A 44,930-nucleotide genomic window follows, 5' to 3' on the forward strand; every position below is an offset into this window, starting at 1 on the left:
TCTGTCGCCGAGCTGCGCGCCCAGGCACGCGCTTCATTCGTGCGCCTGGGCCACCGCCACGATGTTCTCGCCGCCTTCTTCCTTCACGCGGGTCTGCGCCTTACCGGACTTTCCTGAAGAGGGTTAGAGGCGGTGCTCGCTACTTCTTGTCCGGCGCGACGTGCAGCGTGAGCACCGGACAGGGCGCGCGGGAGACGATCTTCTGCGCCACGCTGCCCAGCAGGAGTCGGGGGAGCCCCCGGCGGCCGTGGGTGCCCATGATGATGAGGTCGAAGCGCTCCTGCTCCGCGAGTTCGAGGATGGTGGAGGCCGCCTCGCCCACCAGCACCCGGTGCTTCAGCGTCACCTGTGGGGGCTCCATCTGCTGGAGGAGGGTCGCCAGTTCCTTGCGCGCCGTGTCCATGGCGACCTGCTCCAGCGAGAGGGCATTCCAGCCCGGCGCGGCCACCAGCAGGTCCGGCGCGACGTATTGAGGGGGCTCCCAGGCGTGGACCACCTCCACGGAGGCGTTGAAGGGCCGCGCCAGGTGCAGGGCGTAGTCGATGATGGTGCGAGAGCCCTCGCTCAAATCGATGGGAACGAGAATGCAGGACGGTGCGGCCATCGGCGGCTCCTCGGTGGTTGGAAAGGCCCCTGCTAGGGGAATGGGGCCGGAAGACGCTCAGTGGAAGTTCCATGCCAGGGCTTGCCCGCCTGCTCGTACCCGTGCGCGCGCAGAGCTTGCGGGGAGGCGAGCGCGCTCCGCGATTCGTGCGCAGGATGGGCACCTGAACGAAGACGAGGTGCCTCTCTCCCATGCGTCCTCCCATTGACCAGGGCACGGTCCTCATCACCGGAGCGTCCGAGGGCATCGGCCGGGAGCTTGCCCGGCTGCTGTCGCGGCGCGTTCGCACGTTGGTCCTCGTGGACCGAGACGTGGCGCGGCTGAAGCCGCTGCGCGAGGAGCTGCTGTCCCTCTATCCCACCCTGGGCGTGCTGCTCGAGCAGTGCGACGTCTGCGAGTCGCGCGACATCGACGCGCTCGTCGCCTCGCTGGAGTCGCACTTCGTCCGGGTGGATGTGCTGGTGAACACCGCCGCCCTGGGGCGCCAGGGCTTGTACGCCGAAGCGCGCTGGGGTGGGCTCGAGGAGCTGCTGCGCGCGAATGTCTGGGTGCCCGCGCTGCTGACCCACCGGTTGCTCGCCCCCATGCTGGAGCGGGGGAGGGGCGGGGTGCTGAACATCGGCTCGGGCGCAGCCCAGCTCTTCCTGCCGGGCTCGACGATGTTCGCCGCCACGCAGCGCTTCCTCGACGGTTTCACGGAGTCGCTGCGGTTGGAGGTGGAGGGGCGCGGCGTGGTCATCACCCGCGTGGCGCCGGGGCCGCTGGGAGACGCGGGCGCCCAGGCCGTGGGCGCGGGCGTGGCGCCCTTCTTCCAGATTTCGCTGGAGCACTGCGCGCGCGTCGCGCTGGCGGCCTTCGAGCGGGGTGAGGCCCTGGTGTATCCAGGCTGGGGCCACCGGTGGGTGATGCGGTTGTTGCCCCTGCTGCCGCGCATGGTGAAGCGGGCCCTGGGACGGCTGGCGCTGCGGGGCGTGCGGCGCGAGGCGTTGGCCGCGCCCGAGGCGCTGCCGGTGGGGCTCGCGTCACCGGTGCTGCTGGCGCGCGAGCCCACTCCGGCATGACGTGACGGACTAGAGGCCGATCTCCGTCAGGCGCGCCTTCACGCGGGTGGCCTTCACGCCGGTGTTGGCCGTGCCGCGGCCGGACGAGTTGCCGCCCAGGCCGATGTGGTGCAGGCCGACAACCTGGTGCGTGGAGGACGAGAACACGGGCGAGCCCGAGGAGCCGCCCAGCGTGTCCGCGTCGTAGGACAGGTCCGTGGTGGAGTAGTTCGCGTTCTTCACCACGCCCGGCGAGGACTTCTTCGTCGGGGCGCAGCCGGACGTCGTGTAGTAGTCGCAGTTCTGGTGCACGACGTAGACGCTCGCGTTGGTGGCGGCGTTGGTGGTGGACACCGTCAGCCAGCCGTACACGTTGCCGGGCAGCTGGCCGTTCGTGGCCGAGCAACGCACCGCCGTCATGTCATCACCGGACCACGTCTTGATGAACGTGGCGCAGTTGTACCAGATGCGATCCGCCGAGGCGACGCCGTCCTCGTAGTTGAAGGACACGCGCGCGCCCACGGCCTGGGACGCGCTGCCGATGCAGTGGTTGTTGGTGATGATGACGTCGGCGGAGACGAGCCACGCCGTGCAGCGGCTGCCCACCGCGGGGATGGACAGGTAGCCCACCGCCTTCGAGCGCGTGCGCTGCGTGCCCGTCAGCGTGGTGGCGCCCACCCAGTTCACCGAGCCGACGATGACCGTGGACTCCTGGGACTGGAGCGGCTCGTTCGCCTCCACATCGGGAACGTCGGGAGCCTGCTCGGTACCGCATGCCGACAGGGCACCCACCAGGAACAACGCACGCATGCTCTTCGCGATCATCGGGGGACTCCTCCACCACGCGCGGGATTGCGCGCCGCGTGGGCCCTGGCACACCCCGTGCCACCGTCATCCACGGGACACGCTCACTCGGGAGTCACTCACTCGCGCGCGCCCAGGTGGTGCGCGCGTGCTCCGGTTTGACGAGAGGCCATGTAAAGGCCCTTCGCGCCCCTCGGGACAAACCTCAGTGATTATCGTGATTTACTTGTTTTTCCGGGAGTGTCGTTTTTGTGGGCAGTCGCGGGGCCCGGTGTCCCGTGCCAGGACAGCGACGGAAAAATCCACGGGCCGCGCTCCGCTCCACGCAGGAGGGGACGCGGCCCGTCGACGAAGCAAGGCGGAGGCCTGGGGCGCTCAGCCGATGATCATGTCCTCTCGCTCCAGGCTGCCTTCGGCGAAGCGGCGCAGGTTGAAGCGGGTGAAGAGTTCGTCGGACTCACCGGTGACCATCCACTTCGCCATCCGCTCGGCGACGGCGGGGGCCATCATGAAGCCGTGGCCGACGAAGCCGGACATCTGGAGGAGGTTGTCCAGGCCGGGGGTGCGGCCGAGGATGGGGTTGTTGTCCGGCGTCACGTCGTAGCAGCCGGCCCACTGGCGCAGCACCTTGACGTGGCCCACGTGGGGCATCTGCTCCATCAGCGCGCGGGCGAAGCGGGACACGAAGCGCAGGGTGCTGCCCATGTTGAGCCCCGCGGGCTCCTTCGGGTCTCCCATTCCGCCCACGATTTCGCCGCGCATGGACTGGCTGAAGTACAGGCCCGAGTCGAGCACGGACACCAGCGGCCCCAGGAAGGGCTTGAGGGGCTCGGTGCTGAGGATTTCGTGGCGGTGCGGCTCGTTGGGGAGCTGCACGTCGACGAGCTTCGCGACCTCGGGGCTCCACGCACCCGACGCGAGGACGACGGTGTCACAGGCGATGTCGCCCCGGTCCGTCTTCACCTTGCGCACCTGTCCCCCGCTGACCTCGAAGCCGGTGACGTCCGTGTACGTCTCCACGCGGACGCCCTTCTTCTTGCAGCCCTGCGCGTAGCCCCACAGGAAGGGCCAGGGGAAGATGACGCCGTCCTCGGGATTGAAGGAGGCCGCCACGCAGCCCTTCATCGTCAGGCCGGGGACGATGTCACGCGCCGCGTCCGGGGTGACGAGCCGCGTGGGCACGCCGTAGCGATTGTGCAGCGTGACGTTGCGCTCCAGCCGCTTGGCCACCGCGTCCGTCCGGGCCAGGAACAGGTAGCCGCCCTGGCGCAGCCAGACGTTGATGCCCAAATCCCGGGCGAAGCCCTTCATCAGGTCGATGGAGCGCTTGGCCAACTCCACCAGCGCCGGAGTGCCCCACTGCATGCGCACGCCGCCGCCGTTGCGGCCGGACGCGCCCGCGCACAGGTAGCCGCGCTCCAGCACGACGACGTCCGTCTCACCCTCGCGCGCCAGGTTGTACGCGAGCGCGAGCCCCATGATGCCGCCGCCGATGATGACCACCTTGGCCTTGGCGGGCAGGGGCCCCTCGGGCCGCAGCGCGCTGGCGAAGGCGTCCACGTCCTGGGGCAGGCCGCCCACGGGAGGTTGGGACTCGTCCACCGGAGCGGAAGCCAAGAGGCGCAGCTCGGTGGGGAACAGGGGAGGGCGCGGCGTGAAGGGCACCACCGCGTCGGGCTTGAGGGCCTTCTCCTTCTCCAGCAGCGCGGCCACCGCCGACAGGCAGCTCTTGCCCTGGCAGATGCCGGTGCCAAAGCCGGTGTAGCGCTTCACCGACTCCACATCGCAATAGCCGCGCGAGACAGCGTGCCGCACGTCATCCGCGGTGACGTCCTCGCACGAGCAGATCATCGACTTGCTCATGACAGTCCTCCCACCAGCGTCTGTGCCGCGCGGCGTCCCGCGGCAGCGGCGTCCTTCGCGCTGCCTCCACCGGTGAGGTCGCCCGCCGCGAAGATGTCCGGGGCCTCGGTGCGTCCATCCGCGTCCGCCTCCACCCGGAACAGCCCGCGTCCGGCGTCGAACGACACCTTCGCGCCGCCCTGTCGCGCCAGCTCGAAGCTGGGGCTCACCGGCACGGACACCAGCACCGCGTCACAGTGCACCTTGCGCCTGCGGCCATCGCGAGGCGTGAAGCTGAACGCGCTCACGGAGCGCATACCGTGGGCCTTGGGCTCGGAGCCTTCCACCGCCAGCGCGTGGGCCCCCGAGGGCGGCGGGCCCTTCAGGTCCACCACCGCGGAGAGCTTCACGCCGCGCTCCTCCAGGAGCCTGGCCAGGCCGTACAGCTCGTCACCCCAGCCCACCAGCGCGGCGACCTTGGGCGCCACGTCGTGTCGGCGCAGCAACAGACTGGCCGCGCGCCCCGCGTAGACGCCGGGCAGGTCGTTGTTCTCGAAAGGCACCATGGGCGGGTGGCCGCCGGGCGTCAGCAGGAAGCGCTCCGCGTAGACCTTCAGGAGCCGCGTGCCCGTGGGCTCCCAGACGCCCACCGCGAGGAAGCGCCCCGCCTCGTCGTCATACAGGCCCAGCACGGTGGCGCGCGTGGTGAGGCTTGCCGGCGCGAGCGTGGCCACGTCCGTGATTTCGGGCGCGTCCCGCTCGGGCGCGCCGTGCGCGAGCCGTCCACCCACGTGGTCTTCGCGCTCGAAGAGGAGGAAGGGGATGCCACGCTCGGTCAGCTCCCGAGCGGCGGCGAGGCCCGCGGCGCCAGCGCCCACTATGGCCACGCGGGTGCGCACCGTGCGCGACTCGGGCGGCGTGGGGGCGGCCTCCTTGGGCAACAGGCCCAGGCCGGCGAGCTGGCGGGCGACCTTGGCCATCACCTGCTCGGCGACGGGCACGCCGGCGAACATCTCGTGGTGGTCCAGGCCCTTGGGAAAGAACCAGTCGATGGTCTCGAACACGTCCACCTTCGCGGAGGGGTACGCGTTCTGCCGCTCCAGCTTCATGCCCTCCCTGGCGGGCGTGCGGCACGTGTAGACGTTGGGCAGGCCATCCACGCGCATCAGGCAGTGCGAGCACGCGGCGGCGAAGCAGTAGGGCCCGCGAGGGCGGTGGTACTTCACGGAGCGGGCAAGCATGGGCTCGCCGGCGGCGACCAGGGAGCACGCCACCGGCTCGCCTTCGATGGCGGGGATGCTCTCGCCCTCGAGGTCCACGGTGATGGCCCTGCCGCGCAACGAGGCGTCTGGGAGGCGTCGCATGGGTGCCGCGCAAAATGGCGTACCCGGACCGGGTGGTCAAAGCCTGTCGAGCCATGACGCACCCCGGTCATGGGGGCCATCCGACAGTCGCGGTGATGGCGCGATGGAACTTCTCTAAGACTGCCGCTGAAACGACACCGGGGACCGTCACGGGCCGTCTGGGCTCGTGGCGATCCCCGGTGGGTGCTCTCGGGAGAGCGGACGGTGCGCTGTCCGCCTCCTTTGACGCGCCGGGCAATCCCCGGCGGCGGTGCGTTAGACCGGCTGCTCGGTGTGCGGGTGGATGGGCTCCGGCATCCCACTGCCACGCGGCCGGTAGCCGAAGCGGGTGCGGATGACCGCGCCCAGGGCGACCAGGACGACCAGGGTGGAGACGATGGCCCCGAGCACGGGGATGGCGCCCACCACCATCAACACCAACAAGCCCAGCGCCAGCACCACCGCCTGCGTCTTGCGACCGCGCATCACCGGCAGCCGTGTGCCCAACTCGCTCGCCACCGCCGCGAAGCCGAGCGCCGCGGCCAGCGGGGCCGCCATCCAGAGCACCAGCGCGGCGGGGATTCCGATGATGGTGATGGCCAGCACCACCGTGAGGGGAATCATCGCCACGACTCCGAAGAGGCCGGTGAGTCCGCTCTGCACCGGACGGGCGCGAATCTCGTCACCCACCTGCTTCATCCGCGCCGGGAAGAACATCTGTCCCAGGAAGCCCAGTCCGAAGAGCACCGCGAAGGTCAGGATGAAGGTGGCCAGCCCGCCCTCGTTGTTGTTGTCGTCGTCGGAGTCTCGCTCCTCGTGCTCGTGGCGCGGGTTGCGTGACTCCTTGAGGCCTTCCTTGAGCTCGCCGGCGACGATGCGGCCGATGTTCGCGCCGCCGAAGGTGTTGATGCTGCCCTCCACGTCCGCGCCGTCCTCGCGCTCCACGTTGCCGCCGAAGGAGGACACGTCGCCTTCCACCTTGGCGCCGGGCTTGAGGACGACGTTGCCGCCGAAGGCGTGCGCGTCTCCCTCCACGTGGCCGTGGATGACCAGGTTGCCGCCGAAGGCGACCGCGTCGTTCTCCACGTGGCCCTTCACGACGAGGTTGCCGCCGTACACCACCGCGCTCTGGACGTTCTGGGCTTCCTTCACCTCGAGCGACTGTCCGCGCGCCACGACATTGCGGCCCCCGGAGCGGCGCGAGCGCTTCAGCTCGTCCCGCGTGCGGTGGATCTGCTCGCGGATCTGATCCCGCACCTCTTCCATCCCCTCCGCGTCGGAGCCGATGCCCTCCTCGGTGTGTCCCGACTCCGTGTCCGTCTCCTGAGCCAGGGGAGCCGGGGGCGCCGGAGGAGCCGCGGGCGTCGCCGCCACGGCGGGCGCGGGAGGAGCGGCGGGGGCGGGCGGAGCGGCGGGGGCAGGCAGCGCGTGGCCCTGCGCGGCGGCCTCCTTCTCATGCGGCGTCATGGGCCGCAGGGTGATGATGGAGCCGTCCTGCTCCATGCGCAGCGAGTAGGCGCGAGAGACGGTGCGCAGCGCCTGGTCGGCGGTGACGTTGCGCAGGTGCACCTCGGCGGGGACATCCAGGTCGCCGGTGACGACCAGGTTGAGGCCGCCCTTGTCGGCGATGGTCTTCAGCGCGTCGCGCAGGCTGCCACGGAAGCTGACGTCGATGCTCCTGGCGGCCGGCGCGGACGCCGCGCTGGGGGCCGGGGCGGACTCGGCGAGCGCGAGGGGGGCGCCCATGAGCAACGCGGGGAGAAGGAATCGAGGGGAGATCTTCATGGGTCGCTCAGGCTTCCGAGGGGGTGGGGGCGCTGCCTGCGAGCCGCTTGAGGCCTGCCAGGGACGTGAGGAGGAGGAAGGCGAGGATGGCCGCCACGGCCAGACCCTCGGTGGACCACAGCGCGCGGGCGCCACTCAGCACGCCCTCGGCGAACAGCCGTCCCTCCACGAGGAAGGACGCGACGCCCGTTCCCAGCCGACCGAGCGCCTGGTCGCTCATCACCAGGTAACCCAGCCCACCGAGCAGCGAGGTCATGAGGATGGCGAGCCCGGACCACACCTCGCGACGCTGCGGCACGGGCTCGGCCGCGACCCTCGCCATGACGCTGGCGACCAGGGTGGGTGGCGGAAGGGGGTCCGCCAGTCGGTACAGGTCCTGCTCCATCAGCCGGTGTTCTTCGAGGACGGCGGAGCACGCTTCACAGTCGGCGGCGTGGTCCAGCGCGGGGCCTTCTCCTTCTTCCAGCTCCGCGAAGAGGACCTCGAGGTCGGGACAAAGATGCGCGCTCATCGGGTGGCCTCCTCGGTGGTCATCTTCTTGCGCAGCTTCTCTCGGGCCCTGAAGAGGCGGGCCATGATGGTGCCAGGGGCGCACCCGAGGATCTGCGCGATCTCCTTCGTCGTGCGCTTCTGGACGTAGTAGAGCGCGAGGACTTCACGGTCGTCGACGGAGAGGGTGGCCATGGCGTCCTCGAGCGACTGCCGCTCCTCGCGGGCGATGGCGCCTTCCTCCTGCGACGCCTCGCCGCTGGGGAGGACCTCCTTCATGGGCTCCAGCTCCTCGGTGCGCACCTTGGTGCGGCGCCGGAGCAGGTCCAGGCAGAGGTTGCGGGTGATGGCCAGCACCCACAAGTCGAAGGGGCGCGCGTCGTCGTACCGGTGAAGGTTCTGGTACGCGCGCAGCAAGGCCTCCTGGGACACCTCGGCGGCCTCCGCCTCGCTCTGCAGGAGCCGGAGGGCCAGGCCGTACACCTGGCGCTGGACGCTGCGCACCAGGGACTCGAAGGCGGACGGATCTCCCCGGCGGGCCGCCTGCACGTCGGCCTTCCAGGGGAGCGGGACGGCGTCGTCAGCCATCAGCATCCCGATGGCGTGGGCGAGCGTCCCGGGGGCGTCGTCGAGGGCAAGAGCGTTCACGTCCTGGTCTACGACGTGCGCGCTCCCCCATTGCGTTCAAACGGTTCATCCCCGTTGAAGTCTTATTTCTTTCGTGATTTCGGGCGCTTGGCCGCCGTCTCGGCGCGCGCGATTTCCTTGTTCGCCTTGCGCTGGCGGGCCTTCTCGCGGAATCCGAGCGGGGCAGGAGGCGCTTCCTTGGGGGCCTTCGGGGCGTTTGCCTGGTCGGCGAGCGACCGGCCCCTGGAGGGGGACGCCGAGACGTCATCCTCGCTCGAAGCGGACCGGCTCCGGGCGGGTGCCGCCGCCCATTCAGACGGGGAGCGACGGGTCGAGGGCCCTTCATCGCGGGATGACCCACGGCGGGCGGGAGCCTCGCTCCGGGAAGAGGAGGCGCGGCGGGTGGACGCAGGCTCGTCCTCGCGAGCGGCCCCGGCTCCACGGCGAGCGGGAGCCTCGCTCCGGGAGGAGGCGCGGCGGGTCGACGAAGGCTCGTCCTCGCGAGCAGCCCCGGCTCCACGGCGGGCGGGAGCCTCGCTCCGGGAGGAGGACGCACGGCGGCTGGAGGGGAACTCCGTCCGCGGGGAGCGGGCTCGCTCCTCGTCACGGGTCTGCGGGCGGCGTGAAGACGTGGCGCCAGGCCGCTCCGAGCCTCGCTCACCGTCGCGGACGGGAGGACCGCGGCGGCTGGACGGCGCGCCCTCGGCTTGACTCTCCTCGATGATGCGCGCGGTGCGCTCGCGCTGGGCGCGAATGTCGTCGGCGGTCTCTTCAGTGTACGCGAAGTGGAACAGGCGCTTGACGACGAGGGTGGCGTACGCGCCCGGCGGCAGGGTGAAGGCGACGTTGACCTTGATGTCCCCGCGGTTGATCTCATCCGGCTGGGTGCGGCCGACGACGAGCTTGTGCGGGAAGGAGAGCAGGGGCCGCTCCTCGTGCTTGAAGTAGAGCAGGCGCTCGGCGTCGGGGATGCGCAGGTCCGCCAGCGTCAGCTTCTCCCGGCTCAGCACCCAGTGGACGGCCTCTTCCACCTTGGGGTCCTTGAAGGTGGTGTCGGGGGCGAGCAGGGGGAAGGTGGCCTCGCGCAGCACGCGCAGCGTGTTCGCGTCCGCGTCGCGGTGGAACAGCAGCGTGCCGGCCTGGTAGCGCATGGGGAACAGCGACTCGCGCGGCAGCATCAACTGGAGGTAGCGCCGCACGCCCTCGTTCCAGAGGAAGCTCTGGAAGGTGAACAGCTGCATCGCCCGGTAGTCCGAGTCGATCTGCAGGAAGGCCTTCATGAAGTCCTTGGGGTGGTCCCTCAAGGAGCGCAGCACGCGGTGGTACTTCCGGGTGCCCTCGAAGGGGACGCGCGCGTCCCACTGGCCCCAATTGTCGCGCCAGAAGGCCTTCACCTTGGCGTCCTCGGTGAAATCCAGCTCCGAGGGCTTGGCCAGGAAGTTGTGCAGCGCGGCCTCGAAGTCGCCCCGGATGAGGTCCTTGGCGATGAAGCCCTGGCCGTGCTTGAGCGAGCCGAAGCGCTGGCTGTCGAAGTAGTTGACCACGCCCAGGCGGTTGACCTCGGCGGCGGCCGAGTTGAGGGGGCCCACGGACTCCGGGCCCAGCGCTCGCACCGTGACGGAGAAGCGGTTGGAGGTGATGTTGGCCGAGGACAGGGCCTTGTTCGTCCGGCCCAGGAACTTCAGGCGCAGGTCGGGCTCCTGCATGTCCACGTCGGCGCCGTCCACCGCGATGATCTGCTCGGTGCGCCCCTGCTTGTCCTTCAGACCGCAATAGCTGATGGCGCCCGGCTTCAGGCCGAACGCGTCCCGCAGGCGGGTGACGGCGTCGAACGTGGACAGCTTCTGCTTGTCCATCAGGTAGACGCGGAAACGCCCTCCATCGACTTCATCGAAGCGGTATGATTCCTTGACGCTGAAGTCTTCGGGCTTCTGTTTGATTCTCACGGGCCCCCCTTACCAGTGTGGGACCCAGGAGAGAAGCGGGGCGGAGGGGCGGCTGGGGGGTGGACTCCCCCGGGTGACGCGCCGTCCCAGGAACTGGACGCTGACCAGCCGTGCAGCCCTTCGGAGGCCCTTCGGGTCGGACAGCCGCACCAGACGTTCCCTGTGAGGGAGAGGCTCTGGTAGTGTCCGCGCCGGTGAGGATTCGCGCGTGAGCCAGGTTCCCGCCCCATTCGCTCCGAAATCCGGGCAGCTTCGCGGCCCCCGGCTGACCGGGCGCTTCGCGGACGGCACTCTGGGGGAATTTCCCCTGGGGCCGCTGACGTCGCTCGGCCGCCATCCGTCCAACACGTTGCGCCTGGTCGACCGGGAGGTCTCCAAGGAGCACGCGACGATTGAGCGGCAGGGCAAGGACTTCGTCCTGAAGGACCTGGGGTCCTCGAACGGGACGTTCGTCAACGGCAAGCGGGTGAAGGAGCTGCGGCTGAAGGACGGGGACGAGATAGCCCTGGGCTCCTCGCGCCTCATCTTCCACAGCGGCGAGCCGGCGGTGAACCACACCGCGCCCACCGCGCCGGGCGTGACGGTGGTGGCCCAGTCGGTGTCCATGCCCGCCTTCCTGGCGCAGATGGACCAGGTGCCTCAGAACTTCCGTCCGGTGGAGCTGATGACGGACGTGGAGGCGCTGCGCCGCGACTACGAGAAGCTGCGCATCGCCCACGAGTTCCACCGGCAGGTGGGCCTGCAGGGCAGCCAGACGGCCCTGTTCGAGCAGATCCTCAAGGTCGCCTTCCAGCTCCTCGCCGCGGACCACGGCGTCATCCTGAAGGTCGCCGGGGACGGGGAGTTCATCCCGGCGGCGGTGCATCACCGCACGGGCAAGCCCGTCAACGTGATGCTCTCCGACACCGTGCTGAAGCGGGTGGTGGAGACGGGCAAGGCGGTGCTGACGGCGGACGCCATCATCGACGAGCGCTTCTCCGCGGCGGAGAGCATCGTCGCGCAGGGCATCCGTTCAGCCATGGCGGTGCCGCTGATGGTGAACACGAAGATCCAGGCGGTGCTCTTCCTGGACAGCCGGCAGCAGATCAACGCCTTCTCGGAGAAGGACCTGAACATCCTCTCCGGCATCGCCTCCCAGGCGAGCATCGCGCTGGAGAACTCGGCGCTGGGCGAGCAGATCCGCGCGGAGGCGGTGACGCGCGCGGAGCTCAGTCGCTTCCTGTCCAAGGCGGTGGCGGACGCGGTGATCTCCGGCGAGACGGAGGACTTGAGACAGAGCCGGCTGGCGGAAGTCAGCTGCCTGTTCGCGGACATCCGGGGCTTCACCACCATCTCCGAGAACGAGTCGCCCCAGGAAGTGGTGTCCATGCTGAACAGCTTCTTCTCGGCGATGGCGGACGTGGTGTTCCGCTACGAGGGGAACCTGGACAAGTTCATTGGCGACTGCGTCATGGCGGTGTGGGGTCCGCCGCTCTCGCATCCGGACGACGCGGCGCGGGCGCTGCGGGCGGCGCTGGAGATGCAGGACGCGGTGGAGGAGATCAACCGTCAGCGCGTCGCGATGGGGAAGGCGCCCATCGAGGTGGGCATCGGCATCAACACCGGTCAGGCCGTCGTGGGCTACATGGGCAGCGCGGAGCGGCATGAGTTCACTGCCATCGGGGACACGGTGAACACGGCTTCTCGACTGTGCGGCATGGCGAAGAGTGGCGAGGTGCTCGCGTCGGAGTCGACGGTCCGCAAGTCCGGGCCTGGCTTCGACGTGGAGGAGCTGAAGGCGCTGCAGGTGAAGGGCAAGGAGAAGGCCGTTCCCACGTATCGTGTCCACGGCGTGGAACACACGACCGCTGCTTCCCCGCGCCGCGCATGACGACGACCCAGGAGTGTCCCAACTGCGGGATCCAGCACGATACCCGGGTCTATGTCAGTGGGCAGAAGGTGGCGTGCCGCTGTGGCATCCGCTTCGAGGTGCGGCGTCAGGACGCGAGCGGCGCTCGCGCGACGTCCCACATCACCGTTGCCCCGCACCGCGCGCAGGGGGCTCCGGAAAACACCCGCGACACCGTGGTGCCGGGGCTTGGCCCCGACGAGCGCGCCCCCCGGAGCACGCCGAGCTACGCGAACGGCGGGGCCCTCCGGGACGCCTCGCTGCTGGAGGAGCGCGAGCCCCCGCGTGACGAGCCCGGCTCGGTCCACGGGCGCGTGACGCTGGTGGGCGGAACGGCGGCGAGCAGGGGCCCGCTGGCGAGTGGCATCGAGGTGCTGGGCGTGAATTCCGGCGCGGCGCCCTCGTCGAGCACGGGTGCTTCCCCGAGCGACATGGCGCTTCCCGGGGTCCCACTTCCGGGCGCGGACGTGGTCCCTCCCCTCAATGCCAGCATCGGGCCGAGCGGTGTGGCCATGCCGTCCGCCACACCGGGCCTGGAGGTTCCCGTGGGTGCGACGGTGGTTCGCTCGTCGACGCCGACGGGCCGTGGCAACGCGGACTCCGACTTGAACGTCCACGAGGTGGACACCTTCGTGGCGGCGTCGCGGGTGGCGCTGCCGGGGTTCGAGCTGCTGGAGTTGCTCGGTCGCGGCGGCATGGGCGAGGTGTGGCTCGCGCGGCAGACGTCGCTGGGGCGCACGGTGGCGGTGAAGCTGTTGCCGCCGAAGCTGGCGAAGGACCCGGAGTTCGTGGCGCGGTTCGAGAAGGAGGCCACCGCGCTGGCCGCCCTCAACCACCCGAACATCGTGCAGATCATCGACCGGGGCGTCGCGGGCGAGCACTACTACTTCGTCATGGAGTTCGTGGAGGGGCGCTCGCTGAGAGAGGCCATCTCCGCTGGCGCGCTGTCGCCGCAGCAGAGCCTGAGGCTGATGCTCCAGGTGGCGCGCGCCGTCGAGTGCGCGCACGACAAGGACATCATCCACCGCGACCTCAAGCCGGAGAACATCCTGCTGGACGGGCGGGGCAACGTGAAGGTGGCGGACTTCGGGCTGGCGGGCATCCGTCAGTCGGAGTCCCGGTTGCAGCTCACCGCGACGGCGGTGGCCATGGGCACGCTGAACTACATGGCCCCGGAGCAGCGGCGCGACGCGAAGAACGTGGACGGTCGCGCCGACCTGTTCTCGCTGGGAGTGGTCCTCTACGAACTGCTCACCGGGGACGTGCCCCTGGGGCGCTTCAAGCTGCCGTCCCAGCGCGTGGCGGGGTTGGATTCGCGCGTGGACCTGGTGGTGGAGCGCCTGCTGGAGACGGACCCGGAAGCCCGCTACGAAAAGGCGGGGGAGTTGTGCGCGGCGCTGGAGACGATGATCTCCACCTCGTCCGCGCCGGGCCTGATGACGGGCATCCAGCCGGCACGCCAACTGGCGACCGCGCGCGCCCCGACGACGAGCCAGATTACCCGTCGCCTGCGCATGGGCTGGCGCCAGGTGCGCAGCGGGCTGTCCATCGTGGGCGGGCTCGCGGTGATTGGCCTGGCGGCACGGGTGTTCATGGACGCGTCGGGCCAGAATGGTTCCGAGCGGACCTCCTCCGAGCAGGGCAGGAAGGTGCGCACGCCCACCCGGCCGTTTCCGCCGAACACGTACGGCGAGGCCTTCACCTCGTCGAGCGTGGCGTTGGCCCAGAAGCCCGGCGGGGAGACCCGGTTCGGCGTTACCTTCGAGGGTCAGGGCACCGAGGAGCTCAACCTCCACAGCGGGCGGTGGGTGATCGAGGAGGGTGAGCTGAGGGCGTGGCAGGGCGGCCTGGATGCCTCGGGACGGCGGCTGGTGCCGCGCGCGTACGTGGCGCACCGGTACTTCGCGGCCGACGACTTCGACGCGCAGGTGTTGATGGACGTCAAGCCGCTCGGGGACGAGTACCCCGAGGAGCCGGACGCCCAGCACTACGGCGAGCTGTCCTTCCGCATCAAGGATCTCCAGGTGTCGGCCTTCGCCATTCCGGGCGTGGGGATGCGCCTGGCGTGGCGCTACTTCACCGAGGATGGCCACGAGATGGTGGGCAACAGCGCGCAGGACACGGACGGGCTCGTCGAGGACGAGATGCCGCTGCCCGCGACAGGGCCCTACTTCGTGCGACTGAAGCTGAGCCCGAAGGCGGAAGGCGTCGTGCTCGCCGAGGGCTTTCTCGGCAGGCAGCGCTTCGCCCGGAAGCTGCTTCCGGGCCTGAAGAACCGCGTCGGCAAGGTGGCGGTGGGGTGCCGCAACCTGGCCTGCACCTTTGACGACCTGTCGGTGAAGGGACAGTTGAAGGAGCGTCCTCCCCGCCAGGCGGTCGCGGGCCAGGAGCAGTAGTTCCTCCAGAGCCGGCTCCGCCCCGCGCGCCGGTCTCCTGTTTCCGACACTCCTCGCGCATCGCGCCTCGCCTCGGGCCCTTGCGGAGCGGGCAAGTGTTCTCCTGCCGAGGGCTGTCCTCGGGGAGACGGGTTCTCGCCCTGGACGACCTTGCGCGGGCTTCGCGGGCGTCCCACTTTCTTCCGGTGTTCGGGGCCCTGGGGGCTCCGGTCGAGCTGCCGGGGGACGGGATGGAATTCTGGCGCGTCGTGTTGGCGCCCATCTATGCGGCGTTCCTGGCGGCGCTCGTCGTCGCGGCGTTCATGTTTGGACGGCGAGGTGCGCGAGCCCGCATCCCGCGACTTCCACTGGTCTGGTTCGGAATGCTGGCCCTGGGGGCGCTCGCGCTGGTGTTGCGCCTGGGGGAAGGGGATGGGCCGACGCTCCTGTCGGACGAGGCTGTTGGCAAGTCCCTGGCGCTCGCGCTGCTGGTGGTGGCGGCGCTCCTGGCGGTGCGTGGCACGCGGGTGCGCTCGGGCGCGGACCTGCTGCGCGGCACGGTGCCCCAATCGCTGGACGAGGCCGTGGCGACGCTGCGCTCCGGTGAGGCGCCGGGCTGGGGTGTCTACCAGGGCACGCTCGATGCCGAGGAGGTGCTCACGTCACCGGGCGGCGTTCCCTGCGCCTTCTTCGAAGCCGAACTCCGCGAGGTGGCGGCGGATGGTCGGAAGGGCGCGCTCCTGTCGCGAGAGCGGGCCTATTCGCCCACGCTGATGTTGCGAGGCGCACAGGTCCGAGCGCGCGTGAGGTTCTCTCCCGCGTCGTTGATGGCGCCGATGCGGCCTCGTCGCTGTCGGACGCTGTCGGTGACGCCGCCCTCGTCCTGGTACGAAGAGGTGCCCGTGAGTCCGGAGGGGCGCGGGCTGTCGGGCGCGAGCGAGGCCGACGATGAGGCTCGGGCGCTGTCCTGGGAGCGCGTGGGCAGCGCGGGCGACACCTGCTTCGTGGTGGGCGAGCTGCGGCGCGGCGCTCGCGAGGGCACCTACGAGCTGAGGGGTCGGCGTGGCGGGGCGGCGATGGTGGTGCTGGGCTCGGACGCCGACGTCACGCGGGGCACCCTGGCGCGCCTGGCCTGGAGGCACTTCGCGGCGGCCGGAGCGATGTCCATGGCCGCCGCGTTCATGCTGTCGCGCTCGATGTGAGCCGCGCTACGGCGTGGATGGACCCCACGCCGTGGAGAACACGAGCTGCTCCTGGCTGTCGGCGAGCCGCACGGTGAAGGTCCGCTCGATTCCGCCGAGCCCCCGAGGCGTGCTCTTCGCCAGCTCTGCCAGCACCGCGCCGGCCGTGCGCAGGTGGAAGCCCGTGTTCCACAAGCCCTCCAGGTCGCTGTGCACCGTGCGCAGCTCCTCGCCGCTGCGGCGCTCCTCAATGGAGCGGCGCAGGCGCACCAGGCCGTCCACGAAGCGGCGGCACTTGGCCAGCGTGTTGCGGTTCTTGTCCGTGACTTCGGCGAAGCTGAAGTTGCCACCGGGCGGCTGCCACGTCTTCTCGCGCAGGAGCAGGCCCGCCGCGAGCTGCTTCACCGTGGAGTCCCGCTCGATGAACCACGCGGCGATTTGCGCGGCGCGGGTGGGGGAGAGGTCTCCGGACAGGAAGCTGCCCTTGTTCATCACCTCGGTGAGGTACGACTCCCAGATGGGCGCGTAGACGAGCTTGCGGAACTCCGAGGACACGCGGGCCGTCTGCTCGCTCCACGGCATGGCGCGGGCGAGGGCGCGTGAGAACAGCTTGAGGTCGAACGTCTGGAGCCGGGGCACCAGCTCGCGCAGCATGTCGTCGGACACCTTCAGCTCGACCTGCGTCTGCACGTCCGTCTTGCCCAGGTGGGCCTCGAGCCTCGTCGTGACGCTGGACGCGTCATTGGCGTCCAGCACTCCCCAGACGACGGCGTCGTCCACCGCCTGCTGCAGCTCCTGCTTCGTCAGCTTCTTCTTCTGCCCCCACAGGAGCATGTGCAGGCCGTAACGGAAGTCCGACGCGGCCGGGGCCTGGGCGAAGGACTCCATGTCCGCCCGGAAGTCCACCGCCCAGCGGTTGCGGTGGCCCATCAGCGCGTCCTCGTACGTGCGCTGTCCCAGGAACGCCTGCCGCCGCGCGCCCTGCGTGTTCTCCTGCGACACCCAGGTCTGCTTGAGCGAGCCGCGCGCCTTGAACACCTCGAAGGTGCCCAGGCTCAGCGAGAAGCCCACGGTCTGCTGGAGCGTGAAGGACGCGGTGTTGAGGTAGTTCTTCAGGGTGAACCTGCCCGCGTTCTCCGGCGCGCGCAGCCACGACATCAGGTCCACCAGGTTGCCGAGCACCAGCTGGCCGTGGAAGTTCAGCGCGGTGGCCTCGTCCAGCTCGACTTCGAGCAGCGTGGAGGACTCGGAGATGCGCAGGTATTCGTACTGGAAGGCGGCGCCGATTCGCGCCTTCACCACCTTCTCCAGCGCGCCCTCCACCTTCTGCTTCAGCTCCTCCCACTCCTGCCGCAGGTGGTCCAGGTTGACGAGCTGCGGGTCCAACCCCAGCCGCTCCAGCACGGTGCGCAGCAGCGCCAGGTCCTCCGAGGAGGCCACCTTCTGGAGGGCCTTGTCGATGAGTTCCTCGACCTTGGCCTCGGCCTGTCCGGCGAGCGCGGACAGCACTTCCTTGAGCCGGGCCTGCACCGCCTCGGGGTCCGCGAAGGCCACCTGGATGCCCAGGCCCGCGCCCTGCGTGGCCTCGTGGGATTTCGCCTTGCGCACCGCGAGCTGAAGGCGGCCCGGGCTCGGACGGGAGAAGCTGAGCTGGTAGTCGTCGGTGAGCGAGACGCGCGCGCGCACCAGCGCGACGATGGACGTCTTCAGCTCGATGAGCTCGCTGTTCCGGACGAAGGACAGGTCTCCCAGGTTGGTGGTGAAGAGGTCCGCCCAGCCCAGGTCCAGCCCCGTCTCCAGCATGCCGCGCACCCGCCACGACAGCGCGTCACCCGTCCCCAGCTTCGTCAGGTCCGTCGAATTCACCAGCAGGCGCGGCGAGGCCAGGTCTTCTTTCGCGGCCTCGCGCATGTTGCGCGCCAGCGGATGCGCGCGGTAGTCGCTGAGCGTGGCGGACAGCTCCGTCTTCCCATTGGCGGAGACGAAGGAGTAGCGGCCGGACGCCCCCGCCTTCACGAGGCCGGTGGCCTGATAACGCATCCACCCCTTGTCGCCGCCCAGGAGGAGCTGCGGACGCGGCGAGTCAGAGGGCGGGGCGTTCGCCGCTGCCGCCTCACCGACGATGCCGTTCTCGTCCACGTCGCCGGAGGAGTTGAAGTTGCGGACGGTGGCCTCGGCGCTGGCCTCGAAGGAGAGCGCGAAGTCCCCCAGGTTCAACTTCGGCGGGAGGATGCCCTCGCGCGTGAGGCCCTCCTGCGCCAGGGTCACCCGGATGTCCTGGTCCTGGAGCTTCACGTCCGGAATCTTCTCGGCCAGCTCCGCCGGCAGGTTCGCCAGCGTCTCAATCACCTTCATGTGAAGCCCCCTCGACCTGCATGGAAGTGCCGTCCCAGCATGCTCCAGGTTATCCCGGGAGGCACGTGCTGTCGGCTTCGAGGTGGAGTCCAGGGCTGGCCCGGCTGGCTGCCTGGGCGTGGGAGTGTGAGCCCGCGGGGAGGAAGGTCACACCTCGTCGCCGAGGCCGTATTCCTTGAGCTTCCGGGCCAGGGTGTTGCGGCCAATCTCCAGCACCTTCGCGGCGGCCGTGCGGTTGCCCTTCACCGAGTCCAGGACGCGCAGGATGTGGAGGCGCTCCACCTCCGCGAGTGGCAGCAGGCCGGCCTCGGCCGATGAGGGACTGGCCGTCGCGCGAGCGGGGTCCGCCATCGACTGGGGCGCCGTGCTGGCGGGAGGCAACCGGTCCATGTCGGGCAGGGGCAGGTGCTCCTCGAGGATTTCGCCCTCGCACAGCACCACCGCGCTCTCGATGCAGTTCTCCAGCTCGCGCACGTTGCCGGGCCAGCGGTAGCGCTTGAGTCGCTCCAGCGCGAGCGGGCTGAGTCGGGGCGGAGGCAGCCGGTGACGTCGCGCCACGGCGGCGACGAAGTGCCGGGCCAGTCGCTCGATGTCCTCCGCGCCGCGCTCGCGCAGCGGGGGCAGGACGACCTCGACAACCTTGATGCGGTAGTAGAGGTCCTCGCGGAAGCGCCCCTCCGCCACCATGCGCGCGAGGTCCCTGTGCGTGGCCGCGACGATGCGCACGTCCACCTTGATGGCCTGGGTGCCGCCCACGCGCTCGAACTCGCGGTCCTGGATGACGCGCAGGAGCTTGCCCTGCACGGGGAGGGGCAATTCGCCAATCTCGTCGATGAACACCGTGCCGTTGTCCGCCGCCTCGAACTTGCCGGGCATGCGGTGGTCCGCGCCGGTGTAGGCGCCGCGCTCGTGGCCGAACAGCTCGTTCTCGATGAGCGTCGCGGGCAGCGCGGCGCAGTCCACCTTGACGAAGGGCTTGTCGCGGCGCGGCCCGTTGACGTGGACGGCGCGCGCGAAGAGCTCCTTGCCACTGCCGCTCTCTCCGCGCAGCAGCACGGTGGCGTCGGTGGGCGCGGCCTTGCGCACCAGCCGGTAGATGGCCTGGAGCTGCGGGGACTCGCCGATGATGCGGTTGAAGAAGTAGCCCACCGGGGCGTGCGGCTGGTCCTTCGCGCGCTGGAGCTCCTGGTACAGGCTGGTGCTCTGCAGGGCGGTGCTCACCTGCGAGGCAATCGCGTCGAGCCGCTCGGTGTCCTCCGGGGTGAAGCGATCTCCCCCGCGACGGTTGAGCACCTGGAGCACGCCGTACAGCGCGCCGTCCGCGTCGCGCAGGGGCACCGCCAGCAGGCTGGTGGTGCGGTAGCCCGTCATCCGGTCGATGTCCGCGAAGAAGCGCTGCTCTCCGCGCGGGTCCGGGACGTTGATGGAATGGCCCTCCTGGGCCACGGTGCCCGCGACGCCCTGGCCCAGCTTCACGCGAATCTGCGACACCTCCGGCAGGTGCGCGGCGCGGCTGAACAGCTCCCGGCGCGCGGGGTCCAACAGCCACAAGGTTCCCCGGTCCGCCTGCATGGTGGCGGCGATGCGGTCCATCAACGTCTGGAGGAATGCATCCAGGTCCACCTCTCTGCCGACGAGCGCTCCGAAGGGGAGGAGGACCTGGGTGATGTCCGCGGCAGGGGGCATGGTGGGCAGTGGCGGGAGGATGAAGGCCGACGCGTCACCATAGCATTCGAGTGGCATCGTTCCGCCCGCCTCTCAGGCCGCGCGGCCCAGGACCAGTCGCTGCCCCTCGCGGGCCGGCTCGCACACGGGGAAGAGGGTGCGCGCCTGCTCGGCCATGTCCTCCAGCGTCTCGTCGGTGTGCGCCGGGTCATGGTGGAACAGGCACAGTCGCCGCGCGCCCACCGTCTTCGCCACGTCCGCCGCGTCCATCATCGTCGAGTGGCCCCAGCCCTTCTTCGGGATGCCCTTGCGGCCGTCGTACTCCTCGGGCGTGTACTGCGCGTCCAGGCACAACACGTCCGCGCCCTCGAACAGCCGCGCCACCTCCGGCGTCAGGTCCTCGCGGCACAGCTCCACGTCCGTGGCGTAGATGAACGAGTGCCCATCCGCCTCCACCCGGTACGCCAGGCACCCCTGCGGGTGCGGCACGTCGATGGGCGTCACCTTGAAGGGCCCCACCTCCACCGTCTTGCCGTGCAGCGCGGACAGGAAGTCCATCCGCGAGCGCATGATGCTCAGCGGCACCGGGAAGTGCGGCGGCTGCATCTGCGCCGCCAGCTCCGACTGGAGCGCCTGCGCGCCATTCGCGCCGGGACCGTACATCGTCAGCTCCGTCGTGGGCAGGTACGCGGGCGTGAAGAAGGGGAAGCCCTGCACGTGGTCCCAGTGCAGGTGCGAGAAGAACATCGCGACCTTGTGCGGCGGGCCCTCGCGCATCATCACCTCACCCAACGCCCGGATGCCCGTGCCCGCGTCGAGGATCAGCCGGTGGCCCTGGCTCGTCACCTCCACGCATGCCGTGTTGCCGCCGATGCGCGAACCCGAGACAGCGATGCTCCCCCGAACGCCGTAGAACCGGATATCCATGACGACCTCCTCATTCAATGGAGGGCCTCCGTGAGGACGCCCTGATGCCCCGTGCTTGAGCACGTGGGATGCCATGTCCAAGTGGCTGGAATTATTGACGAGAGGTCTGACGTTGCGGGGCACCGCACCATTCTGGAGCGCCCCTGGATGGTGCGGCCGTACCATTCCGGGGCATCGAGAATTACGGGGAGTTCCGGCTGATGGCCGGGCTGCTGGGGGCCCTGGCGTTCATCGCCCGCGTGGGAGATCCGGTATAGGACGGAGCCATGGCGTTGATTGCGTTCTGCACCATCAAGGGCGGCGTGGGGAAGACGACGCTCTGCGCGCACGTGGCCTCCGCGCTGGCGGACATGGGCAAGCGCGTGCTGCTGTTGGACCTGGATCCCCAGGCGCACGCGTCGCTCGTGCTGGGGCTGGAGAGTCGCGAGGGGCCGTGTGTCGGGGAGGCCCTGGGTGCGCGGCCCAAGTACCGGTTGGACCAGGTGGTGGTGGCGTCACCGAAGCGGCCCACGCTCTTCATCGCGCCGGCGGCGCCTCGCATGGCGGCGATGGAGCGCGAGCTGTTCCAATGGGGACACCGCCTGCAGGCGATTCCGCGCGCATTGAAGACGCTGAGCTGGACACCGGACGTCATCCTCGCGGACACGCCGCCGAGCATCGGCGCGTACACGGAGGCGGTGCTGGGCTTCTCCGACCTCGTCGTGGCGCCGGTGCCCACGGGGGCCTTCGCGCTCCAGGGCCTGGGCGAAATCGAAGCGGCGTGGCGCGACGTGCGTGAGCAGCAGAGCGGCGAGCTGGTGGCGGTGGTGAACCTGTGGGACCGGCGCACCACTGCGACCAACGAGGCGATGGAAGAGGCGCTGAAGGACTCGACGGTGCCGGTGCTGCGCGCGCGGATTCCGCGCTCGGAGTCCATCAATCAAGCGGGGCTGGGCTACGAGGTGGTGTTCGACACGAGCCCCGCGGCGCCGGGTGTCGAGGAACTGCGGGCCCTGGCGCAGGAGCTGGCGAAGCGCGTGGGCCTGCGCTGACTTACGGCGTGGGCACCCGCCCCGGGAGCACGGGACGGGCGCCTTCGCGCGATTCAATCAATCAGAGGTGGTAGTGGCCGGCGGCCTCGGGCTGGTAGGGCACGGCGACGATGCGCAGTCGCTTGGTGCGCCCGCTCGGCAGCGGCCAGGCAATGGACTGCCCCACGGACAGGCCGATGAGGGCGCTGCCGATGGGGGCCAGCACGGAGATGCGACCCTCGTCGCTCTTCGCGTCCCTCGGGTAGACGAGCGTGACCTGCCGCTGCTCGCCGGTCTGCTCATCCTCGAACAGCACGGTGCTGTTCATCGTCACGACGCTGGGAGGAACCGTCTCCGAGGACACCACCTGGGCCCGGGACAGCTCCGAATCAAGCATCTCCACGAGCTCGGCCGTACGGCCCCCTCCATGGTGGTCGATGACCTGGCGCAGACGCTCCAGGTCGGTCTCAGTCACGATGAGGGACTGCTCGCTGGTCATGTCGATGGCTCCCGTGAAAAGTAAAGAATGAGGATAGGGTCAACACCGCGCCAACGGCTGGGCGAAATATCTATTCCCGGCGAGCCCGGAGAGCCATGCGGGGCCTCAGCCGTCGTCGTCCGGGAGCTTCAGGACCCACCACTCGATTCCCTGGGCGCCGTCGTCCGCGAGGAAGTAGACCTGGGGCCCCGCGCGCGTGAAGAAGTAGGGGAGCGCGCCGAGCGGTCCGGGTACCAGCTCCTGTCGTAACCGCGTCCCCGACTCCATGCCGTGGGTCTCCCAGAGCTCCGCGCCATTGACGCCATCGTCCGCATGGAAGAGGGCCGTCGTGCCCACGCCTGTCATCCAGCGGGGCTCCGAGTGGGCCGGGCCCGGGTGGATGTCCTTCACGAGGAAGGCGCTGCCGGGCGTGCCGTCGGTGCGCCACAGCTCGATGCCGTGGGTGCCGTCATCGGCGCTGAAGAGGACGCTTGAGACCAGCGCGCCGAACCACAGGGGATAGGAGCCCTCCGGGCCGGGGTAGACGTCGAAGGCCAGGGTGGTGCCGCTCTCGGTGCCGTCGCTGAGCCAGGGCTCGCGACCCGCCAGGGGGTCCGCCGCAGCGAAGAAGACGCGGTCTCCCGCGACGGTGAAGGTGTCCGCGAATGAACCGCTCGGGCCCGGCCAGATGTCGCGCAGGAGCCGGGTGCCGCTCTCGGTGCCATCACTGACCCAGGGCTCCTCGCCGTGTTCGCCATCGTTGGCGGCGAAGATGAGCCGCGAGCCGAGGGCGGTGAGGGTGTTGGGGAATGAGCCGGTGGGGCCTGGCAGGAGGTCTTTCACCAGATGTGTCCCGGCCTCGGTGCCGTCGCTGATGCCGAGTTCCCATCCGGCGTCAGGGAAGTTCGCGAGGAAGAAGATTCGCGAGCCCACGACGGTGAGGTAGCGCGGCGAGCCGTCCTCGGCGCCAGGGGCCAGGTCCTTGACGAGCGTGGTGCCCGAGGGGGTTCCGTCCGTGCGCCACAGCTCCTCGCCGTGGTTCGCGTCGCGCGCGTTGAAGTACGCGATGCCGTCCAGCACGACCGGGGTTCCGTCGCCCTGGCTGCCCCCCGAGCCGGGTCGGATATCCTTCACCAGCACCGTGCCCTCGGTGGTGCCGTCCGTGCGCCACAGCTCCCGGCCGTGGACGCCATTGTCGGCGAAGAAGAGGACCCATGGGCCGACGACGAAGAAGTCGGAGGGCTCGGAGGATAGAGGGCCCGGGCGCAGGTCCTTGATGAGCACGGTGCCCGCCGGGGTTCCGTCCGTGCGCCATAGCTCCTGGCCGATGCTGCCGTCGTCCGCGTCGAAGTAGAGCGTGTTGCCTCGTGCCGTCCACGCGCGGGTGTTGGCGCTGCCTGGGCCCGGGAAGATGTCCTGGATGAGGCGCGCGGGCGAGGGGCTCGAGTGCAGCGTGTCCTCGTCGTCGCCCGTCCACAGCAGGTGCTTCGCGGCGACTCGGAAGTCGTAGCCCACGTCCCGTGCCCACAGCTCGGCGCCGGTGCCGCGCTCGTTCGCGGTGAAGAACACCCTACGGCCGCTGACCGTGAAGTCGCGCGCGGCGGATGAGAACGCACCGGGGGACAGGTCCTCCAGTCGAGAGGTTCCGCGTCCGGAGCCATTGCTGCTCCAGGGCTCGTGGCCCTTCCCGGGCTCGCGCGCGGAGAAGTACAGCCGTCCCCTTGCTTCACGGAGGAAGGCGAGGGCGGAGCCCTGGGGGCCGGGCACGAGGTCCTTGACGAGCACGGTGCCGTCGGGTGTGCCGTCGCTGCGCCACAACTCGTCACCGTGCTGGGGAGACCAGGCGGAGAAGTAGAGGCGCCCGTCCATCGCGGTGAGTTCGCGGGGGTTGGAGCTGGTGGAGCCCGCGGCGATGTCGCGCACGGGGAAGGTTCCGAGCACGGAGCCATCGCTGCGCCACAGTTCGTCGCCATGGTCGGGGAAGCTGGTGACGAAGAAGAAGAGGTTGCCCGCGGCGCGAGCGCGCAAGGGCCCTTCGAGCGTGGGGAACGGGAGGTCCATGAGCCTCACCGTGCCATTCGGGTTGCCGTTGCTCGTCCAGAGCGCGAGCGCGGGGAGTTCACCGGGAAGGTCGTCGTCGTCCTCGTAGCTGACGAAGAAGAAGAGTCGGCCGTCCACCTGGGTGAGCGCCCTGGGGCGGACGATGACGCCAGGTGGGGCGTCGACTTCCTTCACGGCGACGGTGCCGCTGGTCGTGCCGTCGCTGCGCCAGAGGACCCGGTCGACGAAGAAGTAGAGCCGGCCTTGAGCTGCGACGAGTTGGGAAGGGAAGGCGCCGGATGGACCTTCCGCGATGTCCTTCACCAGCGCGGTGCCTCCCTCGGTGCCATCCGTCCGCCACAGCTCGACGCCGGACTGGCCGTCATGGGCGAAGAAGAAGAGGTGCTCGCCGAGCTGGACGAGGCTCTCGGGATGGGAGCCCAGGGGGCCTGGACGCAAGTCCACGACGAGGCGGGTGTTCGAACTCCGTCCTTCACTGCGCCACAGCTCCTCGCCGTGCTCGCCGTCATGGGCGACGAAGTAGAGCGTGTCTCCCACGGCGGTGAACTCACGCGGCTCCGAGCCGAGGGGCCCAGCGCGGAGGTCCTTGACGAGGAAGGTGCCTCGGTCCGAGCCATCGCTCTTGAAGAGTTCGGTGCCTCGGGAGCGGTCGGTGGCGACGAAGTAGAGGGTGCCGTTGACGTCGGTCAGTTCATGCGGGCCGGAGCTGAGGCGGCCTCCCGCGATGTCGTCCACGGGGTAGGGGGAGTCCAGCACGTCCGGGGTGCCCCCCAGCTTTCCCATCGACAGGGTGTCCGCATCTCCTCCGCCACAGCAGAGCGCGGAGACCAGCAACGTGAGGAGCAGTGACAAAGGCAGGAGCGGCAACGCCATGAGGGACACCGTTCTTCGCGCGACATTTCTCGCGCGAGTGGGCGCCAAAGGTGGCTTGCTCCCGCCTCGTGAAAACCCACCCTGCAGGGACGGGGAATTGAGCGCCCGGGCACATCGCCACGGTCGGTCCGAGGCGACTCATCGGCCGAAGCCGCGTCGAGAAGTGCGCCACGGTGGATGGAACAGTGTCAGCCTGGGGACCACTGTCTGGTCCGGAGGGCCAACATGTTCACGTTCATCGACGGCCTGTCGTCCTTCCTGACGCCGTTCGTTCCTTGTGACTCCGGCTCCTGGCGCTGCGTGAATGGGCCTCGGGAGTGCTGGAGGGCCACCCGTTCCAGCTCTCCGTCAGACATCGAAAGATGCCGACTGAACTGCGTCCCATGGCAGAGGACGTGGCCAACGCGCTGGCCGCTCACGCCATGTCCGCGACAGCACTCGCGCGGAAGCTGGACCGGTCCATCGTCGCGCTCTGGGGCTGCCCGCTCGAACGGCTCGACCAACGCGTCACCGTGGCCGAGCTTGTCGCCGAGGGACTTCAGCTCCAGACGTTCGAGCCCTGACGCTCAGAACGGACTGTCCGCGCCGCGTGTCGGCAACACCGACACGCCGCCGGACAGATACGCGTCGATGGACTTCGCCGCCTCGCGGCCATCGGACAGGGCCCAGACGATGAGGCTCGCGCCCCGGCTGGCATCCCCCGCGCTGTAGACGCCATCCGCCGAGGTCGCGAAGCGCTTGTCCACCTGCACCGTGCCGCGAGGCGAGAGCGCCACGCCCAGGTCGTCCACCAGTCCCGTCGTCTCCGGACCGGTGAAGCCCATCGCCAGGATCAGCAGGTCCACCTCGAGCGTCGTCTCGGAGTCGGGAACCTCCACCAGCCTCGGGCCGCCGCCGACCGCGCGCTGCACCTCCACCTTCACGGCGTGCAGGGCCTCCAGCTTCCCGTCCGTGCCGACCAGTCGCTTCGTCTGCATCGCGAAGCCGCGCTCGCCGCCTTCCTCCTGGCTCGACGACGTGCGGAAGACCACCGGCCACCGGGGCCACGGGTTGTCCAGCGCGCGCACGGAGGGAGGCGAGGGGAACAGCTCGATTTGCTGCACGCTCTTCGCGCCCTGCCGCAGCGCCGTGCCCAGGCAGTCCGAGCCCGTGTCACCACCTCCAAGGATGACCACGCGCTTGCCCGCAGCGTTCAGTCGCTCCTGCTGTTCACCGTGCCCATCCACGAGCCGGTTCTGGTGCTCCAGGTACTCCATGGCCTGCACCACGCCGCTCAGCTCGCGCCCGGGCACCTCCAGCTCACGCGCCCGTCGCGCGCCCATTGCGAGCAAGAGCGCGTCATGTCGCCCGCGCAGTTCACGGAAGCTCACCGAGCCGCCCACGTCCACGCCGGTGCGGAACACCACGCCCTCCGCCTCCATCAGCGCGAGGCGACGGTCCACCACGGACTTCTCCAGCTTGAAGTCCGGAATCCCGTAGCGCAGCAGCCCTCCGGCCTTCGGGTCGCGCTCGTACACGGTGACGCTGTGCCCGGCCGCATTGAGCTGCGCCGCCGCCGCGAGCCCCGCGGGTCCCGAGCCCACCACGCCGACAGTTCGTCCCGTGCGCCGGGTGGGAGGCCGGGGCTTCACCCAGCCCTCCGTGAAGGCGCGCTCGGCGATCTCCTTCTCCATCTGCTCGATGGTCACCGCGTCGCGGTCGATGGCCAGCACGCACGCCGCCTCGCACGGCGCGGGGCACAGCCGGCCCGTCATCTCCGGGAAGCCGTTGGTGCGGGTGAGGATGTCGTACGCCTCGCGCCAGCGGCCCCGGTACACGGCCTCGTTGAAGTCCGGGATGAGGTTCCCGAGCGGACAGCCCTGGTGACAGAAGGGGACGCCACAGTCCATGCAGCGCCCTGCTTGTCGCTTGGCTTCCTCGGGAGCCAGCGGCAGCGCGAACTCCCGATAGTCGCCCAGCCGCTCCTGCTTCTCGCGCTTGTGCGGGTGGACGCGGGCCCACTCCATGAATCCGGTCGGCTTGCCCATGGTTCAGCCCCTCCCGCCGACGACGTGTTGGAGCTGCGCCCCCACCGAGGTCTCCGGTGGCTTCTTCGCCGCGCGTCGCGCCTGCAACACGCGCTTGTAGTCCGTCGGCATCACCTTCACGAACCGGGGCACCATCAACTCCCAGTTGTCGAGCACCCGCCGCGCCAGCGCGCTGTGCGTATGCCGCAGGTGTCGCTCGACCATGCCGTGCACGAGCCAGATCTCCGACTCGTCCACCAGCGACTCCAGCTCCACCATTTCTAGGTTGCACCGCTGTCGGAACGTCGACTCCTTGTCCAACACGTACGCGGTACCGCCGCTCATGCCCGCCGCGAAGTTGCGGCCCGTGGGGCCCAGCACCACCACCACGCCGCCCGTCATGTACTCGCAGCCGTGGTCGCCCACGCCTTCCACCACCGCCTGCGCGCCGCTGTTGCGCACCGCGAAGCGCTCACCCGCGAGTCCTCGCAGGTACACCTCGCCCGCCGTGGCGCCGTAGAGGGCCGTGTTGCCCACCAGCACGTTCTCCTCCGCCACGAAGCGGCTGGACTGGTGCGGGTAGACGATGATGCGTCCGCCCGAGAGGCCCTTGCCCACGTAGTCGTTGGCGTCTCCCTCCAGCTCCAGCGTGACGCCGGAGACCAGGAACGCGCCGAAGCTCTGACCCGCCGAGCCCTTCATCCGCACGTGCAGCCGCCCGTCCGGGAGCCCTCGCGCCCCATACTTCTTGGCGATCTCCCCGGACAGCATGGCGCCCACCGCGCGATGCGTGTTGCTCACCGGCCGCGTCAACAGCATGGCGGGCCCACCGTCGATCACCGCCTTCGCGTCGCGAAGCAGCTCGTGGTCCAGGTGGTCCGACACATCCTTGGAGCGGGGCACCGTGCAGTGACGGGGCTCGCTCTCCGGAGCGGCGGGCGCGGCCAGCAGCGCGGAGAGGTCCACGCGTCGCGCCTTCCAGTGGTCCACCGCCGCGCGCTGGCGCAGCAGGTCCACCCGGCCCACCAGCTCCTCCATGGTCCGAGCCCCCAGCGCCGCCATCTTGCGCCGCAGGTCCTCCGCGATGAGCAGGAAGAAGTTCACCACGTCCTCGGGCTTGCCCTGGAAGCGCTCTCGCAGCGCTCCGTCCTGCGTGGCGATGCCGGCCGAGCACGTGTTGAGGTGGCACTTGCGCAGCATGATGCAGCCCACGGCCACGAGGCTCGCGGTGGCCATGCCGAACTCCTCGGCGCCCAGCAGCGCGGCCACCAGCACGTCGCGCGCGGTGCGCAGGCCGCCGTCCGCCTGCACGCGGATGCGCGAGCGCAGCCCGTTGTGCACCAGCACCTGCTGCGTCTCCGCGAGGCCCAGCTCCCACGGCAGGCCCGCGTGGTGGATGCTCGAAATCGGCGAGGCGCCGGTGCCGCCCTCGTATCCGGAGATGACGACGCAGCCCGCGCCCGCCTTCGCCACGCCCGCGGCGATGGTGCCCACGCCCACCTCGCTCACCAGCTTCACGCTCACCCGTGCCTTCGGGTTGGTGGACTGGAGGTCGTAGATGAGCTGCGCCAGGTCCTCGATGGAATAGATGTCGTGGTGCGGGGGAGGGGAGATGAGCGTCACGCCCGGCGTGGACCAGCGGACCTTGGCGATGCGCTCGTCCACCTTGTGGCCCGGAAGCTGTCCGCCCTCGCCGGGCTTGGCGCCCTGGGCGACCTTGATCTGCAGCTCGTCCGCGTTGACCAGGTACTCGGTGGTGACACCGAAGCGCGCGCTCGCCACCTGCTTGATGGCGCTGCGGCGCAGGTCGCCATGTTCGTCCGGCAGGTAGCGCCGGGACTCCTCGCCGCCCTCGCCGCTGTTGGACCTGCCACCCAGCCGGTTCATCGCGATGGCCAGCGTCTCGTGGGCCTCCGCGCTGATGGAGCCGAAGGACATGGCGCCCGTGACGAAGCGACGCGCCAGCGACAGGGCCGGCTCTACTTCTTCCAGGGGGACGGGACGACAACCCTCGGTCACGACCTCCAGGAGACCGCGCAGGTTACAGTGCTCGTGCGTCTCGTCGTCCGCCAGCCGCGAGTACTCCGCGAACTGCGCCGCGTCGATGCCGCGCACCGCCGCCTGGAGCTTGGCGATTGTCGCCGGATTCCACTTGTGTCGCTCGCCCTGTCGGCGCCAGCGGTACTGGCCGCCCACGGGGACCTGGCCCTCCGCTGTCTCGAAGCCGCGCGCGTGGCGCTCCGCGACCTCTCGTCCCAGCTCGGGCAGACCCACGCCTTCCACTCGGGAGGGCGTACCGGTGAAGTGGCGTTCAATCAGGCCGCGCTGAAGTCCCACCGCTTCGAACAACTGAGAGCCTCGGTAGGACTGGAGCGTGGAGATGCCCATCTTGGACATCACCTTCATCAGTCCTTCCTCCACGGCGTGGATGAAGCGCTCCTGCGCCTTCTCCGCGTCCACCCCCAGCTCGCCCCCGTCCGCCATCGCCCGCACCGTGTCCAGCGCCAGGTACGGATTCACCGCCGCCGCGCCGTAGCTGAAGAGGCAGGCGAAGTGATGCACCTCGCGCGCCTCCGCCGTCTCCAAGAGGAGGCCCGTGTACATGCGGATGCCGTCACGGACCAGGCGCTGGTGCACCGCGGACATGGCCAGCAGGGCGGGGATGGCCGCGTGCGTGACGTCCACGCCCCGGTCGCTCAGGAGCAGGATGCTCGCGCCCGCGTCCACCGCGTCGACCGCCGCCGCGCACAGCTTCTCCACCGCCGCTTCCAGCGCGCCCTCTCCGCCGTCCAGGGGATAGAGCAGCGACAGGCGCTTCGTCTCGAACAGGCCCTCGCCGTGGATGGAGGCCAGCCGCGCGAGCTGCCCGTTGGTGAGGATGGGGCCGGGCAGCGAGAGCCGGTGGCACTGCTCGGGCGTCTCCTCGAAGGTGTTGCTCTCCGGGCCCAGCGCCGTCGCCAGCGTCATCACCAGCGACTCGCGCAGCGGGTCGATGGGCGGGTTCGTCACCTGCGCGAAGAGCTGGTGGAAGTACGAGAAGAGGCTGGGGGCCTGGTCGCTGAGCACCGCCAGCGGCGTGTCCGTGCCCATGGAGCCCACCGGCTCCTTGCCCGTCTCCGCCATGGGGGTGATGACCGAGCGGATGTCCTCCACCGTGTAGCCGAACGCGCCCTGGAGCCGCGTCAGTTCGTCGCCGCGCAGCCGCTCCGGCGCGGCGATGGTGGGCAGGTCGTCGAAGGTGAAGACGTTGCGTTGGAGCCAGCGACGGTAGGGCCAGCGCGTGCTGATGTCGCGCTTCACCTCCTCGTCCTCCAGGATGCGGCCCTCGGTGGTGTCCACCAGCAACATGCGGCCCGGCGTCAGGCGCCCCTTGCGGCGGACCTGCGAGGGAGGCACGTCGATGACGCCCGTCTCCGAGGCGAGGATGATGCGGTCATCCTCCGTGACGAGGTAGCGCGCCGGCCGCAGCCCGTTGCGGTCCAACGTCGCGCCGATGAGCTGCCCGTCCGTGAAGGCGATGGCCGCGGGCCCGTCCCACGGCTCCAAGAGCGCGGAGGAGTACTCGTAGAACGCGCGCTTCTCGTCCGACATCAGCGCGTCGCCCTCCCACGCCTCCGGAATCATCATCATCATCGCGTGGGGCAGGGTGCGGCCGCCCAGGTAGAGCAGCTCCACCATGTTGTCGAACTGCGCGGAGTCGCTCTTGCCCGGGACGATGATGGGCCACAGCGGCTCCAGGCTCCCGCCCAGCCGCGCCGTCTGGAGCAGTCCGCGTCGCGCCGTCATCCAGTTGCGATTGCCACGCAGGGTGTTGATTTCGCCGTTGTGCGCGATGAAGCGGAACGGCTGCGCCAGCTCCCACGTGGGGAACGTGTTGGTGGAGAAGCGCGAGTGCACCAGCCCCAGCGCGCTGACGAACTCCGTGTGCTGGAGGTCCGGGTAGAAGCGCGGCAGGTCTGCGGGAAGCAGCAGCCCCTTGTAGACGAGCGTCTCCGAGGAGAGGCTGGCCAGATGGAAGCGGCCCATCGGGTCCACGCCGCGCGCCAGCACGCGGTTCTCCGTCAGCTTGCGGATGCGGTACAGCTTGCGCTCGAACGCGCTGGGCACCACGCGGCGCCGGGCGATGAAGAGCTGGCGGATGACGGGCGCGGCCTCGCGAGCCACCGGCCCCAGGTGCTCCGGCGCCACCGGGACGTCGCGCCAGCCGAGCACGCGCTGCCCCTCCTCGGCGACGACCTCCTCCAGCACCGCCTCGCACGCGGCCCGGGCTTCGACCTCCTGCGGCAGGAACACCTGCGCCACGCCGTACTGTCGACGCGGAGGCAGCTCGAAGCCCAGCTCCGGCGCCTCATGCTCGAAGAAGCGGTGCGGCAACTGGACGAGGATGCCGGCGCCGTCTCCCGTTCGAGGATCCTTCCCCGCGGCCGCCCGGTGACTCAGGCGGTTGAGCAGCTCCAGGGCGTCCTCGACAATGCCTCGAGAGCGCTCACCTCGCAGGTGAGCCACGAAGCCCACTCCGCAGGCATCGTGTTCGGTCTCGGGCTCGTAGAGGCCGTACCGGCCGGGGAGGATCGCGGTCATCAACTTCCCCTTTCCCGCCTGACGCGGGAGGTCATCGCTGTGTCGCTACACGCTAACGCGACGCGTCGACTCCCGTAAAGAAGCCACGAGCGAGAGGCCGGTGGTTGGGCAGTGGGCCAAGGGGCCATGCCGGCCACCCCCAAGACGGAGGCCCTCGTCAATGGGTGGGCAGTCGATTGCCCTCGGGGGAGGGGCGGCCTCGTCACGCCGTGGGAGGGACCCACCGTGGTGGGTGGACCGGGGGCGCCCGGGATTCGCTATGAAGCGGCGCGTCCGCGCGAGCTCTTCTCGCACGGCGTCATGAGGACCGCGCCATGCCCTACACCCCCATCATCGGCACCCTGGGCTACGTGATGTCGCCGGACGGGCAACGGGTGCTGCTGATCCACCGCAACGCCAGGCCCGACGACGCGCACCTGGGCAAGTACAACGGGCTCGGCGGGAAGATGGAGCGCGACGAGGACGTGGGCGCGTGCATGCGCCGCGAGATTCGCGAAGAGGCGGGCATCGAGTGCACGCGCATGGTCCTTCGCGGCACGCTGTCCTGGCCCGGCTTCGGCAAGCACGGTGAGGACTGGCTCGGCTTCGTCTTCCGCATCGACGCCTTCGAGGGCACGCCGCTGGAGCGCAACGCGGAGGGCACGCTGTCCTGGGTGCCCCTCGACGAGCTTCCTCGCCTGCCCATGTGGGACGGAGACCGGCACTTCCTGCCGCTCGTGTTCGACGAGGACCCTCGGCCGTTTCACGGCGTCATGCCGTATTCCGGGGGACGCGCGTTGAGCTGGAGTTTCACGCGGCTGTGAGACGCACCCTGTCTGGGTTTGCCACGCGCGGGGTGCGTGTATTGGCCACTGTGATGAAACAAATACGTCCAAGTCGAGCTTGCGCGTTGACGAGCCCTGGCTCGCGGGCGTAGTTCTATGGATTCTGAAGATGAGAATGGTTCTCAATTTCAATATTCCCTCCATGGAGGGCGTCCCGCCGGCCGAGCGGAGCGTGTCGTCCGGGCAGCTGTTCCGCCTGGGCGAGACGTTGGAAGGCGAAGGCGTCTGGGCCCGGTGGGGCTGGGCGCTCGTCATGGCGGTGGTGGTTCACGTGGGGGTGTTGGGGGTGGGAATGGCGCTGCCCGCGCCCGCCCAGGTGGCGCCCGTGGCGGAGGAGCCGGAGTTGGTGTTCCTCTCCTTCGCGCCCCCTCCGCCCGCATCGGGAGGCTCTCCGCGTCCCGCTTCGGTCGAGCGTGCGTCGCGGCAGGCCCGCCCTCGCGCGCCGCGTCCGGGGGTGGTGCCTCGGGCCGTGGTGCCGCAGCAGAGGCCCGAGGTCGTCGAGCCCACGCCGCCCGAGGAGGCTCCGGCCGTTGAAGAGGCGGAGACGAGCGCGCCCGAGGCCACCGCGGAGGCTCGTCCCGAAGACACGTCGAAGCCGAGCGTGGTGGGGGGCGTCGCGGGTGGGGTGGCTGGCGGCACGCAGGGCGGCATCGTCGGCGCTCCGGGGGGGACGGGCGAGGCGGTGGGGTTGGGGCAGGTGCTGCGACCTCCGTCCGTCTTGAAGCAGCTCACGCCGGAGTACCCCCGTCGGGCTCGCGTCGATGGCGTCCAGGGGCTCGTCCTGGTGCGCATCATCGTCGGCACGGACGGTGAGGTTGAGACCGAGCACACGCGGGTCATCCGCTCCATTCCCATGCTCGATTCGGCGGCCATCGCGGCCGTCAATCGGTGGCGCTTCACGCCGGCCATCGGACGCCAGGGCAAGCCCGTGCGCGTCATCCTCGAGCTTCCCGTCCAGTTCTCCTTGAATTGAAGCAGGTCATGGCCCTCCCGCTCCGCAAGCCGCTGTTCTGGATTCATCTTGTCGTCGGTGTCGTCGTTGGCATCGTCGTCGCCATCATGTCGGTGACGGGGGTGGCCATCGCGTTCGAGTCCCAGGTGCTCGAGTGGGCGGAGGCCGAGGCTCGCGCCGTGCCGGCTCCCGAGGCGGAGGTCCGGCGGCTGCCCATCGAGGCGCTGGTGGCGAAGGTTCGCGAGGCGAAGCCCGAGGCCCAGGTGTCGGGTGTCACGGTGTATCCGTCCGCGACGGCGGCCGCGCAGGTGGCCCTGGGGCGCGCTGGCGTCGTGTTCGTCAATCCGTACACGGGCGAGGTGCGGGAGGGTGGGGCGAAGGGTTGGCGGGACTTCTTCCATGTGATGGAGGACTGGCACCGGTGGCTCGCGACGGGCGGCGACAATCGCGCCATCGGCAAGGCGATCACCGGCGCGTCCAACGCGGGCTTCCTGTTCCTGGCGTTGTCGGGGCTCTACCTGTGGTGGCCGCGCAAGTGGACGCTGAAGACGGTGCGCCCGGTGCTCTGGTTCAAGCGGGGATTGAAGGGCAAGCCTCGCGACTTCAACTGGCACAACGTCATCGGGCTCTGGTCGATGCCGGTGCTGGTGGTGCTCACGGCGTCCGGCATGGTCATCTCGTACAAGTGGGCGTCGGACTTCGTCTACTCGGTGACGGGCAACCCGGCGCCAGCGACGCAGGGGCCTCCGGGGTCGGCGGGCGTGAAGGTGACACCGCCGGAGGGTGGAGCGCCGCGCAAGGAACTGGGTGCGCTCCTCGCGACGGTCCAGGAGCAGGTTCCCGCCTGGTCGAGCATCACGTATCGGCTGCCGTCGCCGCCCCGAGGGGCGGGTGGGCAGGACAAGCCGTCCGCTCCCCCAGGGCAGGCACCGTCCGCGCCGCCACGGGCAGGGCAGGGTGAGCCTGGCGCTCGCGCCGAGGCTCCGGTCGTGGCGGGTGAGCGTCGCGCTGAGTCCCCCGTCACCAACAGTGAGCGTCGAACAGAGACACCAGCCGGTGAGGGTGCGCCTCGCGCCGAGCCGCGAGGTGGCGCGCCCGTCGCGGAAGGTGAGCGCCGTGTTGAGGCACCGGCCGCTGAGGGCGAGCGTCGCGCCGAGTCGCGGGGTGGCGCGCCCGTCGCGGAAGGTGAGCGCCGAGCCGAAGGCAAGTCGCGCGGTGAGTCGCGCGGCCCGAAGGGTGACAGCGACGGCAAGGTCGACGCCGTCACCTTCAACGTGAAGGAACAGGATGGATGGCCGCTGTTCGCCTCCACGCAGTTCTCGGTGGACCCGTTCTCGGGCGTCATCGCGAAACGTGAGGGCTTCGCGGACTTCAACAGCGGACGCAAGCTGAGGACCTGGCTGCGCTTCCTCCACACTGGCGAGGCGCTCGGGTGGGTGGGCCAGCTCACTGCCGCGATGGCCTCGCTCGGTGGTGTCTTCCTCGTGTGGACCGGCTTCGCCCTGTCGTGGCGACGCTTCTTCCCGAAGCGAAACCCGCGCACTTCGACGCCCGTGCCGGCGTCGTCCGAGCCCACGCCCGTGAGCTCGCCGGAGACCCCCGCCTAGGACACCTCGAAACGGGCGGGCGAGGTTCCCGCGACGCCTTCGGGCGCCCTTTGGTTGATTCTGAAAATCGCAGTCATTCTCAATTTAACTGGAACGGCCCCTCGATGGGCCTGGGAGTGGGGAGAGTCATGTCGTTCATCAAGTCACGCAGCCCTGGAATCCGGACGAGCGCGGGTCACACGGGAGGAATTCGTTCCGCGCTGAGGCCGTGGGGTCCCGCGATGGGGCTCGCATCGGCGCTGGCGGCCGGTGGGGCGGTGGCGCAGGAGCAGGAAGCACAGCAGGTGCCGGTGGCGGCGGAGGCCCCGGTGGAGGCCGCGCCCGTGGAGCCCCAGGCCACGACGCCCGTGCCGGAAACCCAGGGCACCGAGGGTCACTTCACGCTGCCCACCGTGCAGGTGCAGGGCGACGCGGAGGGCTATCAGGTCAAGGAGAGCTCTCTGCCCCGCATCCAGCGCGCGCTCGTGAATACGCCGCAGTCCGTGACGGTGGTGCCGGAGGAGGTGCTCGAGGAGCAGCAGGCGACCACGGTGCGGGACGCGCTGCGCAACGTCTCCGGCATCACCATGAGCGCCGGCGAAGGGGGACGTCAGGGTGACGCCTTCATCCTGCGTGGTTTCTCCGCGCAGAACGACGTGTCTCGCGACGGCGCGCGAGACTTGGGCTGGTTCACCCGCGACACGTTCAACCTGGAGGGCGTGGAGGCGTACTTCGGTCCGTCCTCGGTGCTCTTCGGCCGTGGCTCCACGGGCGGCGCCATCAACCTGGTGACGAAGAAGCCCAAGCGCACGTCCTTCCAGGAGGTCGCGCTGAGCGGCGGCACCGCGCCGTCGGGCCGCGTCGAGGCGGACCTCAACGAGGCGGTGTCGGAGAACTTCCAGGCGCGCCTCAACCTCATGGGCCAGCTGGCCTCCACGGCGGGCCGCGATGTCGTCCAGGACAACCGGCTGGGCCTGGCGCCCTCGCTGCGCTTCAAGGTGGCGGAGCAGACCACGCTGGAGCTCGACTACCTCTTCCAGCGCGAGGACGGCCTTCCCGACTACGGCGTGCCCTACTTCAACGGCAAGCCCGTCACGGAGACGCTGGATGTCCCACGCGGGAACTTCTACGGCGTGAAGGCGGACACCGAGCGCGTCGATGCCCACGTCGCCACGGCGCGCCTCACCCAGGGACTGGGCGAGCAGTTCCAGTTCACCAACACGCTGCGCTTCGGTCGCGTGGACCGCTTCGCCAGCCCCACCGCGCCGCGCGGCCTCACCCCCGCGGGCGCGCCGACCACCATCGGCCGGCAGCGCTTCCAGACGGAGACGGACAACTCCGTCGTCTCCAACCAGGCCACCGTGGGCGGCGAAGTGGAGACGGGCTTCATCAAACACACCGCGAACGCGGGCGTGGAGCTGTCGTGGGAGAAGCGCGGCCAGTCCCGCGACAACCTCAACGCCGTGGGCCTGCCCAGCGGGCCCAACATCCCGGCGGACCTGTTCGAGCCGGACGCGGAGCCGGACCTGTCCGCGGTGTCGCCGGTGTTCTCCGGCTCCAACGTGAGCATCCAGCGGACGCTCGGCCTCTTCGCCGCGGACCAGGTGCAGGTGGGTCAGTACCTGGAGCTGGTGGGCTCGCTGCGCTGGGACGTCTTCAACACCGACTACTCCACCACGGGCAACACCGGCGCCAAGAGCCGGCTGCGCAAGAGCGACCACCTCTTCAACTGGCGTGCGGGCGTCGTCCTGCACCCGGCGGAGAAGGTGAGCGTCTACGGCATGTACGGCACGTCCTCCAGCCCCTCCGCGGAGCTGGGCTCGGTGTCCGCGGACACCGTGAGCCTGGACCCGGAGAAGAACGCCATCCTGGAGGCGGGCGCCAAGGCGGACCTGCTCGACGGCCGGCTCGGGCTGACGGGCGCGGTGTTCCGAATCACGAAGACGGACGCGCGCGTGCCCAACACGGACCCGGAGGGGCCGCCGCAGGTGCTCGAGGGTGAGCAGCGCGTGCAGGGCTTCAACGTGGGCATCGCCGGCACCATCGTCGAGCGCTGGAAGGTGCTCGCCAACTACACGCTGATGGACTCCGCCATCGTGGAGCACACGAACGCGTTCCTCGTGGGCCAGCGGCTGCCCAACACGCCGCGCCACAGCATCTCCCTGTGGACGACGTACTCGCCGCTGAAGGACTTCACCGTGGGCGGCGGCGCCGTCTACCAGGACGTGACGAGCGTCAGCAATCCCGCAGCGCCCACCACGGCGACCAGTTACGTGCCGAACTTCTGGCGCTTCGATGCGTTCGCCAGCTACGCGTTCGGCAAGGCGCAGGTCCAGCTCAACGTCTACAACCTCACCGACACGCTGTATTACGACCAGTACTACGGCGGCCACGCGGTGCCCGCCGATGGCGTGTCCGCGCTGCTGACGGCGCGTTACCGCTTCTAACCAAGAGGGTCGCGGTCATGATGTTGCACATTCCCAATGTCCTGACCGCGCCCGAGGTGGCCCGCTGCCGCGCGGTGATGGAGCAGGCGGACTGGACGGACGGCAAAGTCACGGCCGGCCACCAGTCCGCCCAGGTGAAGAAGAACCTCCAGCTCCCCGAAGGCGGCGCCGCCGCGCGGGAGCTGGGGGAACTCGTCCTGGCGGGGCTGGAGCGCAGTCCGCTCTTCATCTCCGCCGTGCTTCCGCAGCGCGTGTTTCCCCCGCTGTTCAACCGCTACGACACGAGCATGTCCTTCGGCTCGCACGTGGACGGCGCCATCCGCCCTGTTCCGGGGACGGGGCAGCGCGTGCGCACCGATGTGTCCGCGACGCTCGTCCTCTCCGAGCCGGACAGCTATGACGGTGGAGAGCTGGTGGTGGAAGACACGTACGGCCACCACGCGGTGAAGCTGCCCGCGGGGGACCTCATCATCTACCCGTCGACGAGCCTGCACCACGTCACCCCGGTGACGAGGGGGGCGCGGCTCGCTTCGTTCTTCTGGGTGCAGAGCATGGTGCGCGACGTGTCCCGGCGCGCCCTGCTGTTCGATATGGACACCGCCATCATGCAGCTCCACCAGGAGGTGCCCAAGAGCCCCTCACTGGTCATGCTGACGGGCGTGTACCACAACCTGCTCCGCCAGTGGGCGGAGCCCTGAGTCACCTCAGGTCCGGTCCTTGCGGACCACGACCTTGCGACCGCGGATGGTCGCCGCCTTCAGCGCGGCGATGACGCGGTTGGCATCCGGCTCGGGGACTTCCACGAGCGAGAAGCCGTCGGCGATCTGAATGGCGCCGATGCGCGACGAGTCCAGGCCCGCTTCACCGGCGATGGCGCCCACCAGGTCGGCGGGACGCATGCCCGCCACACGGCCCGCGCCAATCCACAGCCGGGTGGTGTCCCAGGACGGAGGGCCCGCCGGGCGCTTCGGGCCGCCTCGCTCCGAGCGGACGGGGCGCCCGCCCGGTCCCGACGAGGGGCCGCTGGACCGAGCCGGCCGCTCCGTCGCCGGCGAGACCGCGGGAATCTCTTCCTCTTCCTTCGCGCGGCCTTCGTCCTGCGAGTCCTGGAGCAGCTTCACGGCCGCCGCGGCGATGTCGAGCGGCTCGAACTCGCCGGCCAGGTCCTCCACGATGCTCCGCAGCGACTCCAGTCCGCCGGCCACCAGCGTCTCGCGCAGCGTGGCGCGCATCAGCTCCTGGCGACGGGCCCGGAGGTCCGCCACGGTGGGGATGGTGGACACGGTGATTCGCTGACCGGTGACCTTCTCGATGTTGCGCAGCAGCCGGCTCTCGCGGGCCTCGACGAGGGTGATGGCCACGCCCTCGCGACCCGCGCGGCCCGTGCGGCCGATGCGGTGCACGTACGCCTCCGGGGCGTTGGGCACGTCGAAGTTCACCACGTGGGACAGGCGGGGGATGTCCAGGCCGCGCGCCGCGACGTCCGTGGCGACGAGCAGGTCCGTGCCGTGCGACTTCAGCTGCTTGATGACGCGATCTCGCTGCTCCTGCGTCATGCCGCCGTGGAGCGCGTGCGCGCGCCAGCCCCGGCCGTTGAGGGAGACGGTGAGGTCGTCCACCTCCGTGCGGGTGCGGCAGAAGATGATGGCGGCGGTGGGGGATTCCACGTCGAGCAGCCGGCCCAGCGCGGCGATCTTGAACGAGCGCGGGACGACGTACGCGGTCTGCCGGATGCGGGGCAGCTCACCCGGCTCCACCTTCTCCTTGGCGATGCGCACGCGCACCGGCTGGTGGAGGTGGCGCTCGGCGATGCTGGCGATGCGCGGGGGCAGGGTGGCGGAGAAGAGGGCGGTCTGCCGGTTCTCGGGCGTCCCGGAGAGGATGGCCTCCAGGTCGTCGGCGAAGCCCATGTCGAGCATCTCGTCGGCTTCGTCGAGTACGACGGTGCGGACGTTCTCGAGCTGGAGGGTGCCTCGGCGCAGGTGGTCCAGGGCGCGGCCGGGGGTGGCGACGACGACATCCACGCCGCGCTTGAGCACGCGCAGCTGCTGGCCGATGACCTGGCCGCCGTAGAGCGGCAGGACGGTGGCGCCCAGCTTCTGGCCGTAGCGGTGGATGGCCTCGGACACCTGCATGGCCAGCTCGCGCGTGGGGACGAGCACCAGGGCGGAGGTGTTGTGGGGGCCCGCCTCACCCGGGTTCAGGTGGTGGAGGAGGGGGAGGGCGAAGGCCGCCGTCTTGCCAGTGCCGGTGGCGGCGATACCGAGCAGGTCCTTCCCTGCGAGCAGCGGGGGGAGGGCGGCCTGCTGAATGGGCGTGGGCTCCTCGTATCCGAGGGCACTGAGCGCCTCCACGAGCTGGGGCTTGAGGCCCAGGGATTCGAAGGAGGCGACGGGGGGCGAAGACGGCGGTGCGGAAGTCACGCCGGGGCTTGTACCACCGGCTTCCTCCCTCGTGGCTTTAAGAATCGCCCTTCTGTCCCACATCTATCGCGTCCCTGGTGGGCGCTGGTGGGTGGACGGCCTGAGAGTCGACAGCCTCAGCGGGGGCTTCAGCCCTGCTCGGGGACCCCCAGCCCGGTGACTTCCTGAAGCCCTGTCGGGGTGGCGTGGAAGACGGCGAAGGCGTCCGCCCCCTGCTCCACGCTGGCGAGACAGCACACCTGGGAGACTCGGCCGGAGGCGTGGGCGAGGGTGCCCCGGTAGCGCTTGTGCAGATGTCCACAGAGGACGAGCGAGGGTTGGAGTGCTTCGGCCACGAGCCGCGCGTAGTCATTGCCCACGGCCTCGGCGCTGGGGCTTCGACGCTGGTGCGCGAAGTCCTCGCGGTCCTCGGTGGCGATGATTCCGGAGGGCCAGTCATGCACGAGGAGGACATCCGCCCGTTCGAGTCCCAGGGCGCGGTCGATGTCCTCTTCGTTGAAGCAGGTGAAGTCCTTGAGGGACACGCTGCCGAGCAGGGACAGGGGCGGATGCGGCTTCTGGAAGCCCCGTTCGTCATGAATGCCGGAGACGCCGACGACGCGCAGCCCCCTGGGTTCGACGACGCCCACGCGGCCCACGTACCGGCAATTGGTGGCGATCAGCGCGCCCTCGGGGGCCGCGTCCAGGTGGCCGTGCGGCTCGTGGTTGCCGCCGATGAAGTAGACGGGCCAGGGGAAGCGGCGGCGATTCTGGTGGTAGTCCCCGAAGTCGCCCAGGTGCTTGTAGCGCGCGGGGGCGGCCATGGTCGCCAGGTCCGCGTCGTCGCGGTGGGGCTCGAAGTCTCCGACCTGGAGCACGAAGGCCAGCTCCCGGTGCGCGTTCTTCGTCCAGGACTGGAGGAAGGACACCATCCGGTTCATCCGCCCGTGCACGTCGCCCACGGCTGCGAAGTAGAAGTCGTCGGGACGGGGGGCCATGGTCGCCTCTCAGCATGACGCGTCCTGGCGTCGGGTGGCGCAGCGACGGGGGCGGGCACAGGGGGCTGACCGGGACAGAGAGTAGTTGTCCGGGCTTCGCAACTTCCCTGGGAGTGTGGAGATAATCCATACAAAGCAGTCGCGGCTGAGTTGCCCCTCGGGCCTGGCCGCAATCCAAACCCCCGGAGATCTCCCCATGACGCGCATTTCCTCCAGTGGAGGCACGCCCACCCGTGCCTCGCAAAGTGACACGTCGGTCGCCGCGGCCCAGCCGAAGCCGGAAGTCCGCAAGCCCGCGGTGACGTCGCAGGACAGCTTCTCCCGCCCGACGCAGAAGGGCGTGGAGCGTGCCGCGGTGGCCATCAACCCGGATGAGTTCGTTCCGGGGCCCACGCGTCGCGATGTCTACAACGACCTCGACGTTCAGAAGATCCGCTCGCAGTCGAACAGCCTCCGGAGCTTCAGCGAGGGTGAAGCCCAGCCCCGCACGCGCGAGGACGCGCTGGCCAACGCGGACCGCCTGCTGGGTGGCGCGAACTTCCTGAAGCTGAGCGAGACCGCGCAGGGCGCCAACATCACCCGCGACGCCAAGGACGTGAACGACGCGGCGGACACGGACCCGGCGTCGCCGCGCCATCAGGCGGCCGTGGCCGAGGTGGAGGCCAACGCGGCCCTGGAGCAGGAGGCGCTGGAGAACCTCTCTCCCGAGGAGCGCCAGCAGTATGAGGAGGTGCGCGATGGGCTGATGGCGGTGGAGCCCGCGGGCGACCCGGTGGCGACGCTCGCGCTCCAGAAGCTGCTCTTGGAGGGCAAGCTGCCGGGTGAAGAGGCGCTGGGCGGCGAAGGAGATCTGCTGGACCAGCTCCACACGCTGCAGACGCAGGAGCTGGGCGAGGGGATTGATCGCGGCGCGCTGCTGTCGGACGTGGTGCAGGAGCTGGCGACGCCCGAGTCCGTCAACCAACGCAACAAGGGCACCTGCGCGGCCACCGCGGCGACCATCCAGCTCCTCATGGAGAACCCGGCGGAGTACGTGCGCCTCGTCGCGGGACTGGCGAGCAGCTCCGGCGAGGTGACGCTGGCGGACGGCGAGACGGTGATGAAGCGCGAGGCGCTGGGGGCCGAGGCGAAGGGCGGGGAGGACGTCCGCTCGGAGAGCCAGGAGCTGCTTGCGCCGGCGTTCATGGAAGTGGCGAACGGCGACAAGGACTACCAGGACAAGACGGACGCCCACTACGAAGACGGGAAGAAGACGCACAGCGGCCTGTACGCGGACGAGTTTGATCGGCTCGCGGAGGCGGTGTTCGACCGGAAGGTCGACACGGTGAAGGGGATTGGCGGGGCCGAAGAGGAAGCGGCGGCGTGGGAGCTCATCCAGGAGCGCACGGCCGCTGGAGAGTCGGTGGCGGTGGGAATGACGTGGGGTTCAGGAGGCCACCAGGTGGTGGTGACGGGCACGGGCGTGGACCCGAAGACCGGCGAGGAGTACGTCGAGTACACCAACCCCTGGGGCCGCACCGAGCGCATGCCGAAGGACGAGTTCCTCAGCCGGCTCAACAGCATGCACACCCGCCCCGAGGAGAAGGGGAAGGAGCTGGACCGCGACCCGAGGCATCCGGACGCGCCCGATCGCATCGCGCGGACCGGGTAGTCGGGCCGGGGCCGGCGTGGCTCAGCCGACGAGCGAGGGCCAGTTCCGGCCGACCCAGGCGCGCTGTTCGACTTCGTCGCGCCAGCTCCGGTCCTCGCGGTCGATTCTGCGCGACGTGGCGAAGAGCCCGTTCAGGGCCGTGAGCAGGCGCTCGGCGAAGGGCGCGTCCTCCACGATGAGGAGCGCCTCGCTCTCCCAGTAGGCGGCGGTGACGTCCAGATTGGCGCTGCCGATGGCGACGGCGCTGGTGTCGCAGACCATCAGCTTGGCGTGGACGTGGGGGAAGAGCTGCTCCAGCTCCGGCTCCCACTCCGGCATGGCGGGCAGCGCCCATTCGTAGGCGATGCCGCCCGCCTCGATGACCGCGTCCAGTCGACTGCGGACGTAGCGGTCCGCCACCTCGCGCAGCGCGCCACCCGGGAAGTACGTCCGCGCGGAGCCGTAGTGCGGTCGGACGCTGCCGAACAGCACCTCCACGCGGACGCCCCGGCGCACGGCGGCGATGAGCGCGTTCTGGAGTTCGAGCAGCAGCGGGAAGGTGTTCACCAGCACGAGCCGTGAGCGCGCGTGGCGGATGAGCGCGAGCTGTGTGTCGAGCGTGTGGGTGTCCCTGAGTCCTTCATGCAGGACGACCCGGGCCGCCATCGTCCCCACGGATTGCGTGGGTGGGAAGGCGTAGGGCTCGCCGCCCGCGCGGGTCCACTCGGACAGGAACGCGCCCTCGAGGACGCTGACCAGGGGCCCTTCCAGTCGCGCGCCACAGTCGAGCCAGGGAATGTCGCGGTAGTGCGAGGTTCGTCGCAGGCCCACTTCATCGAAGCCCGTGTAGTAGGGCGCGCCGAGATTCCGGCCCGAGACGAAGGCGCGCTCGGAGTCGATGACGGTCAGCTTGCGGTGGTTGCGTTGCTTGAGCTCGGAGAGGCTGGGCACGCCGACCAAGGGCGCGATGGCGCGCACCTCGACGTGGGGTGTCTCGGACAGCGTCACGAGGGCGGGGTTGAGGGCGCCGAAGGAGTCGTGGCCGCTGTAGAGCGCGTCCGCGAGGAAGCGCACGTGGACACCGCGTGAGGCGGCTCGCTTCAGTGCGTCCGTGATGCGGGCGGTGACGGCGTCGTCCTCGACGATGTAGCACTGCCAATGGATGGTGCTTCGGGCCGAGTCGATGGCCGAGAGCAGGGACTCGCGAGCCAGTCCGTTGTCGAGCTCGAAGTCGATGTGGTGGCCCTCCAGGAGGGGACTGCAGCCCGCCAGTGCCAGCTCCCGGGACCAGGTGTTTGGTGCGTCGGGGATGGGGAGGGGGTCCAGGGAGGTTGCCCGGGGCAGCGCCAGACACTCCGCGGGGCTCAGCGTGCGCAGGTACGGATGGACTGGCTTGTGCGCGTCGCGAGTGACGACGGCGGAGATGGCGACGCCCGCTGCGGCGAGACGGGTGGCCACGCGCAGCAGGCGCTGTCCGTCGACCTGTTGGGGCACATCGTCCGCGCGAGCGTCGTCGAGCCATGCGCTGGCATCGAGCAGCAGGGGCCAGGGGGTGTCGGGCAGCAGCTCGCGGAGATGTTCGCGCTGTTCGTCGAGGGAGTCGGTGTCGCGCAACCTGACGAAGACGAGGTGGTGACGGTCCATCGCCAGGGCGCGCACCGCTTCGAGCGCGTCCTCGTCGAGCTGGCTGTCCACGAGGAACAGGGGTTTTTCGGGCCCGAGCACGTAGCAAGGGGAGAGGTTCCTGGGGGCGGAGGCGCCGGAGAAGGAGAACGCGAGCGGGTGGAGTCCTCGAACGTGGTCGAACCAGGACGCGGTGAGCGCCGCGGTGCCGCCTTCGTGTCGAGTGGTTCCCAGGGTGGCTCCGCCCTCGAACACGGACAGCGGGCCCGCTTCGGGGACGGAGATGCTCGACATGAAGCCGACGCGCTCGACGGAGAAGCGGGGCGCCAATCCGGGGACGGCCACGGAGTCGGAGACGGCGTAATGGTCCTCGAACAACACGGACGCCGTCTGCGTGCGAGGCAGGAGCAGCGTGGGGACGCGAGCCTCCTGGAGGGCCCTGGCACCCAACATCCCAAGCACTAAACCGAAGTTCGTGATTCGCGATCAGCCTGAGGAGCAAGCGGGCGCGGAGCGGGCGGGCGCGGAGCGGGCGGGAAGAGGGAGCAGGGGCACCTCTCGTTCGGCTCTGTGTGCGCAGAAAACCTG

The 44,930-nt window shown here is 69.9% G+C and carries 30 protein-coding genes; 12 read left to right on the forward strand and 18 right to left on the reverse strand.

Features of this window, described 5'->3' with window-relative positions:
- Positions 1–139: 139 nt before the first annotated feature.
- Positions 140–604: a universal stress protein gene (locus HUA74_RS43355; protein WP_174459274.1), complete on the reverse strand. Its 465-nt coding sequence runs from the start codon at positions 602–604 to the stop codon at positions 140–142.
- 191 nt (positions 605–795) lie between these two features.
- Here HUA74_RS43355 and HUA74_RS43360 point away from each other — a divergent pair, with 191 nt between their 5' ends.
- Positions 796–1,665, forward strand: coding sequence for an SDR family oxidoreductase (locus HUA74_RS43360; protein WP_174459275.1), 870 nt, complete (start codon positions 796–798; stop codon positions 1,663–1,665).
- Positions 1,666–1,674: 9 nt separating this feature from the next.
- Here HUA74_RS43360 and HUA74_RS43365 read toward each other — a convergent pair whose 3' ends face one another.
- The 7 genes from HUA74_RS43365 to truD form a co-directional block, all read right to left on the reverse strand.
- On the reverse strand, positions 1,675–2,469 hold the full coding sequence (locus HUA74_RS43365; protein WP_141645162.1) for a serine protease: 795 nt from the start codon (positions 2,467–2,469) through the stop codon (positions 1,675–1,677).
- Between the two features lie 354 nt (positions 2,470–2,823).
- Positions 2,824–4,311 carry an FAD-dependent oxidoreductase gene (locus HUA74_RS43370; RefSeq protein WP_141645163.1) on the reverse strand — a complete coding sequence of 496 codons (1,488 nt, stop codon included), beginning with the start codon at positions 4,309–4,311 and terminating at the stop codon, positions 2,824–2,826.
- Positions 4,308–5,654, reverse strand: a complete 1,347-nt coding sequence (locus HUA74_RS43375; protein WP_174459276.1) for a 2Fe-2S iron-sulfur cluster-binding protein — start codon at positions 5,652–5,654, stop codon at positions 4,308–4,310. Before HUA74_RS43375 ends, HUA74_RS43370 begins: the two co-directional genes overlap by 4 nt.
- Positions 5,655–5,909: 255 nt before the next feature.
- The gene (locus HUA74_RS43380; RefSeq protein ID WP_174459277.1) at positions 5,910–7,418 is read right to left on the reverse strand and encodes a polymer-forming cytoskeletal protein; all 1,509 of its coding nucleotides are present in this window, start codon (positions 7,416–7,418) and stop codon (positions 5,910–5,912) included.
- A gap of 7 nt (positions 7,419–7,425) precedes the next feature.
- Positions 7,426–7,929, reverse strand: a complete 504-nt coding sequence (locus HUA74_RS43385; RefSeq protein WP_141646236.1) for a hypothetical protein — start codon at positions 7,927–7,929, stop codon at positions 7,426–7,428.
- Positions 7,926–8,495 carry an RNA polymerase sigma factor gene (locus HUA74_RS43390; protein WP_174459296.1) on the reverse strand — a complete coding sequence of 190 codons (570 nt, stop codon included), beginning with the start codon at positions 8,493–8,495 and terminating at the stop codon, positions 7,926–7,928. The genes HUA74_RS43385 and HUA74_RS43390 overlap by 4 nt, the downstream gene beginning before the upstream one ends.
- Positions 8,496–8,617: 122 nt before the next feature.
- Positions 8,618–10,480: a tRNA pseudouridine(13) synthase TruD gene (truD, locus tag HUA74_RS43395; RefSeq protein WP_174459278.1), complete on the reverse strand. Its 1,863-nt coding sequence runs from the start codon at positions 10,478–10,480 to the stop codon at positions 8,618–8,620.
- 208 nt (positions 10,481–10,688) lie between these two features.
- Between truD and HUA74_RS43400 the strand changes: the two genes are divergently transcribed.
- The 3 genes from HUA74_RS43400 to HUA74_RS43410 all read left to right on the forward strand — a co-directional run bounded on the left by HUA74_RS43400 (position 10,689) and on the right by HUA74_RS43410 (position 15,945).
- Positions 10,689–12,350: an adenylate/guanylate cyclase domain-containing protein gene (locus HUA74_RS43400; RefSeq protein ID WP_141646233.1), complete on the forward strand. Its 1,662-nt coding sequence runs from the start codon at positions 10,689–10,691 to the stop codon at positions 12,348–12,350.
- Complete coding sequence (locus tag HUA74_RS43405) at positions 12,347–14,764, forward strand: serine/threonine-protein kinase (RefSeq protein ID WP_174459279.1); 2,418 nt, start codon at positions 12,347–12,349, stop codon at positions 14,762–14,764. The genes HUA74_RS43400 and HUA74_RS43405 overlap by 4 nt, the downstream gene beginning before the upstream one ends.
- Positions 14,765–14,994: 230 nt before the next feature.
- Entirely contained in the window at positions 14,995–15,945 is a 951-nt protein-coding gene (locus tag HUA74_RS43410) for a hypothetical protein (RefSeq protein ID WP_174459280.1), read from the forward strand.
- A 6-nt stretch (positions 15,946–15,951) separates the two neighbouring features.
- On the opposite strand, the gene HUA74_RS43415 is transcribed toward HUA74_RS43410, so the two are convergent.
- The 3 genes from HUA74_RS43415 to HUA74_RS43425 form a co-directional block, all read right to left on the reverse strand.
- Positions 15,952–18,279: a hypothetical protein gene (locus HUA74_RS43415; protein ID WP_174459281.1), complete on the reverse strand. Its 2,328-nt coding sequence runs from the start codon at positions 18,277–18,279 to the stop codon at positions 15,952–15,954.
- Positions 18,280–18,426: 147 nt separating this feature from the next.
- Positions 18,427–20,022 (reverse strand): sigma 54-interacting transcriptional regulator, encoded by a 1,596-nt coding sequence (locus tag HUA74_RS43420; RefSeq protein ID WP_174459282.1) that lies wholly within the window; start codon positions 20,020–20,022, stop codon positions 18,427–18,429.
- A 15-nt stretch (positions 20,023–20,037) separates the two neighbouring features.
- On the reverse strand, positions 20,038–20,871 hold the full coding sequence (locus HUA74_RS43425; protein ID WP_174459283.1) for an MBL fold metallo-hydrolase: 834 nt from the start codon (positions 20,869–20,871) through the stop codon (positions 20,038–20,040).
- Between the two features lie 266 nt (positions 20,872–21,137).
- Here HUA74_RS43425 and HUA74_RS43430 point away from each other — a divergent pair, with 266 nt between their 5' ends.
- The gene (locus tag HUA74_RS43430) at positions 21,138–21,902 is read left to right on the forward strand and encodes a ParA family protein (protein ID WP_174459284.1); all 765 of its coding nucleotides are present in this window, start codon (positions 21,138–21,140) and stop codon (positions 21,900–21,902) included.
- 61 nt (positions 21,903–21,963) lie between these two features.
- Here the strand turns inward: HUA74_RS43430 and rnk are convergent, their stop codons facing one another.
- On the reverse strand, positions 21,964–22,380 hold the full coding sequence (gene rnk / locus HUA74_RS43435) for a nucleoside diphosphate kinase regulator (protein WP_141646227.1): 417 nt from the start codon (positions 22,378–22,380) through the stop codon (positions 21,964–21,966).
- A gap of 105 nt (positions 22,381–22,485) precedes the next feature.
- On the reverse strand, positions 22,486–25,293 hold the full coding sequence (locus tag HUA74_RS43440; protein ID WP_174459285.1) for an ELWxxDGT repeat protein: 2,808 nt from the start codon (positions 25,291–25,293) through the stop codon (positions 22,486–22,488).
- Between the two features lie 383 nt (positions 25,294–25,676).
- Between HUA74_RS43440 and HUA74_RS43445 the strand changes: the two genes are divergently transcribed.
- The gene (locus HUA74_RS43445; RefSeq protein ID WP_174459286.1) at positions 25,677–25,856 is read left to right on the forward strand and encodes a hypothetical protein; all 180 of its coding nucleotides are present in this window, start codon (positions 25,677–25,679) and stop codon (positions 25,854–25,856) included.
- Positions 25,857–25,859: 3 nt separating this feature from the next.
- On the opposite strand, the gene HUA74_RS43450 is transcribed toward HUA74_RS43445, so the two are convergent.
- Positions 25,860–27,320 (reverse strand): glutamate synthase subunit beta, encoded by a 1,461-nt coding sequence (locus tag HUA74_RS43450; protein ID WP_174459287.1) that lies wholly within the window; start codon positions 27,318–27,320, stop codon positions 25,860–25,862.
- Between the two features lie 3 nt (positions 27,321–27,323).
- Positions 27,324–31,880 carry a glutamate synthase large subunit gene (gene gltB / locus HUA74_RS43455; RefSeq protein ID WP_174459288.1) on the reverse strand — a complete coding sequence of 1,519 codons (4,557 nt, stop codon included), beginning with the start codon at positions 31,878–31,880 and terminating at the stop codon, positions 27,324–27,326.
- A gap of 314 nt (positions 31,881–32,194) precedes the next feature.
- On the opposite strand from gltB, the gene HUA74_RS43460 reads away from it, so the two are divergent.
- The 5 genes from HUA74_RS43460 to HUA74_RS43480 all read left to right on the forward strand — a co-directional run bounded on the left by HUA74_RS43460 (position 32,195) and on the right by HUA74_RS43480 (position 38,387).
- Entirely contained in the window at positions 32,195–32,683 is a 489-nt protein-coding gene (locus tag HUA74_RS43460; RefSeq protein WP_141646222.1) for an 8-oxo-dGTP diphosphatase, read from the forward strand.
- A gap of 136 nt (positions 32,684–32,819) precedes the next feature.
- The gene (locus HUA74_RS43465; protein ID WP_254625523.1) at positions 32,820–33,677 is read left to right on the forward strand and encodes an energy transducer TonB; all 858 of its coding nucleotides are present in this window, start codon (positions 32,820–32,822) and stop codon (positions 33,675–33,677) included.
- An 8-nt stretch (positions 33,678–33,685) separates the two neighbouring features.
- Positions 33,686–35,263, forward strand: a complete 1,578-nt coding sequence (locus tag HUA74_RS43470; protein WP_174459289.1) for a PepSY domain-containing protein — start codon at positions 33,686–33,688, stop codon at positions 35,261–35,263.
- A 221-nt stretch (positions 35,264–35,484) separates the two neighbouring features.
- On the forward strand, positions 35,485–37,689 hold the full coding sequence (locus HUA74_RS43475) for a TonB-dependent siderophore receptor (protein ID WP_254625524.1): 2,205 nt from the start codon (positions 35,485–35,487) through the stop codon (positions 37,687–37,689).
- Positions 37,690–37,706: 17 nt separating this feature from the next.
- The gene (locus tag HUA74_RS43480; RefSeq protein ID WP_174459291.1) at positions 37,707–38,387 is read left to right on the forward strand and encodes a Fe2+-dependent dioxygenase; all 681 of its coding nucleotides are present in this window, start codon (positions 37,707–37,709) and stop codon (positions 38,385–38,387) included.
- Positions 38,388–38,393: 6 nt separating this feature from the next.
- Here the strand turns inward: HUA74_RS43480 and HUA74_RS43485 are convergent, their stop codons facing one another.
- Positions 38,394–40,112: a DEAD/DEAH box helicase gene (locus tag HUA74_RS43485; protein WP_174459292.1), complete on the reverse strand. Its 1,719-nt coding sequence runs from the start codon at positions 40,110–40,112 to the stop codon at positions 38,394–38,396.
- Between the two features lie 128 nt (positions 40,113–40,240).
- Positions 40,241–41,089, reverse strand: coding sequence for a metallophosphoesterase (locus HUA74_RS43490; RefSeq protein WP_174459293.1), 849 nt, complete (start codon positions 41,087–41,089; stop codon positions 40,241–40,243).
- Positions 41,090–41,285: 196 nt separating this feature from the next.
- Between HUA74_RS43490 and HUA74_RS43495 the strand changes: the two genes are divergently transcribed.
- On the forward strand, positions 41,286–42,740 hold the full coding sequence (locus HUA74_RS43495; RefSeq protein WP_174459294.1) for a hypothetical protein: 1,455 nt from the start codon (positions 41,286–41,288) through the stop codon (positions 42,738–42,740).
- 21 nt (positions 42,741–42,761) lie between these two features.
- Here HUA74_RS43495 and HUA74_RS43500 read toward each other — a convergent pair whose 3' ends face one another.
- Positions 42,762–44,795, reverse strand: coding sequence for a phosphatidylserine/phosphatidylglycerophosphate/cardiolipin synthase family protein (locus tag HUA74_RS43500; RefSeq protein WP_174459295.1), 2,034 nt, complete (start codon positions 44,793–44,795; stop codon positions 42,762–42,764).
- Positions 44,796–44,930: the final 135 nt, after the last annotated feature.

It is taken from the genome of Myxococcus sp. CA051A, from assembly GCF_013336705.1.
Taxonomy (GTDB): domain Bacteria; phylum Myxococcota; class Myxococcia; order Myxococcales; family Myxococcaceae; genus Myxococcus; species Myxococcus llanfairpwllgwyngyllgogerychwyrndrobwllllantysiliogogogochensis.

Excerpts from the sequence above, each read along its gene's own strand:
- HUA74_RS43355 (WP_174459274.1), bottom strand. The coding sequence starts at position 604 with ATGGCCGCACCGTCCTGCATTCTCGTTCCCATCGATTTGAGCGAGGGC.
- HUA74_RS43360 (WP_174459275.1), top strand. The coding sequence starts at position 796 with ATGCGTCCTCCCATTGACCAGGGCACGGTCCTCATCACCGGAGCGTCC.
- HUA74_RS43365 (WP_141645162.1), bottom strand. The coding sequence starts at position 2,469 with ATGATCGCGAAGAGCATGCGTGCGTTGTTCCTGGTGGGTGCCCTGTCG.
- HUA74_RS43370 (WP_141645163.1), bottom strand. The coding sequence starts at position 4,311 with ATGAGCAAGTCGATGATCTGCTCGTGCGAGGACGTCACCGCGGATGAC.
- HUA74_RS43375 (WP_174459276.1), bottom strand. The coding sequence starts at position 5,654 with ATGCGACGCCTCCCAGACGCCTCGTTGCGCGGCAGGGCCATCACCGTG.
- HUA74_RS43380 (WP_174459277.1), bottom strand. The coding sequence starts at position 7,418 with ATGAAGATCTCCCCTCGATTCCTTCTCCCCGCGTTGCTCATGGGCGCC.
- HUA74_RS43385 (WP_141646236.1), bottom strand. The coding sequence starts at position 7,929 with ATGAGCGCGCATCTTTGTCCCGACCTCGAGGTCCTCTTCGCGGAGCTG.
- HUA74_RS43390 (WP_174459296.1), bottom strand. The coding sequence starts at position 8,495 with ATGGCTGACGACGCCGTCCCGCTCCCCTGGAAGGCCGACGTGCAGGCG.
- HUA74_RS43405 (WP_174459279.1), top strand. The coding sequence starts at position 12,347 with ATGACGACGACCCAGGAGTGTCCCAACTGCGGGATCCAGCACGATACC.
- HUA74_RS43410 (WP_174459280.1), top strand. The coding sequence starts at position 14,995 with ATGGAATTCTGGCGCGTCGTGTTGGCGCCCATCTATGCGGCGTTCCTG.
- HUA74_RS43415 (WP_174459281.1), bottom strand. The coding sequence starts at position 18,279 with ATGAAGGTGATTGAGACGCTGGCGAACCTGCCGGCGGAGCTGGCCGAG.
- HUA74_RS43420 (WP_174459282.1), bottom strand. The coding sequence starts at position 20,022 with ATGCCACTCGAATGCTATGGTGACGCGTCGGCCTTCATCCTCCCGCCA.
- HUA74_RS43425 (WP_174459283.1), bottom strand. The coding sequence starts at position 20,871 with ATGGATATCCGGTTCTACGGCGTTCGGGGGAGCATCGCTGTCTCGGGT.
- HUA74_RS43430 (WP_174459284.1), top strand. The coding sequence starts at position 21,138 with ATGGCGTTGATTGCGTTCTGCACCATCAAGGGCGGCGTGGGGAAGACG.
- rnk (WP_141646227.1), bottom strand. The coding sequence starts at position 22,380 with ATGACCAGCGAGCAGTCCCTCATCGTGACTGAGACCGACCTGGAGCGT.
- HUA74_RS43440 (WP_174459285.1), bottom strand. The coding sequence starts at position 25,293 with ATGGCGTTGCCGCTCCTGCCTTTGTCACTGCTCCTCACGTTGCTGGTC.
- HUA74_RS43445 (WP_174459286.1), top strand. The coding sequence starts at position 25,677 with ATGGCAGAGGACGTGGCCAACGCGCTGGCCGCTCACGCCATGTCCGCG.
- HUA74_RS43450 (WP_174459287.1), bottom strand. The coding sequence starts at position 27,320 with ATGGGCAAGCCGACCGGATTCATGGAGTGGGCCCGCGTCCACCCGCAC.
- gltB (WP_174459288.1), bottom strand. The coding sequence starts at position 31,880 with ATGACCGCGATCCTCCCCGGCCGGTACGGCCTCTACGAGCCCGAGACC.
- HUA74_RS43460 (WP_141646222.1), top strand. The coding sequence starts at position 32,195 with ATGCCCTACACCCCCATCATCGGCACCCTGGGCTACGTGATGTCGCCG.
- HUA74_RS43465 (WP_254625523.1), top strand. The coding sequence starts at position 32,820 with ATGGTTCTCAATTTCAATATTCCCTCCATGGAGGGCGTCCCGCCGGCC.
- HUA74_RS43470 (WP_174459289.1), top strand. The coding sequence starts at position 33,686 with ATGGCCCTCCCGCTCCGCAAGCCGCTGTTCTGGATTCATCTTGTCGTC.
- HUA74_RS43475 (WP_254625524.1), top strand. The coding sequence starts at position 35,485 with ATGGGGCTCGCATCGGCGCTGGCGGCCGGTGGGGCGGTGGCGCAGGAG.
- HUA74_RS43480 (WP_174459291.1), top strand. The coding sequence starts at position 37,707 with ATGATGTTGCACATTCCCAATGTCCTGACCGCGCCCGAGGTGGCCCGC.
- HUA74_RS43490 (WP_174459293.1), bottom strand. The coding sequence starts at position 41,089 with ATGGCCCCCCGTCCCGACGACTTCTACTTCGCAGCCGTGGGCGACGTG.
- HUA74_RS43495 (WP_174459294.1), top strand. The coding sequence starts at position 41,286 with ATGACGCGCATTTCCTCCAGTGGAGGCACGCCCACCCGTGCCTCGCAA.
- HUA74_RS43500 (WP_174459295.1), bottom strand. The coding sequence starts at position 44,795 with ATGTTGGGTGCCAGGGCCCTCCAGGAGGCTCGCGTCCCCACGCTGCTC.